The following is a 55,866-nucleotide window of genomic DNA, read 5'->3' as shown; positions in this document are numbered from 1 at the left end:
CGTTTTGCATCATATCTTCGTCGCCCTCAGTCTCAGCGAATTGGCGATCACGCTGACCGATGAGAGCGCCATTGCCGCAGCCGCGATGATCGGCGACAGCAATATGCCGAACAGCGGATAGAGCAGGCCTGCCGCCACCGGGATCCCTGCAGCGTTGTAGATGAAGGCGAAGACGAGGTTCTGGCGAATGTTCGACATGGTCGCCTGCGAGAGCTTGCGGGCCCGGACGATGCCGGTCAGGTCTCCCTTAAGCAGAGTGACGCCCGCGCTTTCGATGGCGACGTCAGTGCCGGAGCCCATGGCGATGCCGACATCGGCGGCAGCCAGCGCCGGGGCGTCGTTCACGCCGTCGCCAGCCATCGCGACCACCTTGCCCTGTGCCTTCAGCTTCTCGACGACGGCGGCTTTCCGATCGGGAAGCACATCGGCTTCAACCTCATCGATGCCGAGACGGCGGGCAACCGCTTCGGCGGTCGTGCGGTTGTCACCCGTCAGCATGACGATGCCGATGCCCTCGGCGTGGAGCGCATCGAGCGCGGCCTGCGTCGTGGCCTTGACGGGATCGGCGATGGCGAAGATACCCGCGACGCTTTCGGCGACCCCGACATAAATAGCGGTCGCGCCATCGAGACGCAGCGCCTCGGCCGCATCTGCAAGGGGGGACACGTCCAGACCGTATTCGCCAAGAAAGGCAGCGTTGCCGATCACAATGCGTCGACCCTCGATTATTCCAAGCGCGCCCTTGCCGGTCGGGCTGTCGAAGGCCACGACGGGCGGGACCGATAGCCCCTTCGCCTCGGCCGCAGCGACGATGGCGAGTGCGAGCGGATGCTCGGAGGCCTTCTCGACACCGGCGGCAAGGCGCAGGATCTCGTCCTTGTCAAAGCCTTCGTCCGCGACGATCTGCATCACTCCAGGCTTTCCCTCGGTCAACGTACCTGTCTTATCGACAACGAGGGTATCGACCTTTTCCATCCGCTCCAGCGCCTCGGCATTCTTGATCAGCACACCAGCGCCCGCACCCTTGCCGACACCGACCATGATCGACATGGGCGTCGCGAGACCGAGCGCGCAGGGGCAGGCAATGATCAACACCGAAACGGCGGCTATGAGTCCATGCGCAAGCCGCGGGTCCGGTCCCCATATGCCCCAGGCAGCAAACGCGATCAGGGCGATCGCGATGACCATCGGCACGAACCAGCCCGAGGCCTGGTCCGCCACGCGTTGGATCGGCGCCCGCGAACGCTGAGCGTCGGCGACCATCTGGACGATGCGCGACAGCATCATGTCGCGACCGACCTTCTCGGCCCCGATCACCAGCGCCCCCGTCTGGTTGAGCGTGCCGCCGACGACTTTGTCGCCCACCGCCCGCGTCACCGGCATGGATTCGCCCGTCACCATGGATTCGTCGAGCGAGGAGCGGCCGTGCTCCACCACGCCATCGACGGGTACCGTCTCGCCTGGCCGCACGCGCAGCCGGTCGCCGAGCGCGACCTCATCGACCTGTACATCCTGCTCGCTCCCGTCCGCGTTGATGCGGCGCGCGGTTTTCGGTGCGAGATCGAGCAGCGCGCGGATTGCGCCCGATGTCTTCTCGCGGGCGCGCAATTCCAGCACCTGTCCGAGCAGCACCAGTACCGTGATGACGGCTGCCGCCTCGAAATACACCGCCACGGTTCCGTCGGCGGCGCGGAAGGCCTCCGGAAACAGCGAGGGAGCGAGCGCTGCGACCATGCTGTAGGCCCAGGAAACGCCGGTGCCCATGGCGATCAGCGTGAACATATTGAGGCTGTGGTTGACCAGCGAGGCCCAGCCGCGCTGGAAGAAGGGCCAGCCCGCCCAGAGCACGACCGGCGTCGCGAGGATCATCTGCACCCAGATCGAGACAGGGGCCGGAATCAGATGATGCAGCGCGGGAACGAGGTGAGAGCCCATCTCCAGCAGGAACACCGGGACCGCCAGAACCAGGCCGATCCAGAAGCGGCGCGTCATGTCCTTCAGTTCAGGACTTGGTCCCGTTTCGGCTGTCGCCACCACCGGTTCGAGCGCCATGCCACAGATCGGGCAGCTTCCCGGGCCGTCGCGACGAATTTCCGGGTGCATCGGGCAGGTCCAGACAGTGCCGTCCGGAAGCGTTTTGGAAACGGTCTGATGATGGCGCGCGTGATCCCCTTCGGCGGCACCGGGGTCTTCGGCCGCCGAAGCGGCATATCCTTCGGGCGCCGCCTCGAACTTGGCCTTGCAGCCAGCCGAGCAGAACCAGAAGCGGCGCCCGCCGAACTCGGAATGGTGCGTCGTTGCCGCCGGATCGATCTCCATGCCGCAAACGGGGTCGCGGACCCTGGCGCTCTCTTCCGGCCCCGCATGGCCGTGGCGGCTGTGAGGATCGTCAGGTTCGTTCGACGGCATACCTTCTCATCTTTCTGCTTGATCCGCTGCTAACCGGTTAGCCCCGAGGTGCCTGATCAACGCTCATGCTGCGGTTCATTCCAGTGCTGCAAGATCTGAGGAAAGGCGATTTCGACCCAGTCCGCCAGATCGCGAACCTTGCCGGCAGCCTCCTGCCCCAGGGGGGTGAGCGTATATTCCACATGGGGCGGCACGACCTTGTAGGCCTTGCGGTCGACCAGCCCGTCTTTCTCCAGCCATTGCAGCGTCTGCGCCAGCATCCGTTCGCTGACGCCGGTCACCTTGCGGCGCAGATCGCTGAAGCGTTGCGTGCCCGACATCAGGGCGATCAGCACCAGAACACCCCATCGGCTCGTCACATGCTTGAGCACCTCACGCGACGGACAGCCTTCCGCCATCAGGTTGCCGCGCTCGATCTTCTCCGAAAGGCTTTCGACCGCGACCTCACTGCCGTGTCGCGCGAGCTTGTCCAGCGTCATCAAACTTACCTTCATGTACGTACTTATTATTCGTTAGCAACTGTCATACATGTGGTTGACAACAACGCAAGACAAGGAGTTGTCAAAATGACAATCGCCGTAACAGGAGCGACCGGCCATCTCGGCCGTATCGTGATAGCCAAGCTGAAGGCGAAAGTCCCGGCCGCCGATATCGTCGCTCTGGTACGCTCACCCGAAAAGGCGGCCGATCTGGGTGTCGCTGCACGCGCTGCAGATTACGCAAGACCGGAAACGCTGGAAGCGGCTTTGGTCGGCGTCGACACGCTGCTGCTGATTTCCTCTAGCGAAGTCGGCCAGCGCGCGGTGCAGCACAGCAACGTTATCGAAGCCGCCAGGTCGGTCGGGGTCAAGAGGATCGTCTATACCAGCCTACTCCATGCCGACACGTCGCCACTCAGCCTCGCCGAAGAACACCGGCAAACGGAAGCGGCGCTGAAGGCGTCCGGCATCGGCTATACGATCCTGCGCAACGGCTGGTATTCGGAAAACTATACGGGCTCGATCGCAGGCGCGCTGGCGGGAGGCGCCTTGATCGGCAGCGCTGGCGACGGCAAGATTTCATCCGCCCCGCGTCTCGACTATGCCGAAGCTGCCGTCGCGGTCCTGACCAGCGAAGGGCATGAGGGAAAGACCTATGAGCTGGCAGGCGACACCGCCTGGACCCTCACCGACCTTGCCGCGGAAATCTCCAGGCAGACCGGCAAGGATATTCCCTACAAGAACTTGCCCGAAGCCGAATACGCAACGGTGCTCGCCGGCTTCGGCTTGCCGCAAGCGCTGGCGGCATCGATCGCCGGCTGGGATGTCGGCGCCTCCCAGGACGCGCTGTTCGACGACGTCAAGCAGCTTTCAAAGCTGATCGGCCGTCCGACCACCCCGCTGTCGGCCAGCGTCAGCGATGCGCTTGGGGCTCAGGCATGAGCCGCGCGTGGCTCGTTTGATAGCCCTCGTTTGACCCACGACATATCAAGCAGCCCAGTCCTTTGTCAGGCTGAGACAGGCTTGTAGGAGACTTTTCTTCATGGCCTACGCCACCATCAATCCTTACACCGGCGAAACGCTGGCTACCTTCAATGACTACATCACCGGTCAGGCGATCCTGACCGATGGCAGTATCGTCTATCGCTGATCCGGGACTACGACGTCCCACGGTTTACAGTGCCGAGCAGTCCTTTGCGCCTGCCAAATCTGGCAGGCGCGAAATCGCCAAAGGGCTGCGAGCGAGCGCATATTATGGTGTCATCACGCCAAACCAAGGATCACGACATGCATCCACTCGCGTTGGAAAAAGCATTTACCCTGATTGAGCCGGGGCCGGTCGTATTGGTGACGACCAACAACGGCGAACGGAACAATATCATGACCATCACATGGTCGATGGTCATGGGGTTTCAGGCGCAGTTCGCACTCACGACGGGCACCTGGAATTATTCCTATGCCGCTCTCGAGACGTCGCGGGAATGTGTGATCTCGATACCGACCATCGACATGATCGATACCGTCATCGGTATCGGGACCTGCTCGGGGGAGGATACGGATAAGTTCCAGAAATTCGGCCTGACAGCTCTGCCTGGAAAGCACGTGCGGGCCCCACTTATCAGCGAGTGTCTGGCGAACATCGAATGCCGCGTCACGGACATTATTGAACGCCACAGTATCGTCGTGCTGTCTGGCCTTGCGGCCTACTATGACGAAGCACGCAAAGAGAAGCGCATGCTGCACGCCGTCGGGGACGGCACTTTCATCGTGGATGGTCGTAAGCTCGATCGGAAGGAAATGATGCGGTCCAAGCTTCCTGCTGGCGTCTGAGCTGGCAGCGCCAATCGGTCCCGGTGCGTTCTCACCAACACGATCCGCGAAGACCTGGACCGCACGCGGCGTCTTGGGACTCATCCCAAAGCTGCTCGACCGTGTAGTGATGATGACCCTGACCTTCGCGGGACGATACTTCCAGCTCGGATACAGGGTGCCGACGGTTGGCTTGATATGCCAGTCTGGGAGGCGATGGGCGTTCTGGCAGAAGCCCAGACTGGCCGTATCCGCTGACGCACCACATGGTCCGGGTCCGGGTGATAGACCCAACATCAAAGGTGCGCCTGGCCCGACTTTAAGGGGCTACACCGATCTGCTGCATTAACGTCGAATTGTCCCAAAACAGATATTCCTCATCCATCGCCCCATCCTTGTTCCAATGGCCCAACGTTGCCATGGGCAGGTGATATGCCTTGCCTGTCGGCTGGATGACCTTGCCGTTGCCCAGGTCCATGGGTTGGGTGAAAGTCCCGTCAAGATATCCCATGACGGCGGTCCATTCCCCATCGGCGGTGCCGAACCGAACGGGATGCTGCGTGATCCGGTTATCCGGCGCGAAGGTCCACATGCCGCTCAGTTCCTTGATGTGATCAGGAATGCCGGTGGTGGTGTGTCCATCGGGGTAATGCACGACGATATTCTCGGCGTGGCTCTTGTGGAGATCGTCCCATTGCTGGTTGGTGTATACCCGGAAATCCAGATCATCGAACGTCGAGAGGCGCTCCGCGAGCTCCTTCGGCATCCCTTCGACTGTCGGTACGGGCTGTCCCGAGCGGCTTTCAGGCCAACGACTTTGTCCGCTCTGCTGGGCGAGAGCGGGCCCTGAAACTGCGGCGATGGCGAGGACCCCCGCCGCAAGGGAAATCGCAGACTTCGATCTTTTCATGTTTTCGTCCTTTTGAATTTGTCTATGTCGCTGTCCACAACTACCGACGGGACTTACCGGCGATGGTTATGAAGCAGTTCCTTGTCTCGATGTGCGATGACGTACGGGTAAAACCAATGATGAGTTTTTATAAGTACTTACATGGAGGTAAGCGTTGATGAAATTAATCGCAGCGGTGCAAAAGATCGGGGCGATAACGCTCGCCCCGATCCGCTTCGAGCGGCGGAGAGAGGTCAGGCGGACAGATCGAGCCCTTCCTTGCTGATGGAATGGCCAAGGCCCGGGAAAAGCCGCAGCGTGACATCGCCACCGGCATCGGCGAGCCGCTGTAGCGCGCCGGACCTATCCTTCACGAGCATGAAGGGCGAATTGAGGTTGGCCGAATGACTATCCTGGAGGTCCAGAGAGAAAATCTCCGGGCTCATGTTACAGCCCGCATAATTGAGGACGAGCTCCCCCTTTTCGGTCACATCGTCAGCCCGCGTGTGACCGCGCAAATGTTCGCGCCCTGGTGTATGATCGGCAGTCGCGGCAAAAGTTCATGCTAACTGGTAGGGTGTGCAAAAACCTGTCTACTTAAGTTAACTGAAAAAACGGCTATTTATTTGATAATTAAACGACATTATTGCAATCTTGTGCGGCAATCGGCGGTTCTGGCGGAGGGAGGGGGATTCGAACCCCCGATACGGTTTCCCGTATACACACTTTCCAGGCGTGCGCCTTCAACCACTCGGCCACCCCTCCGTCGGTTCGCGTCGACACCGCCCCGAAGGGGCGGGCGTGCCATCCAGCCTGTAAAAGGGAAGAGGCGTCCGAACCGGTCGGCGCGGACTATAGCCAGAACCGCTTCGCGTTCAAGCCTTCAGCGAAGCGCTGCGCGAACTTTCTTTTGGTACTGCCCGCCGCCAAGGGGTAATCATGCCGTAACCATCGCCAGGATAGGGTGATCGAGGCCGACGCAGGCTCTGATCGGCAGGCTCGAAAACAGGGGAAACAGGCCTCTACTCATGATCCGTTTCGCGCTCCGATTCGTCGCCTTCTTCGTTCTGGCCGCAGCATGTGTGCTGGGCGTCGGCGATGTCGCGCGTTCTCTGGCCGCGTCGGACTGGCGGTTGATGGACCTGGCCGAAGCAGCGGCGCTGGCCGCACCGCACATGCCTGCCGGACTGCCGGCCTTCAGCGGAACCGGCGCCGACATCCTCTCCTGGTTCTGGGCACAAACGGCCCACTGGCCCGCCGCGCCGTCGCTGGCCGCGCTGGCTTTGTTCGTCTTCGGGGCTACGGCCCGCCCTGCCTCCATCCGCCGCCGAGCGGCCCTGCGGCACTGACGGCCTTGCCGGCCGTGCCGGCGCTTCCCACATAGGGGCCTTCACCAAACGACACGAAGCGAGGGTCGCATGTCCATTCTCGACCGTCTCCTGCGCAAGGCCGAAATGCCCGACAGGGCCGCCGCGCTGCCAGGCCGCGACACGCCGATCGCCACCGCCGAAAGGCACTACGTCACCGGGGAGGGCCTCAAGGGTCCGTTTCCGCAGGGCGCCCGTACGGCCCTGTTCGGGCTTGGGTGCTTCTGGGGCGCCGAGCGCCGCTTCTGGCAGGCGGACGGGGTTCTCGGTACCGCCGTCGGCTATGCCGGCGGATATACGCCCAACCCGACCTATGAGGAAGTGTGCAGCGGCCGGACCGGCCACAACGAAGTCGTTCTCGTGACCTATGACCCGGCCAGGATAAGCTACGGGGAATTGCTGAAGCTGTTCTTCGAAAGCCACAACCCCACGCAGGGCATGCGGCAGGGCAATGACGTGGGTACGCAGTACCGCTCCGGCATCTATGTGGACGGTCCGGAACAGAGGCAGGCCGCGGAGAGCGCCCTTGCAGCCTACCAGAGCGCGCTGGACGACGCCGGCATGACGGCAAAGATCACCACCGAGATCGTCGATGCGCCCGAGTTCTATTACGCCGAGCCTTACCACCAGCAATATCTGGCCAAGAATCCCAACGGCTATTGCGGGCTGGGCGGCACGGGCGTCTCTTGCCCGGTCGGCCTCGGACCCGTTGCCGCCGAGTGACCGCTGCGGTCAGTAATGCGGCGGCCGGGTGACCTCCGGCCGCGGCGTCGCCACGTCCTCCAGTGCGAGGAATCGCTCGGCCAGCTCCTTCAACGCTTTTTCATGCCGCTCGATCTGCGTGAAGGCACGCGCCAGCTCGCCCGACAACTCGTCCACCATGCGAGCCTGATGGGCGAGGGCCATCTCGAGTTCGGCGATCCTGTCAGTCATCGAACATATGTCTCCAGAAGGGTGCGCAGCGCCGGGCCAAGCGGCGCCGGCCGGCGGGCCTGCGGATCTATGTGGACATGGACGAAGAGCCCTTCGGCAACGGCTTCCTCGCCCTTTTCCCTGAATACGCCGAGCTCGTAGCGAACCGACGAGGTGCCCAGCTTGCCGATGCGGATGCCGAGCGTGAGGATGTCCGGATAGGCCGCTTCGGCCAGATAGCGGCATCCCGTCTCCACCACGAAGAACATTGGGAAAGGGCCGTCGACGCGCGGCGCGATCTCCATCAGGAACCGCGTGACGGCCGTATCGAAGTAGGAATAGTAGACGGCATTGTTGAGGTGGCCGTAGCTGTCATTATCCGACCAGCGGGTCGGCACCTCGATGAAATGGGCATAGTCGGTCCGGCGCGGGCGGCCGGGCATCTGTGTCTGCGACATCGTCAACTCCCTGTTCGCAAGCTTGTATAGAGCATGCCGCGACGATGCTGTAAGTCTTCGTGACGACGGCGCCCGGCGCCACCAACAGCGAAAGGATGGCATGAGCGCGGATCTCTTCGGCATGGCCCGGTCTGCAATGCGCAAGGCGCATGCACCCTATTCGCGTTTTCCCGTGGGCGCGGCCCTGCGCACCACGGACGGACGGCTTTTTTCCGGCTGCAATGTCGAGGTGGTCAGCTTCCCCGAAGGCTGGTGCGCCGAAACCAGTGCCATTGCGCATATGGTGATGGACGGCGGCGGACGGATCGACGAGATCGCCATCGTGGCCGAAAGGCTTCGGGCCTGCACGCCCTGTGGCGGCTGCCGGCAGCGCATCGCAGAGTTCGGTGCGCCGGATACGCGCGTCTATCTCTGCGATCCTGTGGACGGCGTCGTCGAGACGCTCCTTCTCGAGGATCTTTTCCCACGCGGCTTTGCGGCGGACGCCCTGTGACACTCGCGTCCCGCCTTGCAAATCGTCCGCGCATCGCCCTGATTCTCGGCTCCGGTCTGGCGGCGCTGGAAAGCCTCGTCACGGTAGAGCGCAGGATCGCCTATGCCGATCTGGACGGGTTTCCGGCAGCCGGCGTTTCCGGCCATGCAGGCGCAGTCGTCTCGGGCACGCTTGCGGGCGTACCCGTGTGCCTCTTGTCCGGCCGGGCGCATTATTACGAAACGGGCAATGCCGCCGCCATGCGGCCGGTGCTGGAAGCCCTGCGCGACGCCGGGGTGGAGACCGTAATCCAGACGAACGCCGCCGGCGCGGTGAACCCGGCGATGGAGCCGGGCGACGTGATGCTGATCGAGGATCATATCAACCTTGCAGGCGCCAACCCGCTGACGGGCAGCCTCGGCGACCGCCGCTTCGTGGATATGACGAACGCCTACGATCCGGCCCTCGGCGGCCGGTTGCTGGATGCGGCGGAGGCGCTGGGCATTGCCCTGCACGCCGGCGTCTACGCCTGGTTTGCCGGCCCGTCCTTCGAGACCCCGGCCGAAATCCGCATGACGCGGCGCCTGGGCGCCGATGCCGTGGGCATGTCCACCGTGCCGGAAACCATCCTGTGCCGCTATCTGGGGCTCAAGGTCGTTGCCGCATCGGTGATTACCAATCTGGGCGCCGGGCTGGCGGATACGCCGCTGTCGCACGCCCATACGAAGGAGGCCGCCCCGATCGGCGGGGCGAAACTGGCCGCCATCCTGCACAAAGCCCTGCCGGAGATGTGATTCCCGATGCAATATCCGGATCTCGCCCGCCTCCTCGTGAGTTGTCTCGACCTCACGGACCTGAACGAAAGCTGCAGCGAAGGCGATGTCGCCGCCCTGATCGAACGAGCGCAGACGCCCTGCGGGCCCGTTGCGGCGATCTGCATCTGGCCGCGCTTCGTCGCCCATGCGCAGAGGCTTGCACGAGGGCGGTTCCGCATCGCCACCGTGGTGAATTTTCCGTCGGGTAAGGCGGATGTGCAGGCGTCTGCCGAAGAGGCTGCGCAGGCCATTGCCGACGGTGCTGACGAAATCGACTACGTCCTCAGCCGGGAGGCGACCGTGGCCGAGGTGTCCGCCATGCGGGATGCCTGCGCGGGACGCATCCTGAAAGTGATTCTGGAGACAGGGGAGCGTCCCGACGCTGGCGCGGTTGCCCTGGCGGCGCGCGTAGCGCTGCAGGGCGGGGCGGATTTCATAAAGACCTCCACCGGCAAGACGCGCACGGGCGCGACGCCCGAAGCGGTGGCCGTCATGCTGGATGTCTTGCGCCAGGCCGGCCGGCAAGCCGGCATCAAGCCCTCCGGCGGCATCCGCGGCTTCGACGCGGCGCGGCGCTATTTCGAGATGGCCGAGACTACGATGGGTGCCGGCTGGGTCGGCCCTGCGACCTTCCGCCTGGGAGCGTCCAGCCTGCTGGTCGATCTTCTTGCGGTTGCTGAAGGAAAGCCGGCTCCCGAAGTCCGAGGGCCCTATTGATGGCCGGACTGCCGCAGGAAACCATCCGCCGCAAGCGCGATGGCGGCGTGCTGGATGCTAGCGAAATCCGCGATTTCATCGCGGGCTTCGCCGACGAACGCGTGACGGAGGGGCAGGCCGCCGCCTTCGCCATGGCCGTCTTCTTCAATGGCCTTCGCCGCGACGAAACGGTGGCCCTGACGATGAGCATGCGCGATTCCGGCGACGTGCTCGACTGGAGCGGCATCGACAGGCCCGTCGTCGACAAGCATTCGACGGGCGGCGTCGGCGACAATGTTTCGCTGATGCTTGCGCCCATCGCGGCCGCCTGTGGCGCGGCCGTGCCGATGATCTCCGGACGCGGGCTCGGGCATACGGGCGGCACGCTGGACAAGATGGAGTCGATCGAGGGCTACGACGTCGCGCCGGACAATTCGACGTTCCGTCGCACCGTGGCCGAAGTCGGCTGCGCCATCATCGGCCAGACGGGGCGTCTGGCGCCGGCCGACAAGCGCCTCTACGCCATCCGCGACGTGACGGCGACGGTGGAATCGGTGCCGCTGATCACGGCCTCGATCCTGTCNTTCCGTCGCACCGTGGCCGAAGTCGGCTGCGCCATCATCGGCCAGACGGGGCGTCTGGCGCCGGCCGACAAGCGCCTCTACGCCATCCGCGACGTGACGGCGACGGTGGAATCGGTGCCGCTGATCACGGCCTCGATCCTGTCGAAGAAACTGGCGGCCGGCCTGCAGGGGCTCGTCCTCGACGTCAAATGCGGCTCGGGCGCCTTCATGGCGGCAAGGGGCGATGCCGAAACGTTGGCGCGCAGCCTGGTGGACGTCGCCAATGGCGCCGGCATGCCGACGCGCGCGCTGCTGACCGGCATGGACGAGCCGCTGGCGCGCGACGCCGGAAACGCGGTGGAGGTGCGCAATGCGGTGCGGTTCCTGACGGGCGAGCGGCGCGATGCGCGGCTGGAGGCGGTCACGCTGGCGCTGGCCGGCGAGATGCTGGATCTGGCCGGCCTGGCCGAAGGTCCGGCCGACGGCGTGGCCAGGGCCCGCCGGGCGCTGGATGGCGGCATGGCCGCGGAGCGGTTCGCCCGTATGGTCGCCGCACTGGGCGGGCCCTCGGATTTCATCGAGCGGATGGATCGCTATCTTCCGTCCGCGCCGGTTCGGCTGGCGGTGACGGCGGACGAGCCCGGAACCGTCGCCGCCATCGACACGCGGGCGGTCGGCCTTGCCGTCGTGGCGCTGGGCGGCGGGCGCACGCGCCCGCAGGATGCCGTCGACCATGCCGTGGGCCTGACGGAGCTTGCCGGCCTCGGAGACCGGCTGGAGCGCGGCCAGCCGCTTGCCGTCGTGCATGCGCGCAGCGAGGCAGCGGCGGCGGAGGCCGCCATGCGGCTGCGCGGCGCCTATCGCCTGTCCGGCGAGGTGGGGGCGGCAAGCGCGCCGGTGCTGGCGCGCATGACCTGACGGCCCCTATTTGGTGCCGTACATCCGGTCGCCGGCATCGCCGAGGCCGGGCATGATGTAGCCCTTCTCGTTCAGGCCGTCGTCGATGGACGCGGTGAATACGTCCACGTCGGGATGCGCGGCGCGGAACCGCTCGATCCCTTCGGGGGCGGCCAGCAGGCACAGGAAGCGGATGTTGCGCGCCCCGCGCTCCTTCAGCTTGTCGATGGCCATGATGGCGGAATTGGCCGTGGCCAGCATCGGGTCCACCACGATGACGAGCCGGCTGCCGAGATCCTCCGGGGCCTTGAAGTAGTATTCCACCGCTTCCAGCGTATCGTGGTCGCGGTAGAGGCCGACATGCGCGACGCGCGCAGCGGGAACCAGGTCGAGCATGCCTTCCAGAAGGCCGTTTCCGGCACGCAGGATGGAAGCGAAGACAAGCTTCTTTCCTTCCAGAATGGGCGATTCCATCTCCATCATGGGTGTCTGGATGCGAGTCGTGGTCAGGTCGAGGTTGCGCGTCACCTCGTAGCAGAGCAGCGTGGAGATCTCCCTCAACAGGCGGCGGAAGCTGGCCGTCGAGGTTTCCTTCTTGCGCATCAACGTCAGCTTATGCTGGACGAGCGGATGGTCGACTACGGTGACGCCTGTCATGAAACCTCGTGCGGGTGGTTCGGTCTGTCCGTCCTGATCTAAAGCCTGGCGGCCTCCGCGCCAAGCCGGCGCTTGCGCCGGGTTCAAAAGGAAGCTGTGTCCGTGGCGGCCCGGCGCAAGGCCGAGATGGGCGGCGACGCTTTCGCCGATATCGGCGAAACTGTCGCGGTGGCCGATGGCGCCGGGCTCGATCCCTGGGCCGAAAGCCAGAATCGGCACGTTCTCGCGCGTGTGGTCGGTGCCGGCAAATGTCGGGTCGCAGCCGTGGTCCGCCGTTATGACGGCGAGGTCTCCGGGGCGCAGGCGCGAGAACAGGTCCGGCAGGCGTGCATCGAACGCCTCCAGTGCGGCGGCATAGCCTGCGACATCGCGCCGATGACCGAACAGCATGTCGAAATCCACGAAATTCGCGAAGACGAGGTCGCCCTCGCGGGCATCGTCCATCGCCCCGAGCATGGCATCGAACAACGCCATGTTGCCCGCCCCCTTGCGCACTTCGGTTATGCCGCGATGCGCGAAGATATCGCCGATCTTGCCGACGCCGATGACCTGCCGCCCTGCGGCGACGGCCCTGTCGGCCAGGGTCGGTTCGGGGGGCGGGACGGAATAGTCGCGCCGGTTTGCCGTGCGGGTGAAGCCGGCGGCCGGCGTGCCGGTGAAAGGCCGCGCGATGACGCGCCCGATCCGCAGCGCGTCGACGTGTCGGCGCGCTATGGCGCAAAGGCCATAGAGCCGGTTCAACCCGAAATGCTCCTCATGCGCCGCGATCTGCAGAACGCTGTCCGCCGAAGTATAGACGATGGGCTTGCCGCTGGTGATGCTTTCGGCCCCGAGTTCCGCGACGATCTCGGTGCCCGAGGCGTGCCTGTCGCCGAGAATGCCGGGAAGGCCGGCCTCCTGAACGAGAACGGCAGTCAGCGCGGCCGGCAGTGCCGGAATGGTGCGCGGGAAGTAGCCCCAGTCGAACCGCACGGGCACGCCGGCGATCTCCCAGTGGCCGGAGGGCGTATCCTTGCCGCGCGACACCTCCGATGCCGATCCGTAGCGGCCCCGCAGCGATGCGGGCTCGCCACGGCCCGCGGCCGCGTCCAGCCCGAGCGCGACGAGGTTGGGCAGGCGCAAGGGCCCTTCGCGCAGGCCGGGCCTGTCGGCCCCGCCAAGGGCTGCGGCCTTTGCGATATGACCGTAGGTATCCGCACCGAGATCGCCATAGGCGCCGGCATCGGGCGCCTGGCCGATGCCGAACGAATCCATGACGATGAGAAGCGCGCGCCCCATGCTTGTATACTCCGAAAGCTCTTTCCGTCCCTTCATAGCGAGATGGGCCCGCCGCGTTAATGCACCCTTTATCGGTTGGGCCGCAGGATGGCGCCCGGCGGCTCGCACCGCCCGTATCGTATCGCGTAGCACGGGGACGCTCTGCCGCACATGCACTCCGCCGGCACATCGGGAGAGGCGCGCACCGCCGCAGGCGGCAGGGTCGTGCCCAGGCTTCCGCCACTGCTGCTCCACGCCTTCTGCGCGGACGAGCGCGTGGCTGCGTGCCTGCGCCGCGCAGCGGAGGCGCCGGTTTTGTCGCAGCTGACGGTGCGGGTGCGCATGGGCGGCATCGAGGCGGCCGAACGCTTCTATGCCGGGCGTCCGACGCCGCACCTCCTGGTCCTGCAGTCTGACGATGCGCCGGAAGATCTGCTTCACGCGCTGGACGATCTGGCCGAGGTCTGCGACCCCGAGACGCGGGTGCTGGTGATCGGCAATGCCTCCAGCGTCGACCTTTATCGAGAGCTGATGCGCCGGGGGGTGTCGGGCTACCTGTCACAGCCGGTGGATGTTGCGGACATCGTCGGCGCGCTGGCGCGCATGGAACCGGCGGAGCCTGCGGCCGGCCGCCCGCGCAGCATCGCCTTCATCGGCGCGCGGGGCGGGGCGGGCTCGTCGATGCTGGCGCAGAACCTCGCCTTCCTGTCGGCGCGCCTGTTCAAGGACAAGGTCGTGCTGGCCGACCTCGATCCCGCCTTCGGCACGGCGGCGCTGAACTTCGACCTGTCGCCTCAGGATGCCGGGCTGATCGCCTGCAGCGAGCGCCTGTCGCTATTGGCTCTGCCGCACGACTGGCGCGCGGATCCGTCCGGGCGCGCCCTTGCGCAGTCTCTGGATGCCGCGCGCCGGGCCGCCGGAATCGTGATGATGGACGTGCCGCATGGCTGGAACGCCACCATCCGCAACCACCTGAAGTCCGCCGACGCCGTCGTGGTGACGACGACGCCCGACCTTGCCGGGCTTCGCAACGTCGCGGGCCTCGTCGATGCGCTGGAAACGCTGGAGCCGGCGCTGCCGCGCCCCTGGCTGGTGATCAACCAGGTGGGGGCGGCGAAGGCGCACGAAATCCCCATAGCCGATTTCGCCGAGCCGGGGCGGCTGAACCTTCTGGCGGCGCTGCCCTACGCACCGTCGCTGTTTGCGGGCGCGTCCGCCCGGGGGCGCATGCTGGCGGAGGCCGCGCCGGACCACCCCTTGACGCGAAGCCTCGCGCGGATGACCCATGTGATCACGGGCCGGGTGCCCGCACCGAACTGACACGTCTGGAAGCCATCATGTCCGATCAGAATGCGATTCGCCCTGTCCACGCCGTCCACGCCGAAGACAGGGACGGGCTGCCCGAGACCGCCCGCGGCTGGGTGCGCGCGACGGGATTTGCGGCAAGGCCCGGCGAGGTGCTGCTGGTGCCGGGGACGGATGGGGGGCTGGCGGCGGCGGTGCTGGGCCTCGGGGCCCGCAAGGAGGCGTCCGCCGCGACATCGCTGCTGACCGGCGCGCTGGCCACGGCCCTGCCGGCGGGGCGCTGGCGGCTGGACTGCGAGCTCGACCCGGATCTTGCCGCGCTGGGCTTCCGGCTGGGGGGATATCGCTTCGATCGCTACCGCCGAAAGGGCCAGGCGGCGCCGGACGGGCCGCAACTCGACGTCGCGGGCTCGGGCGGCCACGAGATTCGGCTTTACGAGGGTATCGCGCTGGTGCGCGACCTCATCAACACGCCCGCCAACGACATGGGCCCCGATGCGCTCGAAAGCGCCGCGCGCGATCTTGCCGCCGAATTCGGCGCGGCTGTGGAGGTGACGACGGGCGATGCGCTGCTGGCGGCGAACCTGCCGATGATCCATGCCGTGGGGCGGGCCAGCACGCGAGCGCCGCGCCTGATCGACATGCGCTTCGGCCGGCACGATGCGCCGCGCATCACGCTGGTCGGCAAGGGCGTGGCCTTCGATACCGGCGGGCTCGACATCAAGCCGGCATCCGGAATGCTCCTGATGAAGAAGGATATGGGTGGGGCAGCCAATGTGCTGGGCCTGGCGCGCATGCTGATGGCGGGGCGCGCCGACATCGCCCTGCGCGTCCTGGTTCCGGCGGTGGAGAATTCGATCTCCGGCGATGCCTTCCGGCCCGGCGACGTGCTTGCCAGCCGCAAGGGCCGCACGGTGGAAATCGGCAATACCGATGCGGAAGGGCGCCTGGTGCTGGCCGACGCGCTGGCCCTTGCCGACGAGGAGGCGCCCGAACTGCTCGTCGACATGGCCACCCTGACGGGCGCGGCGCGGGTGGCGCTGGGGCCGGACCTGCCGCCCTTCTACACCGACGACGAGGAACTGGCCGCCGAGCTTGCCCGGGCTGCGGCCGTACTGGCCGACCCGATGTGGCGCATGCCGCTGTGGACGCCTTATGCCGCCAACCTGTCCTCCCGGGTGGCCGACATCAACAACGTCACGACCGATGGTTTCGCAGGGTCGGTGACGGCGGCGCTGTTCCTGCAGGGGTTCGTCGAGCGGGCCCGGGCATGGGTGCATTTCGACGTGTTCGGCTGGCGTCCGAAGGCCGTGGCATGGGGCGGCATCGGCGGCGAAGCGCAGTGCATCCGCGCCTTGTCGTCCGTCATCCTGGACCGGTACGGCCGATGACCCTCGACCGGCGTCGCAACGCCGCCCGACCCGATCTGGCCGACGCGCGCCTGAAAGGGCAGGTCACTGCGGAGCGGTTCGTCGATGGCCGCCCGGCCCGCATAATCGCGCCGCTGGCGCCTCTGCGGCGGCGTCCGGCATCGGATGCGCCGCTGGAAACGGAGGCCCTTTGCGGCGAGGCGCTGACCGTGTTCGAGGATACGGGCGAAGGCTGGATGTGGGTGCAACTGGCGTCGGACCGCTATGTCGGCTGGATGCCGTCGGAGGTCGTCGCCTTCGACGCCGCCGCACCGACGCACATTGTCACCGCGCCGCGCACGCTCGTCTTTCCGGGGCCGGACATCAAGCGGCCGCCTCTGGGTGGCCTCACCATGGGCGCGGGAATAGTCGCCGCCGGCACGGCCGAAGACGTCAACGGGGCGTATGTCCTCGTGCAGCCCTTCGGCGCCGTCGTGGCACGCCATTGCCGGCCGGTGGCCGACGCTCCGGGCGCGAACTTCGTCGGCATCGCCGAGGGGCTGATGAACGCGCCCTATCTCTGGGGCGGCAAATCCGCCCTCGGCATCGACTGCTCGGGCCTGGTGCAGCTGGCGGCCGGCATGGCTGGCCTGGCCCTTCCGCGCGACACCGACATGCAGGAGGCGGAAGCAGGCGCGCCGCTTGCGCCCGGCGAACCGATGCGGCGCGGCGACCTGGTCTTCTGGAAAGGGCATGTCGGCATCATGCGGGACGCAAGGACGCTGCTGCATGCCAATGCCCATCACATGATGGTGGCGTCGGAGCCCCTGGCGACAGCCGAGGCGCGGGCCGCCGCGAAGGGCTCGCCCATCACCTCACGCCGCCGCCTCTCCATTGGTTGAGGCGCGCTCGCGCACCAGCGCCGCGACAACCTCGGAAGCGCCGACGCGGCCGACGACATGGCCCTTGTCGGACACCAGAACCTCGCCGCCGCGCCTGTGCAACGTTTCCATCACGCGGCGCAGGGGCGTCTCGCGGCTGACCGCCGAGGCGAGCGGCGTCTCAAGGGAGGCGCCCTGCATCGAAACCATCGCGTCTTCGGCCGTCAGCACGTTCATCGGGTTCACATGGGCGACGAAGTCCGCCACGTAGTCGCCGGACGGATTGCGCACGATCTCGCTGGCGGTGCCCACCTGCACGATATGTCCGCCTTCCATGATGGCGATGCGGTTTCCCAGCTTGAACGCCTCGTCCAGATCGTGGCTGACGAAGATGATCGTCTTCCTGAATCTGGCCTGGCTTTCGAGAAGTTCGTCCTGCAGCTTGGCGCGGATGAGCGGGTCGAGCGCCGAAAAGGGTTCGTCCATCAGGAGGACGGGCGCGTCGGTGGCGAAGGCGCGGGCCAGTCCCACGCGCTGTTGCATGCCGCCCGACAACTCGCCGACGCGGCTGTGCGCCCAATCCTGCAGGCCGACGATCTCCAGCTTCTCCATCGCCTGGCGACGACGGTCCGCCCTGGAGACGCCGGCGAATTGCAGCCCGAGCGCGACGTTGTCCACGACGCTGCGCCATGGCAGCAGAGCGAATTGCTGGAAGACCATCGCCACTTCGTGGCGGCGCAATTCGCGCAGCCGGCGCGAGCCCGCGGACTGGATGTCGACCGCGCCCTTGCCGGTATCCACCACTACCCGCCCGCGCGAGACGGGCGCCAGGCCGTTGACGGCGCGGATCAGCGTGGACTTGCCCGATCCGGACAACCCCATCAGCACGGCGATTTCGCCCTCATGGATGTCCAGCGTGGCGTTGGCGACGCCGAGCGTCGCACCGGTGGCCTCGCGGATTTCGGCGCGCGACTTGTTCTGGTCCACCATTTCGAGGGCGCGCTTTTCCCCGTCGCCGAAGACGATGCTCACATTCTGGAACGAGACGATGGGCTTCATCGGCTGCCTCCTTCGTCGATGCGGAAGAAACGGTCGAGGATGATGGCGAGGATCACGATGGCCAGCCCGGCCTCCAGCCCGCGCGCGATATCCACCGTGTTGAGCGCGCGCAGGACCGGCACGCCGAGCCCCGGCGCGCCGACCAGCGCGGCGATGACCACCATGGACAGCGACAGCATGATCGTCTGCGTCAGGCCGGCCATGATCTGCGGCAGCGCGTTGGGAATCTCGATGCTGAACAGGCGCTGCAACCCCGTGGCGCCGAACGCGTCCCCGGCTTCCAGCAGTTGCGCCGGGGTGGATACGATACCCAGCCGCGTCAGCCGGATGGAAGCGGGCAGGGCGAAGATGACGGTGGCGACGAGGCCCGGTACGGTGCCGAGGCCGAACAGGATGAGCGCGGGAATGAGATAGACGAAGGTCGGAATGGTCTGCATCAGGTCCAGCACCGGCCGCATGACGTTGTAGATCCACTGCCGGCGCGCCGCCAGGATGCCCAGCGGCACGCCGATGGCCATGCAGACCGCCGTGGCCGAGAGAACCAGCGCCAGCGTCTGCGTCGTCTCGCGCCAATAGCCGAGGTTGACGATCAGCATGAGGCCCAGTGCGGTCATGAGGGGGGCGGCGATGGTGCGCCGCATGACGAAAGCGAACAGCGCGAAGGCCGCGATGACGGCGAGGGGCGGCGGCGTCTCGAGTGCGTAGGTGATCCAGCCGATGATCGCCGAGAGGCCGGCGCTGAGGGCGTCGAAGAAGGGCAGGAAGTTGCCGATGAGCCAATCGAACCCGTCTTCGCCGTAGCGGCCGATCGGGATCTTGTGACTGGTGATCCATTCCACGGGGTCTTTGACCTCCCTGTTGCTTTCCGGAATGTGACAAACCTACGGCAGGCAGGTTTTTTGTCCAGCGGTTGGCGCGGCGGCGCCCGGCCATTATGGTGCGCCGCAAAGCGACAGGCCCGACCTTCGAGGGGATTCGACGTGACCGCATTTCCATCCGACATCGAAATATCGCGGGCGGCTTCCAAGCGGCCGATCGCCGAGGTGGCGGCGCGCCTGGACATACCCGACGAGGCGCTGGTGCCGTACGGGCGCGACAAGGCAAAGGTGGAGCGCGCGTTTCTGGACGGGCTGTCCGGTCGCCCCGACGGCAGGCTCATCCTGGTGACGGCGATCAATCCGACGCCCGCCGGAGAGGGCAAGACCACGACGACGGTGGGCCTCGGCGACGGGCTGAACGCCATTGGCCGCAAGGCCGCGATCTGCCTGCGCGAGCCCTCGCTCGGCCCCTGCTTCGGCCAGAAGGGCGGCGCGGCCGGCGGCGGAAGGGCGCAGGTGGTGCCCATGGAAGACATCAACCTGCATTTCACCGGCGATTTCCACGCCATCACCTCGGCGCACAATCTGCTGGCGGCAATGGTGGACAATCATATCCACTGGGGCAACGCACTGGGGCTCGATCCACGCCGCGTCGTCTGGCGGCGTGTGGTGGACATGAACGACCGTGCGCTGCGCGATATCGTCGTATCCCTCGGCGGGCCGGCCAACGGCCTGCCGCGCGAGACCGGCTTCGACATCACCGTCGCATCGGAAGTCATGGCCATCGTATGCCTTGCCGCCGACATTGCCGACCTGGAGGCCCGGCTGGGCCGTATCGTGGTGGGCTATCGCCACGACAGAAGCGCCGTCACCGCCGGCGACCTGAAGGCAACCGGCGCGATGGCGGCGCTGCTGCGCGACGCGATGCTGCCCAACCTCGTCCAGACGCTGGAAAACAACCCGGCCTTCGTGCATGGCGGCCCCTTTGCCAATATCGCCCATGGCTGCAACTCCGTGGTGGCCACGAAGGCGGCCTTGAAGCTGGCCGACTACGTCGTCACCGAAGCCGGCTTCGGCGCCGATCTCGGCGCGGAAAAGTTCTTCGATATCAAGTGCCGCATGGCCGGCCTGCGCCCCGACGCGACGGTGATCGTGGCCACCGTGCGCGCACTGAAGATGAATGGCGGCGTCGCCCGGTCGGCGCTGGGAAGCGAGAATGTCGAGGCGCTGCGCAAGGGCGCCGCCAATCTGGGCCGCCACATCGAGAATGTGCGCGGCTTCGGCGTACCCGTCATCGTGGCGATCAACCATTTCGGAACGGACACCACGGCCGAGCTCGATGCCCTCAAGGCCTATGTGGCGCGCATGGGGGTGGAGGCCGTCGTGTGCCGGCATTGGGCGGAAGGCTCTTCCGGCATCCTGGAGCTGGCCGAGAAGGTGGCGGCCCTGGCCGATGGCGGCACCGCCGAGTTCGCCCCAATCTATGCCGACGAGCTCAGCTTGATCGACAAGGTCGAAACCGTCGTGCGCCGCATCTATCGCGGCCGGGCGGTGACGGCCGAGCCGCAGGTGATGAAGGAACTGGAGCGGTTCGAGGCGGCGGGCTTCGGCCATCTGCCGGTCTGCCTCGCCAAGACGCCCTATTCCTTCTCGACCGATCCGGCGCTGATCGGCGCGCCCGAGGGGCATATCGTGCATATCCGCGATGTCAGGCTGTCGGCCGGAGCGGGGTTCGTCGTCGTCATCTGCGGCGATATCCTGACCATGCCGGGGCTGCCGCGCGTGCCGGCTGCGGAGCATATCTCGCTGGGCCTCGACGGCCTTGTCGAAGGCCTCTCCTGAAGACTTGGAGTTGCAAAGCAAAGGCAAGTTCGGGCGCGCATCGTTTTTCGTTTGCGCGCCGGGCCGGCAGGCGCTAACGCTTTGCCCATGAACATGATGTGCGCGAACGACAGGCTTTGGTGGCAGGCTCGCTGACGGCGGCCGACGACCATTCGTGTGTTCGATCAGATGGGCCGCCACGGGAAACCGGCGGCCTTTTTCGTTTGTGCCGCCGCCGAGGCTTTTTGCGAAGGGAAGGCGAGGATGAGCCTGGATAGTCAGTCCGAGGTCACGGAAAGCTATGTGACGGAGGGCGGCGTTACCATAACCCGCCGGCGCAAGCCGATCGAATATGCCGGCGCCATCGACCCGGTGATCGACCGGCTAGATACGCGGCGCGGCGCCGTCTTCTCGTCCAATTACGAGTATCCGGGCCGCTATACGCGCTGGGATACGGCGATCGTGGATCCGCCGGTCGTCATCACGGCCAGCGGCCGCAGGATGCGGATCGAGGCGCTGAACCCGCGCGGCGAAGTGCTCGTCAGCCTGATCCAGCCGGCCATCGACGGCAATGCCGATATCGCCGCCATGACGCACGAGGGTGGCCGCATCGACCTGACGGTCAAGGAGCCGGACCGCGCCTTCACCGAGGAAGAGCGCTCGCGCATGCCGACCGTCTTCTCGGTCCTGCGGCTCATCGTCCAGCTGTTCAAGTCCCACGAGAACGGCGATCTCGGGCTCTACGGCGCCTTCGGCTACGACCTCGCCTTCCAGTTCGACCCCGTGACGCAGCATCTGGCCCGGCCGGACGACCAGCGCGACCTCGTCCTGTTCCTGCCGGACGAGGTGCACACGGCGGACCATTATTCGGCGACGGCCTATATCGACAGTTTCGAGTTTTCCAGGGACGGCCTGTCCACGGAAGGGCTGCCTGGTGGCGGCCCCGACGCGCCCTACCGCGCGGCGGAAGCCGCGCCTGCGCGGGGCGACCACGAGCCCGGCGAATATGCGCGCCTGGTGCGCCGCGCCAAGGAGAAGTTCATGCGCGGCGACCTTTTCGAGGTCGTGCCGGGCCAGACCTTCTACGAAGAGTGCCGGACGGCGCCGTCCGCCGTATCGCGCCGGCTGAAGGCGATCAACCCGTCGCCCTATTCCTTCTTCATCAATCTCGGCGACAACGAATTCCTGATCGGCGCGAGCCCGGAAATGTTCGTGCGCGTCAGCGGACGCAGGGTGGAGACGTGCCCGATCTCCGGCACGATCCGCCGCGGCGACGATGCGATCTCCGACTCCGAGCAGATCCTCAAGTTGTTGAATTCCCGCAAGGACGAGTCGGAGCTCACCATGTGCTCCGATGTCGATCGCAACGACAAGAGCCGCGTCTGCGAGCCGGGTTCGGTCCGCGTCATCGGCCGGCGGCAGATCGAGATGTATTCGCGACTGATCCACACCGTGGACCATATCGAGGGACGCCTGCGCGACGGCATGGACGCGATGGACGCCTTCCTGTCGCATGCCTGGGCCGTGACGGTGACGGGCGCGCCCAAGCTGTGGGCCATGCGCTTCATCGAAAGCCACGAGAAGAGCCCGCGCGCCTGGTATGGCGGGGCGGTGGGCATGATGCATTTCAACGGCGACATGAATACCGGGCTGACGCTGCGCACCATCCGCCTGCGCAACGGCATCGCCGAGGTGCGCGCCGGCGCTACCCTGCTCTACGATTCCAACCCGGAGGAGGAAGAGGCCGAGACCGAGTTGAAGGCATCGGCCTTCCTGGCTGCCATCCGCGAGGCGGGGGCCGACACTGTCCGCCCCGAGCAGGCGGCCCGCGTGCCCGTGGGCGAGGGGGTGCGCGTTCTGCTGGTGGACCACGAGGACAGCTTCGTGCACACGCTGGCGAACTACATCCGGCAGACGGGCGCCGAGGTGACGACCGTACGCACGCCCGTGCCCGCCGAAATCTTCGACCGCGTGCAGCCCGACCTCGTCGTGCTCTCGCCGGGGCCGGGCAACCCGGACGATTTCGATTGCCGCGCCACGATCGACGCGTCGCGCCGGCGCAACCTGCCGATCTTCGGCGTCTGCCTGGGCCTGCAAGCCCTGGCGGAAGCCTATGGCGGTACGCTGCGCACCCTGCACGTTCCCGTGCACGGCAAGCCATCGCGCATTCGCGTCAACCGGCCGGGCGTGATCTTCGACGGGCTGCCTTCGGAGGTGACGGTGGGACGCTACCACTCGATCTTCGCGGACCCGGTGCGTCTGCCGCGCGATTTCGACGTGACGGCCGAAACGGACGACGGCATCGTCATGGCTTTCGAGCATCGCAGCGAGCCTGTGGCCGCGGTCCAGTTCCACCCCGAAAGCATCATGAGCCTCGGCGGCGAAGCCGGGATGCGCATGATCGAGAACATCGTCGCCAACCTGCCGCGCAAGGTCAGGGTCAAGGCTGCTTAGGCCGGAGGGCGTCGGCGTGGTGCAACTGAAGACCGCCAACCAGATCGCCATGACGACAATCGTCGTCGCCGTGGTGGTGCTGGGGCTGAAATACCTTGCCTTCCTGGTGACGGGCTCGGTCGCCCTGTACTCGGACGCGCTGGAGTCCGTCGTCAACGTGGTCGCCAGCCTGGCGGCGCTGTGGGCCATCAACGTCTCCGCGCGCCCGGCCGACGCCGACCACCCCTTCGGACACCACAAGGCGGAATATTTCTCGGCCGTCCTGGAGGGCGTCCTCATCACCGTCGCCGCGCTGCTGATCCTGCGCGAGGCATGGGGAGCCTATCTGGAGCCGCGCACGCTGGACACGCCCTTCAAGGGCATGGCCATCAATGCCGTCGCAACGGCCATCAACGCCTTCTGGGCATTGTTCCTGCTGCGGCAGGGCAAGGCGCGGCGGTCGCCCGCGCTGGTGGCCGACGGGCGGCATATCATGGCCGACGTCTTCACCTCGGTCGGCGTTCTGGCGGGGCTGTTCCTGGCGGTGGCGACGGGCTGGCACATCCTCGACCCGCTGATGGCAGCACTTGTGGCGCTCAACATCCTGCGCGAAGGGGTGAAGGTGGTCACCTCCTCGCTCTCGGGCCTCATGGACCAGGCCATGGATCCGCAGGAACTGGACCTGGTTCGCGATATCATCTCGCAGCGGGCCGACGGTGCACTGGAAGTGCACGACCTTAAGACGCGCCATGCCGGCCCCGCCTTCTTCATCGAATTCCACATGGTTGTGCCCAGCACCATGACGGTGGGCGAGTCCCATGCCATCTGCGACCGGATCGAGGATGCCCTGCAGGAAGGCTTCCCGGCGGCGCGCGTCCTGATCCATGTCGAGCCCGAGGAAGAGGCGAAGCAGACCGGGGTGCCGGTCCTGTGAAAGCATAACCACAAGGGGCTTGCTTTTGCGCCGGAGGCGAAGCAATTTGCAGCCATGACGATTCACGCGGCACACGGAATGGAAAGGTCTGGCGGCAACGCCGGCGTTTTCGCGTCTGCCGGTCTCGGCCTTCTTCTTCTCCTTAGCGGCGGTCGTCGGGCCCGTTGAGAGGGACGCCCGGCGGTCGGAGCCGGCGTTCGATGGACGTACACGTCCCCTCAGAAAATCAGGAACATCAATCCGACAGGCTCCCGCCGGCACGGAGGATCGCCGGCCCGGCAGCCCCTTGAGAAGGCAAGAAACATGTCCCATACCGCCCGCACGAGCCGGCCAGTCATGACCCGTGCCGCCGAGAAATATCAGCCTTATCCTTCCATCGACCTGAACGATCGGCAGTGGCCGTCACGTCGCATAGAGACCGCGCCCATCTGGTGCTCGGTGGACCTGCGCGACGGCAACCAGGCGCTCGTCGACCCCATGGGCCACGAGCGCAAGGCGCGCATGTTCGCCTTGCTCAAGGACATGAACTTAAAGGAAATCGAGATCGGTTTCCCGTCCGCTTCGCAAACCGACTTCGACTTTACCCGCTGGGCCGTGGAAGAAGGCGGCGTGGCCGATGACGTATCCCTGCAGGTGCTGGTGCAGTGCCGGCCGGAATTGATCGCCCGCACCTTCGAGGCGCTCGAGGGCGCGCGCCATCCGATCGTCCACTTCTACAACTCCACCAGCGAGTTGCAGCGCCGCGTCGTGTTTCAGAAGGACAGGGCCGGCATCAAGCAGATCGCCGTCGACGCCGCCAGGATGATCGCCGAGATGGCGGACAAGGCCGGGGGTGGCTTCCGCTTCCAGTACTCGCCCGAAAGCTTCACCGGGACGGAGCTGGAGTTCGCGTTGGAGATCTGCAACGCCGTCACCGAAGTCCTGCAGCCGACGCCCGAGAACCGGCTGATCCTCAACCTGCCGGCGACGGTCGAAATGTCGACGCCCAACATCCATGCCGACCAGATCGAGTGGATGAGCCGAAACCTCGACAATCGCGAGGCGATCATTTTGTCGCTGCATCCGCATAACGATCGGGGTACCGCCATCGCCGCAACCGAGCTGGGCCTGATGGCCGGGGCGGATCGCGTCGAGGGAACCCTGTTCGGCAATGGCGAGCGCACGGGCAACGTGGACATCGTCACGCTGGCGCTGAACATGTTCACGCAGGGCGTGGACCCAGAGCTGGACGTATCGGACATCAACCGCATCAAGGATGTCTACGAATACTGCAACCAGTTGCGCATTCCCGAGCGGCACCCCTATGTGGGCGAACTTGTTTATACGGCGTTTTCCGGCTCGCACCAGGACGCCATCAACAAGGGCATGAAGGCGGCGAAGTCGGCCAACAAGCCGTTGTGGGAGGTTCCCTATCTGCCCATCGATCCGAAGGATGTCGGGCGCAGCTACGAGGCGATCATCCGGATCAACAGCCAGTCGGGCAAGGGCGGCATCGCCTATGTCCTGCAGGCCGATTACGGCCTGAACCTGCCGCGCAACCTGCAGATCGAGTTCCGCGAGGAGATCCAGCGCATCACGGACATCGAGGGCAAGGAATTGCCGGTGCGCCGCATCTACGAAGAGTTCCTCGAAGCCTATGTCGACCAGCCCGACGCACCCCTGTCCTTCATCGAGCACATGACCCGCTCGGATGGTGGTTCGCGCACCGAGCGCCTGGTGGAAGCGGTGATCCGCGAAGGCACCGAGGAAGTCCGCATCGAAGGGCGGGGCACGGGGCCGATCGACGGCTTCATCGACGCTTTGTCGCGCCATACCGGCATCGACATGTCCGTCGCCGACTATTCGGAGCACTCGCTGCAGCGCGGCTCCAACGCGACGGCGATCTCCTACATGGAGATCGAGTATCCCGGCGGACGCGTCTTCGGCGCGGGAATCGACCACAATATCGTGGCCGCTTCCCTGAAGGCCATCGTGGCGGCCGCCAATCGCGCCATCCTTGCACAGCGGGCCGCGAAGGCGGCGTGATCCGCATGGCGGCGGCGGGCCTGAAGCCCGCCGTCGCACTTTCTTAACGAGCGCCGGTGTCTAATGCCCTCCGGAATGCGGAATGCATCGGAGTTGCGACATGGCCGAGTTGAAACACGATATCGCGGTTGCCAAGGGCTCGCGCAGACTGGCGGATGCCGTCCGCGCGGCAAAGATCGCCGCAGCGCAGCGGTCCGACATCGTCGTCGATATCCGGGAGGCCGAGAAGGCGCGGCTTGGAAGCCTGGCCGACGAGATGCGGGAGGTGGCCGAGGCCGTCCCGCCGACGGACGACCTATTCGATTTCACCCTGTCGGAAGGGCCGCAGCCCCGTTACTGGGTGGACGGGACGGCGCATATCTCGATGGCACGCGACCGTATTACCTATCGCTTCCTGCGGGAAACGCGGCTCGGCCGGGTGACGCTGGCCGAATCCACCGATGTCCAGCGCATGGTGGATGCGGTGACCGAATATGTCGCCGAACGGATGGTCGAGCGGGATCGCGCCATGGCCCTTTCCGACCGGGTCGCGGCGCGGGGCGAGGGCGGAAAGCTGGTCATCGCCAGCGCATCCGACCTGCAGGATGCCATGGCGACGCCGGCTGCGAAGGACCGTACCGGGCTCATGATGGCGGCCGCCTGGCTGCTGATCGGCGCCGTGCTGGGCGCAGGCGCGCTGGTCGGACTGTCGACCTACCTGTCCGCCCCGGTGCTTTAAATCACCCCTCCGGAGACGGCGCGCTTCATCAGCAGGACCGCCGCGCCGGCGACGAGGCCCCAGAAAGCGGCGCTGACGCCGAAGAAGGCGACGCCGGATGCCGAGACGACGAAGCAGATGGCCGCTGCTTCCCGCTCGCCCGCATCCTCCATCGCGCCCTGGACGGAAGCCGCGAACGCGCCCAGCAGGGCCAGTCCGGCAATCGTGCCGATCAGCAGGGGCGCATGTTCGGCAAAGGCGACGATCCAGCCTGCCGCAAGGCCGAAGACGATATAGGCGATGCCCGACGAAATGCCGGACAGATATCGCAGAGCCTTGTCGGGGCCGGCCTCGGGCCCGGCGCACAAGGCGGCGGTGATGGCTGCCAGGTTGATGGCGCAGCCACCGAACGGCGCCGTCGCCATGGTTGCCGCGCCCGTGGTGACGAAGATGGGCCCGGGTGCCGGATCGTAGCCGTTGAGCTTGATGATCGCCAGGCCGGGCACGTTCTGGGACGCCATCGTGATGACGTAGAGCGGCAAGGCGATGCCGATGATCGCCGACAGATGGAACTGCGGCATGGTGAACACGGCCCCGGCTATGTCAGTGCCGCCCGGCAGGCCTGCCGCCCCCGGCCCCAGAACGACCAGCGCGATCGTGACCAGCGCCGCGACGGGGACCGCCGCGATCCGGCGCCACAGGCCGACCAGCAGGAATGTCGCGACGATCAGGCCCGCCTGCAGCGGCGTTTCGGCAAGTGCGCGAACGGGAGCCGCGCACAGGTCGAACAGGATGCCGGCCAGCATGGCGTTGGCCAGAGAGCGGGGCACGGCGGTGATCCAGCGGCCGAGGGGGCGGACGAGCCCGGTCAGGACGATCAGTGCGCCCGTTGCCAGGAAAGCGCCGACGGCGGCCGCAAATCCGCCTTCCGGCACTCCGGCGATGGCCAGGAAGGCCGCGCCCGGCGTCGACCAGGCGATGGAGATCGGCATGCGCGTGCGCCAGGAATAGACGATGCTGCACAGGCCCATGACGACCGAAAGTGCGAGCAGGCCGGAGGCGGCTTGCGCCGGGGTTGCGCCGACACCGCGAAGGCCCTGAACGATGACCGAGAAGCTGGACGAGAACGCGATGACGGCGGTCAGCAGCCCTGCGGCCAGCGGCAGGACCTTGGTTGCGGATGGGGTGGACATGCCCGGCGCCGGCCTTGGTGATTGATGCTGCAATCTCCATAGAACAGCTTCGTGAAATGCCGCAACACAAAACCGTCCCCGCGGTTACGGTCAGCCGGAGGTTTCCATCGCAGCCGTCGTGCCGTCGCCCAGCAGATGGCGCTGCCGCACCCATCCGATGGCCTGGCCATCCTGTCCGTAGCCGCGCTCCCGCTGGGTAAGCGACCATTCGCCCGGGCCGCCATCGATCTCGAACAGGCTGTAGCGGGCAGCGGGCTTGTCGTGGCCGGTGCTTTGGCTTGCCGAGGGCACGCCGCAGACCGGAACCCGTTCTCCGCCCGGCCCGGTGAGCCAGTAGAGCGTATCCAGATGCGTATGTCCGTGCAGGACGAGTTCCGCCCCGGCATCGTGGATCACGCGCGAGAAGAACTGTTTGCCGATCAGCCGCTTCGACCAGGCGGCAGCGCCGGGGATGGGTGGATGATGGATCAGGACGACACGGAACAATCCCAGGCCGTGGGCCTGCGTCAGCAGTTGCGCCGTCCGCAGGGCCTGCCGGCGCTTGAAACTGCCGGTGGCAAAGAAGGGGGCGGTCGCCTCCGCGCTGGATGTGCCGATGATGGCGACGGGGCCGCGCACCCGCATGTAGGGAAAGCGGCGATCGTCGAACGACAGGCCGTCGTCGCCGATCATGTAGCCGTCCCATTCCCGGCAGGCCCGGTTGAGGGCGCCGGGTACGTAGGCATCGTGATTTCCCGGCACCAGGGACACCCAGTCGGGCTTGCCCAGATCCTCCAGCCAGAGGCGCGCGCCATCGACTTCGGTCTTGGTCGCCAGATTGACGAGATCTCCGGTCACGGCCACATGATCTGGCTTGTGCTGGCGCATGTCGGCGACGAGGTTCAGCAGCGTATCGCCGAACATGGCGCGCTTTCGATTCCGCTGCCAGTTGATGTAACCGGTAATGCGCTTGGACGCGAGCTCGCGGTACGAGACTTCGGGCAGGGGACCGAGATGGATGTCGGAAAGATGGGCGAGTCGGAACATCAGCGGCAATGTAGACGGGTGACGGTTTTTGGAAAGAGCCTGGGGGTGAAGAGCGCGTGAGACTTGGCGACCGGCTGTTCCACCTGTTTTTCGTGCTGAGGCGCCCGATGACGCTGGGCACGCGCGTCGCGGCCTTCGATGCCGAGGGGCGCGTCTTCCTCGTACGGCACACCTATATCGCCGGCTGGCATCTTCCGGGCGGCGGCGTGGACCCCGGCGAAACCTGCGAAGCGTCGGCCCGCCGCGAACTTGCCGAAGAAGGCAACATCGATTGCCCCGAAGGCCTGCGGCTGGTGTCGCTGCACTTCAACCGCCGCGCCTCGCGCAGGGATCATGTCGTATTCTACCGTGCGGACGGCGTGCGGCAGACGGCGCCCCGCCGCGCCGACGGCGAAATCGCCGAATGCGGCTTCTTCCCGCTGTCGGACTTGCCCGAAGGCGTTACCGCCGCCACGCGCGCGCGCCTGTGCGAGCTTGCCGGAACCGCGCCCTCAGCCCCGCACTGGTGACGCGCCCGGAAGCCGGTCCCGGTCGTGCGGCCCGTCGAGATGCTGTTCGGGCCCCAGGGGTACGATGCCGGTCGGGTTGATGGTTTTGTGGCTCTCGTAATAGTGGCCCTTGATATGCCGGAAATCGACCGTCTCCGCGACGCCGGGCCATTGATAGAGCTCGAGCATGTAATTGTAGAGATTGGGGTAGTCGGCGAGGCGCCGGCGATTGCACTTGAAGTGCCCGACATAGACGGGATCGAAGCGGATCAGGGTCGTGAAGAGCCGCCAGTCCGCCTCGGTCGGCCGATCCGCGACAAGGTAGCGCTGCCGTCCGAGACGGTCCTCCAGCTCGTCCAGCACCTCGAACAATCTGCGGAACGGAGCCTCGTAGGCCTCCTGCGTCGTCGCGAAGCCGCACTTGTAGACGCCGTTGTTGACGGCCTCGTAGACAAGATCGTTGGTGGCGTCGACCGCGGCCCGCAGGTGGGGCGGATAGAAATCCAGCCCGGCATCGCCGAAGGCGTCGAAGCTGTCGTTGAACATGCGAATGATTTCGGACGATTCGTTGCTGACGATCGTTTCCGTCCGCTTGTCCCACAGGACGGGGACTGTGACGCGGCCGGTAAATTCCGGGTCGGCCTTCAGGTAGACCTGATAGAGCTTGTCGGCCCGGTTGACGCCATCCGGTATGGCGCCCGGCCTTTGCGAGAACTCCCACCCGTTCTCCGCCATCAGCCAGTCGACGACGGACAGGGAGATGACGTCCTCGAGCTTCTTCAGCTTGCGGAAGATCAATGTGCGATGGGCCCATGGACAGGCGAGCGATACATAGAGGTGATATCGCCCCGCTTCCGCCGGGAAGCCGCGTTGTCCTTGCGGCCCCGGCTCTCCGCCGGGGGTGATCCAGTCGCGGAAGACGCTTGCCTCGCGCTTGAAGCTGCCGCCCGTCTTCTTGGTATCGTACCAGACGTCCTGCAAGACGCCGTCAACCAGCATTCCCATGAGCGGTCTCTCCTGTGTCGGACAGGGAATATGAGCAGGATGGCGGTAGACGCCAGTCCCGGCACCGTGATAAGCACCGTCAACCGAATGATCGACAATTGGTGTCCCGTGCTACGACGACGAAGCCTGGAAGCGGCCAAGACCGCAAACTGACCGCGCCGGCGAGCCTGCCCTGGCTTCTGGCGTGTACGTTCACGCCAGATGTGTTGGATCACCATGCTTTCCCGTCCTTTTGCCGCCGAGCTGACGTTCGGCAACGAACTCCCCCTGCATGCCGCCTGCATAGAGGATATCTCGGCCGAGGCCTTCGGCCCCGGGCGGTTTGCCCGCGCGGCCGCACGCGTGCGGGAGATGGCGTCCCATGCGCCCGATCTCTCCTTCGTCGCCTGCCTGCACGGGCAGGTGATCGGATCGGTCCGTCAGACCCCGGTGCTGATCGGGGCCACGCCCGCGCTCATGCTCGGGCCGCTCGCCGTTCGTCCGGCCTACAAGGGGATGGGCGTCGGCAAGGCCCTGATGCGTATGGCGGCGGATGCCGCCCGTGATGCCGGCGAGGCGTTCATATTCCTTGTGGGCGACAGGGGATATTACATGCCGCTCGGCTACGAGCCGGCCGTGCCCGGCAGCATCGTCATGCCGGGGCCGGTCGACCCCGCGCGGATATTGGTCCTGCCGCTCGATGGAGGTTCGGTGGATACGCTTTCCGGCACGGTAACGGTCCGCTTCAAATGAACGGCTCCAGCATCGGGCCCACGGTGGATCGGCGTCCGATGTCGTCCCCATGGGCTGCGAGCCACTCGGTGGCCGCCTCCCTGCCTGCTTGCGCCAGTGCCGACAATTCGGACCAGCGCGTGTCCATCTTGGCGGCGGTCGACCGCTCGGCGACGTCCTGACTGGCGGCGATCATGTGAAGCCGCAGCCGTGCGATCCGACGCAGGGCCGGGTTGGCCTCGTCTGCCCCACGCAGCAGCTTCTGGATTTCGGTCAGTGTCCGCAGATCCCGCAGCAGGCTGGAATTGAAGGTGATTTCCGTCACGCGCGACAGGATATCCGCCACCGTCTGCGGCACCTCCCGGCGCTGGAACGGGGTCACCTGAACGATGAGGATATCGGCCGCGAACGCCTCCGAAAACAGGGGCGTCAGCGTCGGGTTGCCCATGTAGCCGCCGTCCCAATAGGAAATCCCGTCGATCTCGACCGCGCGGAACAGGTTGGGCAGGCACGCTGAGGCAAGCAGGGCGTCGATCGTCAGTTCCGCACCGGTGAAGATGCGGGCCGACCCGGTATCCACGCGCGTGGCCGAAACGAATGTAGGGATGACGGCGGGCCCCTGCAGCAGCGGAAAATCGATGGTCTTCTCCAGCACCGGGCGGAGCGGATTGCCGCTCGGCATGGTCGGGTCGTAGGGCGAGATCATCTGCCCCAGCAGCTTGACCCGTTCCAGCATGCCGTGCACCACGGTGGTCGGCAGCGGCAGGAAGGGCATCGATCGCTCTACCGCACCCAGCGGCGACGAACCGGATACGCTTTTCCAAAGGTGCTCCAGGTTTTTTCGCGCGGCATCCGCGCCGCCGGCGGCGAGGCCGGTGGCAAGGCTTGCCGCGTTCAGCGCGCCGGCGCTTGTGCCGCTGACGGCGCTGAAGCGAAAGCGGCCATCTTCCAGGAGATGGTCGAGGACACCCCAGGTGAAGGCGCCATGCGCGCCGCCGCCCTGGAGCGCCAGCGAGATGGGAAGGGGAGAAGCGTCGGCCATGCGTTGCGTTCTCCCGTAAAAGGGTTAGCGTCCCTCACGATACCATGTGGCGGACAGGGCCATGAGCAGGACGGCCAGGCCGAGGAACCCGGCGAAGAGCGGCGTGCGTTCGACGCCGCGCAGGACGGTTTCGTCGGTCGTCTTCAAGCCGATCCAGTCCCGGCCGTCGCCGTCGGCCCGCCCGGTAATCGGCACGATGCGCGGAACGGCGACGTTGCCGTCGGTATCGGCGATGCGCCTTACGCTGCCGCGTGACGCCTCTGCCACCGGCTGCAGCTTTTCGGTGGTGGAAATGGCCTCGCGGAACTCGCGCGGGTTGGCGGGGCCGACATTGACGAGCGCGCGCAGGTCGCCGTTCGCCACCTGGTAGAGGCCGAGTTCCTCCACCGGCACATCGGATGTCCAGATGCCGTCGCCCGTCTGCGCAAGCGTCACCGTCCGCGCCGCACCAGACGGCGTGATCAGCGTTGCCGGGCCCGGATCGTCGCCGATCGTATTGCGCGTGATGGTAAGCGTGCTGCCTTGCGCGACGGCATCGAGCGATTCCTCTTCCAGTTCCGGCTCCTTCATCAGCCAGTGCGCGAGCCTGCGGAACAACGGGACATGCGGGCCGCCGCCCTCGAACCCACGCGACCAGAGCCACCCCTGATCGGACAGGAGCAGGGCGACGCGCCCTTCGCCCACACGGTCGAGCACCAGGAGCGGCTTGCCTTCCGGCCCGTTCATGACCGCCTCGCCCGAGACCTCGCCCACATCGACGATGCGGAACCATGGGCTCCAGGCTGGGGGTGTCTGCGCGGCGCCGGGCAGGTCCCGGGTGACCGGGTGCTTTCGGCCGAGTTCGGACAGGACGGGGCGGAACGCCTCTGTTTCGACGGAACCCTCCGGCAGCGCGGGCAGGACGCTGGCCAAGGGCGAATTGGCGATGGAATCGAGGCCGGCATATTCCGGCCCGGAGGCGATCAGCATCGCCCCGCCATTGCGCACATATTGCGCGATGTAATCGTAATAGAGCGTCGGCAGGACGCCGCGCCGCTGGTAGCGATCGAAGATGATGAGGTCGAAATCGTCGATCCGCTCCACGAAAAGCTCGCGTGTCGGGAAGGCGATCAGCGACAGCTCGTCTATGGGGGTTCCGTCCTGCTTTTCCGGAGGACGCAGGATGGTGAAGTGGACGAGGTCGACCGCCGCGTCGGATTTCAGGAGATTGCGCCAGGTCCGCTCGCCGGCATGCGGCTCGCCCGAGACCAGCAGAACCCGCAGGTTTTCGCGGATGCCATCCACCACGGCGATGGCCTTGTTGTTGATGGCGGTGATCTCGCCGGGCCTGTCCGCCGCGACGAGTTCCACGATGTTGTGGCCGGCGCGCGGCAGCTGGAACGGCAGCTGCGTCTCCCGGCCGGGCACGGCGCTCTGGCGGGCGACCAGATCGCCGTTCAGATAGGCCCGCACGTCGACGGGTGCGCTCGGCGCGTTCTCGCCCTCCTCGACGACGCGGTAGGTCAGCGTCTGCTGCTGATCCACGATGCCGAAGCGCGGCGCCGAGACGATCTCTATGCGGCGGTCGAACTCGTCCGGCCGGCCCGTGACCAGGCCATGCACCGGCGCGTCGAATCCCAGTTGCGCGGCATTGGCCGGAATGTCGTGGACCTGCCCGTCGGTAACCATGATCGCGCCCGCGACCCGCCCCGGCGAGACGTCGGCAAGGCTGGAGGACAGGGCCGAGAACAGCGCCGTCGTGGCATCCTGGTTGCCCTCCGCCGGGCGGCTGGCGTCCACCACGCGGACGTCGAATTCGGGATATTCGGCCAGCCTGGCGCGCAGTTGCGCGACGGCTTCGTCGGTCTCGCGCGTGCGGGTGCCGATCGACTGGCTCTGGCTGCGATCCACCACCAGCGATACGACGCTTTGCAGGGGCTCGCGCTCTTCGCGCAGCAGCACCGGATTGGCCAGCGCCAGCAACAGCGCCGCGATGGCGGCCACGCGAAGAAGCGCGCCGCGCAACCGCCCGGCGATCAGCAGAAGCGCGATCAGCACGGCCGGCGCCGCGATCAGCGCCAGCACGGTCCAGGAAAAGAAGGGCGAGAAGCTCAGGGACCAGGTCATTGTCCGAGCCTTTCCAGAAGAGCCGGCACATGCACCTGATCGGCCTTGTAGTTGCCTGTCAGCACATACATGACGATGTTGACGCCGGCCCGGTAGGCATAGTCGCGTTGCGCCGGATCGGGCGTGTCGGTGGGGTAGACGAACAGGCCGGTGTCATCCACCGCCCAGGCGCTGGCGAAATCGTTCGAGGTGATCATGATCGACGAGACGCCGTCGCCGGCCGTCGCAGGCCGCGTCTCCGCGTCGGCCGAGCGCGCCAGCGCCTCCACCCAGAGGTCGGACGCGGTGTAGCGGCCGGGGAACCTGTCCATGATGTAGAAGGACTTGGTCAGCACATGGTCGGCCGGGACCGGCTCCAGCGGGGGTATGTCCAGATCGGCCAGGATGGCGCGCAGGCGGCGCTGTCCATCCGAAACCGCGGTTCCCGAAAGGCCGGTCATGCCGCCATCCTCGACGTCGAACAGCACGGTGCCGCCCTGTTTCATGTAGGCATCCACCCGGCTTATCGCTTCCTCTGCCGGCATGGGCGCCGACGCGGAAACCGGCCAGTACAGGATCGGGTAGAAGGACAGTTCGTCGGTCGCGATATCCACCTCGACGGGTTCGCCCGGCTCCAGCGCCGTCTTGGCCGCGATGAACTGCGAAAGGCCGAACAGGCCCTGCCGGGATATTTCATCCTGTGCCGCATCGCCGGTGCGCACATAGGCAAGGTGGGTCGTGGCCGTGGCGGCGATGGCCGCTTCGGCATCGTAGCCTTCGAGCCCGGCGCGCGCCGGGTCATCGGCCTGCTGTGCATGCCCGATCGACGGCAGCAGCATGATCGCCGCCGCAAGGACGAGCGGCAGCGTCGCCGGGCGGCGCCAGCGCCCCGGCGCGAACAGGCGCCGCAATCCACCCTGCAGCCAGATCAGCGCCAGCGCGTCGAGCGCAAACAGAAGCAGCGCCGCCGCGAACAGCCACGGCGTCAGGCTGGTGCTTTCCGCCCCACCATAGGCCCGCGCTTCGAGCGGACCGGCGGCGGCGAGGTCGCCGATCGGCGACAATGTCGCTTCGCGCGGAAGAAGGTTCAACGCCACATATCCCTCTTCGGAGCCATAGAGAGCGGGCGGATGCTCCCGCGTGACGGGGGGAAGCCCTTCGGCTGATACGGTCAGCGGGCGGACCGTGTTGTCCGGCGGCACGAGGAGCCCGTCGGCGTCGAGCATGAGATAGGGGGGATAGGTGGCCTCGCGTGCATCGGCGGCGGCGGTGGCGGCGCCGGCGCGCGACAATGTCACGATGCGGCGGAGCATGTCGACGAAAGCGCCGGATATGGGCAGGTTGGACCAGGTGGCCTCGGCGGTGGTGTGGAACAGGATGATGCGCCCCGCCCCGCGCGTGTCGGCGGTGACGATGGGCGTGCCGTCGGCGAGGCTGGCCCAGGTGCGGTCGGCCAGCTCCACCGAGGGCTCGGCCAGGATCTGCCGCGTCACGGTGACATCGTCCGGAATGGCGATATCGGCGAAGGGGCTGTCGTCCGCCATGGGGGCGAGAGCCTGCGGCTCCGACCAGGACAGCGCCCCGCCGAGCTGGCGCTCGCCGCCGCGCAGGCGCACCGGTACGAGCTGGTCGTCTGCGGTGGACGCAGCAAGGCGCGGTCCCGCAAAGCGCAGCAGCGTTCCGCCGGCCTCGACATAGGAGGTCAGCGCCGTCTCGGCGGCGGCGGGCAGAACCCCGATATCGGCCAGCACGATGACCGAGGGGTTGCCGCGCACCATGGCCGGCACCGAGGTCGCCAGATCGGCGCTCTCGGCCTGTACCAGATCCGCGAAGGGCTCGAGTGCCCGGGTAATGTAGTAGAGCGGTGACAGAAGCGGCTGGGCCAGGTCGAGCGGTTCGCCGGATATGAGGCCCACGCGCCGCCGCTGGAAGCTGTCGTCCACCAGCCGGACCGAGCCGGCATCGAGATTGCTGGCCAGTTCGATGCGCGCGACGTCGTTGCGCAGCTCTACGGGAATGTCGAAACGGGCGACGGCGCCGGTTGCGCCGGTGTCGAAAGCAAGCGGCGCGCGCCCGATCTCCCGCGACTGGCGGTCCAGTGCCCGCAGCGTCCGTGCGGGCACGGCGTCGCCCGTCGGGCGGACCGCCGCGACGGTAAGGGCATCTGTGGCGTTGTCGGCCGCCGTCAGCCCGACGAGGCCGCCCGTTTCGGCCTGGAACGCCAGCACCTGCGCGGCGCCGACGCCGGACAGCCTCTCCATCGCGTCTGCCCGATCCGCGCTTTCGAGGCCGTCGGTCAGGAGCGCCAGCGTAACGCCGGGCTGTCCCCGAAGCGCGGTGGCAAGGCGTTCCGCGGCAGCCAGCCGTTGCACAGGCACGGGGCGCGCCTGCGCGGCGCCGAGGCGCTCCAGCGCCGTGGCCGCCTCCGTCGGGCTGGCGTCGTCGGAGGCGTCCTCTGCCGTCAGCACCAGCGAAACGGGCCGGCCTGCCTCTCCGGCCTCCCGTACCAATGCGGCGGCGTTGTCGCGCATGGCGTCGAATTGCGTAGCGCTGGCCCAGCCATTGTCCAGCATCACGCCCAGCGGCCCCTCTCCGCGCAGGAGCGCCTCCCTGGGGTTCAGGACCGGGGCGGCCAGGGCCAGGATGACGAGCGCCGCCAGAAGCAGCCGCAAAAGGGTCAGCCACCACGGACTGCGGGCCGGCGTCTCCTCGGTCTTGAGCACGCGCTGCAGGATGCGGAACGGCGGGAAGGCCTCTGTTTCCGGTTGCGGCGGCGTCAGGCGCAACAGCCACCAGATGATCGGCAATGCGACCAGCCCGAACAGCACGAGGGGAGCGCCGAAAGAGAGTGCGAGACCGCCCATCTAGCCTGCCGATCGTTGGGTCTGCGGCAGACCGCCGAGACGGCCGTGGATGGCAACCAGCGCTTCCGAGGCGAGCCGGTCGGTGCGGTGCGAGACGAAGCTCCAGCCCAGGCGTCGGCAGTGATCGGACAAGGTGCTGCGGTGCGCCGCATACAGGCGTCCATACTCTTCCTTCAGGGCTTCGGCGCGCCCCGCCGTCAGGCGCTGCCCGCTTTCCGGATCCCGGAATTCGGTGCGGCCGGCATAGGGGAAGTCTTCTTCCGCCGGATCGTAGATCTCGATCAGGTGCCCGCGCATGCCGCGTCGCGCCAGGAGGTCGATCCGATCCATGAGCTCAGGGAGCGGGTCGAGAAAGTCGCTGGCGATGACGATCTCGCTGAAACGCCGGAAATGCGCCTCCGGGAAGCTGCCATGCGGACGATGCGTCATCAGCGCCGCCGCGATCCGCTCGGCGGCGTTGCGCGCCGATACCGGTTGCAGGACGCCCGGATATCCGATCCGCTCTCCGGCCCGGGCCAGAAGCTCGGCCAGCGCCAGAACCAGGACGAGCGCGCGCGATTCCTTCGAAACGGCGGCCGAGCGCGACTGGTACATCATCGAGGGGGAGGGGTCGGCCCATAGCCAGACGGTGTGCGCCGCCTCCCATTCCCGGTCCCGCAGGTAGACATGATCGTCGCGGGCGGAACGGCGCCAATCGATGCGCGAAACCGGTTCGCCTTCGACGAAGGGGCGGAACTGCCAGAAGTTTTCGCCCGCGCCGCGACGGCGGCGTCCGTGCCAGCCCGCGGTGACGGTGGCGACGATGCGGCGCGCCTCCACCAGCAGGTCCGGCATCAGGGCCGCGCGCTGGCGGGCGCGCAGCAATGCGGACTGGCTGTCCGTCAGGGGGTGCGCTTTGCCGATGGCCGCCATGCGCTGCCTTTCGAAACCGGTTGCCGGACGCCCGATCAGGCGATGCTGCGCTTGAGCGCGACGATGACGTCCCTGACGCCCATCCCTTCGGCGCGAGCGGCGAAGTTCAGGGCCATTCGATGTTGCAGGATGGGCTCGGCCAGCGCGCGCACGTCGTCGATCGAGGGTGCGAAGCGGCCTTCGTACAGCGCCCGGGCGCGCACGCAGGTCATCAGCGCCTGGCTGGCGCGTGGGCCGGGGCCCCATGCGATATGCGAGTCCGCCTCGGCGCTTCCGTGGCCGGGGCGTGCCGAACGCACCAGCGAGAGGATGGCCTCGACCACGCTTTCCGACACCGGCATCTGGCGCACCAGCCTCTGGATTTCGCGCAGGCGCTCCGCGGCTATCACCGGCTCGGCCCTGTCTTCGCTGACGCCCGTGGTGGCAAGCAGGATACGTCGTTCGGCGGCAAGGTCGGGATAGTGCACGTCGACCTGCATCAGGAACCGGTCCAGCTGGGCCTCGGGCAGCGGATAGGTGCCCTCCTGCTCCAGCGGGTTCTGCGTGGCCAGGACGTGGAAGGGAGACGGCAGGTCGTGCCGTTCGCCGGCAACGGTGACGTGGTATTCCTGCATGGCCTGCAGCAGCGCGGATTGCGTGCGCGGGCTGGCCCGATTGATTTCGTCGGCCATCAGCAACTGGGCGAAGACCGGTCCGCGGATGAACCGGAAGCTGCGGCGCCCCGACTCGTCCTGGTCCAGCACCTCGGAGCCGACGATATCGGAGGGCATCAGATCGGGTGTGAACTGGATGCGCTTGCCGTCGAGGCCCAGCGCGACGCCGAGCGTTTCGACCAGCCGCGTCTTGGCGAGGCCCGGAACGCCGACCAGCAGCGCGTGGCCCCCCGCAAGGATCGCCACCAGCGTCTGCTCGACCACCTGCTCCTGGCCGAAGATCGCGCGGCCGACGGACGCGCGTATGCCGGCGATGTCGGCAAGCGCCGATTCGGCCATGGCTTCGACCGCCTTCATGTCGGCAACGGGGTTCTGCGGCTCCAGAAGGGTCATCGGACGGTCTCCGTTGCGGGGGTCGGCCAGCCCATGAAAACGGGCTGCGCGCCATCTGGCAAGCCCGGCGCTTCGGAACTATGTGGTGACGGGCAAGCCCGGCCAAAATAAGACGGGCCGAACCGGCATGATCGAGGAGGCGGAGTGGGCGACGACGGTGCAGGAACGGTGACGGGGCTTGCGGCGCTGATGGCCCGCGCCGAACGGGCGGATGCATCCGCGCCGCCTGTCGAGCGATGGCATCCGGCGCATTGCGGCGATATCGACATCGTGATCCGGGCGGACGGGCGCTGGGTCCATGAAGGAACCGTGATCGGCCGGCCGGAGCTGGTGCACCTGTTCTCGACCGTTCTGCGCAAGGACGAGGATGGCGAGACCTATCTGGTCACCCCGGCCGAACGGTTGCGGATCACGGTCGAGGACGCCCCGTTCCTGGCAGTGGAGATGGCGGTGGAAGATCCCGATGGGCGCCCCGTGCTGACGTTCCGGACCAATATGGGCGACGTCGTGCGCGCCGGAACCGAGCATCCGATCCGCTTCGGCGGCGGGCCCGACGGCTTCGTTCCCTATGTCACCGTGCGGGGCCGGCTGGAAGCGCGGCTGACGCGGCCGGTCGCTTTCGAGCTGGCCGGTCTGCTCGAGGAGGACGAGAAGGGGCCCTATTTGATGTCGGGCGGCGTGCGTTTCCAACCTCGGCCGGCCGCATCGTGAGAAGCGCCGCCGGATGCCATCCGCTGACCGCCGACGACTTTCGCCGGCGCGTCGCCATGCGTGGAGCGATCGGCGATGCGTCGCCCTTCCAGGGGGATCACGTGCTGAACCCGGGTACGGAGGCAATGGTGGGCGCCGCCGCAACGCGCGAGGCCGCGGTCCTGGTGCCGATCGTCGCGCGGGCTGAGGAGGCAAGCATACTCCTGACGACGCGCTCGGCGGCGTTGCGAAAGCATTCGGGACAGATCGCCTTTCCGGGCGGAGTGGTGGATCCGGATGATCAATCCCCCGAGGCCGCGGCGCTGCGCGAAGCCGAGGAGGAGATCGGGCTGCCCGCGTCCCATGTCGAGACGCTCGGCCGTTTGCCGTCCTATCTGTCCAGCACCGGCTATCGTATCGTGCCGGTGCTCTCGATCGTCAGGCCGGGCTTCGGCCTGAAGCTCAATCCCGACGAGGTGGATGACGCTTTCGAGGTGCCCCTGGCATTCCTGATGGATGCCGCCAACCACCGGCTGGAAAGCCGCGAATGGCGCGGCGTGGCCCGCACCTTCTATACCATGCCCTTCGGGGATCGATACATTTGGGGCGTCACGGCGGGCATCCTCCGGTCGCTCTATGAGAGGTACTACGCATGACGAGCCCGATCGACGCCGCCTGGCTGCAGGATCCTGCCGTCCAGGCAGCCCTGCAGGCACTTGGGCAGGGCGAGGAGGAAGCCCGGATCGTGGGCGGCGCGATCCGGAACCACTATCTCGGATATCCGATCACGGATGTCGACATCGCCACCACGACCACCCCGCGCGAGACGATGCGCCTCGCTGCGGAGGCGGGCTTCAAGCCCGTTCCGACGGGCGTCGACCATGGCACCGTCACGCTGGTCCGCGACGGCCGCGCGTTCGAGGTGACCACGCTGCGCCGTGATACCGAAAGCGATGGCCGCCACGCCAAGGTCGCCTTCGGACGCGACTGGAAGGTCGATGCCGAGCGCCGGGACTTCACCATCAACGCGCTCTATGCGGATGCCGGCGGGACGGTCTACGATTATGTGGGCGGCCTTGCCGATCTGGAGACGCAAACGCTTCGCTTCATCGGCGACGCGGAGCTGAGGATTCGAGAAGACTATCTGCGCAGCCTGCGGTTTTTCCGGTTCTATGCCTGGTACGGCAAGGGCAGGCCCGACGCCGATGCCCTGCGCGCCACTGCACGGTTGCGCGACGGATTGAAGACCCTGTCGGCCGAGCGCGTCTGGGGCGAGATGAAGAAGCTCCTGTCCGCGCCCGATCCGTCCCGCGCGCTGCTCTGGATGCGGCAGGCCGGAGTGCTGACGGCCATTCTGCCGGAAACGGAGAAATGGGGCATCGATACCATCCATCCGCTGGTGCAGGCCGAGCATGAGCTGGTCTGGGCTGCGGACCCGATGGTGCGCCTGATGGCCATGATACCCCCGGACGGGGCCCGCGTAACCGAGATGGCGCGACGCCTGCGCCTGTCCAATGCGGAGCGCAAGCGCCTGCAGGCGTTCGCGATGACGTCGACCGTTGCAGCCGATACTTCGGACGGGACATGGAGGGCGATGCTGCAGGACGGCGATCGGCAGGCGCTGGCCGATCGGCTGCGCCTGGACATCGCGACGGCGAGCCGGGAGACGTCCGGCGAGACAGCGTCGGCGCGGCGACGTCTGCTGCATGCTCTGGAAACTTTCGAGCCCGCAGTCTTTCCGATCGACGGCGAGGATGTACAAGCCGCCGGCATACCGCCCGGCAAGGCCGTCGGGCAGGCCCTTGCGCGGCTGCGGCGCATATGGCTGGACAGCGGCCTGACAGCCGACCGTGAAACGCTTCTGCGCAGCCTGGAGCAGGGTGCATCGCCCGGAGAAGACGCCGGATGACAAAAACGGGCCGCAAGGGCCCGTTTCGACTTTCGTACGGATCTGTGAGCCTCGGCCGAGGCCCCAAGCCGATCAATGAAGCGGCATCTCGTGCACGTTCGTGCGGAAAGCATCCATCATCGTCGGCGTGATCGTGTCGACTCCGAGCTGCTTGGCCTGCACCACGGCCCGGCGGATCACCTCCGCCTGGCTTTCAGCTCGAATAACGCGATTGCATCCGGGTATGACGCCTGAACAGTTGAGTTCGTACATATGGGCCTCCCTTCGACTGATATTAATGTTTGTTATAGTTCGTGAATGTCAATCGAAAGTTGAAGCCGTTAACCGAAAATTCATCCTTCCAGGCATGATCCGACCCAGGTGTCAGCGAACGGCGATCACCGTGCCGTCGCGGCGGTCGACGTCGACACGGATATCGTCGCCGCGTCTGTCGACGCCCTCCACCCGATAGGCGGATCGTGTCCGGCTGACGTCGTCGACTTCCCTGACGCCTTCTCCGCGCGCGATGCGAACGGCTTCGCGCTCGCTGATTTCGCCACGGGGCATATCGCGGTCGCGCTGGCGACCTTCATTTTCGTTGGGGTTCACGACCCGGACCCCGTCGGGTCCGATCATGATGCCCTGCGCCTGTGCCGGAAGGGCGGCTCCGCCGACGGTGCCGGCAACGAGCGCGGCTGCTAGAAGTGTCCTGAGCATCTTTAATCCTCCGATCGATGCCATGTTTTTGATCGGAGTGTTAACCGAGCGCGCGTTTGGTCGGTTCCTGCAAGAGGTGGGGCGAATTGCCGCCCGTCAGCGACGAAAGTTCGCCTGGCGTCAACTGGCGTGCGGCGCCCTTGGGAAGAGCGCCGAGCGCCAATGGGCCGATCGCCACCCGCACCAGCCGCAGGACGCCTATGTCGAACGCCGCCAGCAGCCGCCGTATCTGCCGGTTGCGTCCTTCGGCAAGGACGATCTCGAGCCAGGCGTTGCGCGTGCCGCTGCGCAGGAGGCTTGCTCCCGTTGCCCGCAGGAGCTCGTCCTTGTCGACGATACCGTCGGAAAGGCGCTCGAAAAGCCCGGTGCATGGCAGCCGGTCTATCTGGACATGATAGGTTTTCTCCGGACCCGTCTCCGGGTCCAGCAGCCATTGCGAGAATCTCGTGTCGTTGGTCATGAGGATCAGGCCTTCGCTGGCCTTGTCGAGGCGGCCGACAGGCGAGACATGCGGCAGGCCGAGGCCGTCCAGGCAGCGATAGATCGTGTCGCGTCCTTCCGGGTCGGACAGGGTCGTCACCAGTCCGCGCGGCTTGTTGACCATGAGGTAGATGGGGGCCTGGGCCGCGACGGGATGTCCGTCGAGAAGGATTTCCGCCCTGCCCATGTCGATACGCAGATCCGGCTTCTGCACGACCCTGCCGTCCACGCAGACACGCCCCGCCCGTATGAACGCGTCCGCCTCCCCGCGCGAGGCGATGCCGAGCTTGGAGAATACGCGGTTCAGGCTGACCCCGCCGGGCTTTTGCGGACGGTGCGCCGAAGCTTCAGATCGGCTTGGTTTGACCGTTTTTCGCATTTCGGGTGGCCTTGAAGGTATGGGGCGGGGCCGTGACAGCGGCCCCGTCCCAGAGCGCCGTGCGTCCGATCGGACGCACAAAGGTAGCTCTAAGTTATTGACTGAGCGTCGGGTTATCCGAAAACCGGAACCCGCTTTTCGGTCCGACGCTCCAGCGTATCAATCGTCCTCGACGAAGACTTCCTTTCGCTTGTTGCGGATCGAGGGAAGCACCGCGAAGATCACGCAGGCCAGTCCGATCGCCAGCAGAGTCGCGGAAATGGGCCGCTGCAGGAAGATCATCGGATCGCCGCGCGAGATGATCATGGCCCGGCGCAGATGCTCTTCCAGCAGCGGGCCGAGCACGAAGCCCAGCAGCAGCGGCGCCGGCTCGCAGCCCAGCCGTACCAGAACGTAGCCGAGGACGCCGAAGATGATGATCGCGTAGACGTCGAACGGGTTGTTGTTGATGGAGTAGCAGCCGATGGAGGCGAACAGCACGATGGCGGGGAACAGGACCCGGTAGGGGATCGTCAGCATCTTCACCCAGAGACCGATGAGCGGCAGGTTGAGGATGACGAGAAGGATGTTGCCGATCCACATCGACGCGATGATGCCCCAGAACAGGGCCGGCTGCGAGTTGATGACGTTCGGACCGGGCGTGATGCCCTGCAGGATGAACGCGCCGACGATGAGCGCCATCACCGGGTGCGCCGGGATGCCGAGCGTCAGCAGCGGGATGAAGGATGTCTGCGCCGCTGCGTTGTTGGCGCTTTCGGGCCCGGCGACACCTTCGATGGCGCCGTGGCCGAACTCTTCCTTGTGCTTCGACAGGTTCTTTTCGGCCGAGTAGGAGGCGAAGGAGGACAGGACGTGGCCGCCGCCCGGCAGGACGCCGAGAAGCGAGCCCAGCACCGTGCCGCGCAGGACGGGCGCGATGATGCGCTTGAACTCCTCTTTCGTCAGCCAGAGGTTGCTGACCTTCTTGACCATCACCTCGCGGTTGCGCTCGTTCTCGAGGTTGCGGAAGATTTCAGCGACGCCGAAGACGCCGACGGCCACCGAGACGAAGTTGAGGCCCTGATACAGTTCGAGGAAGCCGAAGGTGAAGCGGGGCGTGCCGGTGTAGATATCCTGCCCGACGGTGCCCAGCAGCAGGCCCAGGATGATCATCCCGAGCGCCTTTGTGACTGAGCCGTGTGCGAGCGAGATGGACACCAGAAGGCCGAGGACGATGAGCGCGAAATATTCGGGCGCGCCGAAATTGAGCGCGATGCGCGCCAAAGGCGGTGCGGCGATGGCCAGGAGTAGCGTCGCCACGGAACCGGCGAAGAAGGAGCCGAGCGCGGCCGTGGCCAGCGCCGCGCCCGCTCTGCCCTTCCGCGCCATCTGGTAGCCGTCGATGGCTGTCACCGCCGATGAGCTCTCGCCCGGCAGGTTGATCAGGATGGCCGTGGTGGAGCCGCCATACTGCGCGCCGTAATAGATGCCCGAAAGCATGATGAGGGCGGTGACCGGCGAGAAGGTGAAGGTGATCGGCAGCAGCATGGCGATGGTTGCCGTGGGCCCGATGCCGGGCAGCACGCCGACCAGCGTGCCGAGGAGCACGCCGATGAAGCACCAGAAGATGTTGATGGGGGTCAGCGCCGTTTCGAAGCCGAGCGCCAGATGCGAGATGAGTTCCATGGATCGTCTCCGCGCGTCAGAACGAGAGGGCCGGCCCGAAGGTGGGCAGGGTGATGCCGAGCCCGACCTTGAAGATCAGGTAGCAGAGCGCCGACATGCAGGCGGCCATGATGAGCGCCGAGACGATGCTGTTGTTCCGCGAGGCCATCGCGGACAGGAAGGTGCAGAGCGCGACGATGGGCACGAGGCCGAGCGAGCGCGCGGCATAGCCGAAGATCGCAAGCGACAGGCAGACCAGGAAGATGCCCCGCCAGGCGATGGGCTCGGCGATGACCTCCTGGTGCCGGCCGAAGCCCTGGATCGCGATCAGCAGGCCGAAGCCGGCCAAGAGGCTGGCCAGGAACAGCGGCATGAAGCCGGGCCCCATGCGCAGTGCCGTACCCATCTGATAGTTCATCGCCTCGATCGCGAAACCGGCGGCGATGGCGATGAAGATGAGACCTGCGAAAACATCGCGCCAGGCGCGAGAGCGTGTAATGTCCGTCATGTTTCCCCCGTAACGGGAAAGCCGGCAGCATACGCCGCAGCCGGCTTTCGAACGCGCATCAGTCGGCGTAGACGCCGGCTTCCTCGATGATCGGCTTCCACAGCTCGATCTGCGATGTGAGTTCCTCGGTCAGGGCGGCGGGCGTCGCCTGGTCCTGCGATACGGGTGCGGTGCCGAGCTCGGCGAAGCGCTGAACGACGGTCTCGTCCTGCAGCGCGGTCTGCAGCGCAGCTTCCAGCTTCTCGACGATGGCCGGGTCCATGCCCTTGGGACCGTAGAGCCCATGCCAGACGCCGATCTGCAGGCGCGGCAGGTCGGATTCGGCGGTCGTCGGCAGGTCCGGGAGGGAATCGACGCGCTCGGGCGAGGTGACGGCATAGGCCTTCACTTCGCCGGCCTTGATCTGGTTGGTCGTGTTGGTGGTCTGGTCGCAGATCATGTCGACCTGTCCGCCGACGATGTCCGTCATCGCCGGGCCGGCGCCCTGGTAGGGCACGGTGATCATCTGCACTTCAAGGGAATCCATCAGCAGCATGCCGCACAGATGGGACGCCGAGCCGATGCCGGCATTGGCGTAGGTGACGTCCTGCCCGTTCTCCTTGAGATAGGAGACGAGGCCCGCCATGTCGGCCGGCTCGAAGTCCTTGCGCGCGACGATCGTCATGGGAACCGACGTGATGAGCCCGACGGGCGTGAAGTCGGTGAGGGGATCGAAGCCGAGATTGCGGTAGAGGGTCGGCGCGGTGGACATGCCGATATGGTGCAGCAGCAGCGTGTAGCCGTCATTCGAGGCGTTGGCCACCTGGCCGGCGCCGAGCGTGCCGCCGGCCCCGCCGACGTTCTGGATCAGCACCTGCTGCCCAAGTTCCTTCGACATGACCTGCGCGACCAGCCGGGCGACGGTATCCGTCGGCCCGCCGGCCGAGAAGGGCACGATGATGGTGACCGGCTGGGTGGGGTAGTCGGTCTGTGCCGTAGCGGCGACAGGCGCCGCGAAAGCGAGTGCGGCGGATACGGCAAGCGCCGCAAGGCTGAGTTTCATGCAATCCTCCCGAATGCGTGAGCAGCAGGGCCTATGAGGCCACGATTCGTTCATCCATCACGAATCGCGGCGCAATGTCCAGCAGCGAGGCCCCCGCATGGGGATAGGGATTTGTTATGCCTGAAGGTCCGTCAACGGCAGATCCGTGCGCAAGGCGGTCATGGTTCGAGCGACGCCGACATGGATGACGTTTTCCATGGCAAGCCGGGCGGCGGGCTCGTCGCGGGCGGCGATGGCGCGCACGATACGCAGGTGGTTGGCCGCGCATTCGGCGATCTTCTCGGTGCTCGACGCCGGCGAGGAAAGCTGGAAGGCGGCAGCCAGCGCGGCCTCTATCAGGGCGCTGATGGAGCGCATGAACGGGTTGCGCGAGACGCGCGCCACGGCCAGATGGAATTCCAGGTCCACCTTCGCGATGCTTTCGCGCGTGTGGGCCGGATTATCCAGCCGGCCGGCGATCTCGTACAGTTCCACGATCTCCTCGGCGCTGGCGCGCCGCGCGGCCATGGCGGCGGCGGCCGGCTCGAGCGCCAACCGCATCTCCGCCAGATCGGCGATCAACGTGTCGTCGACGCCGGACTCGAAGCGCCATCCCAGAACGTCGGCATCGAAGAAATTCCATTGCGACCGGTTCAGCACCCGCGTCCCCACCTTCGCCTTCGGCTCGACGAGCCGCTTTGCTGCAAGGGTCTTCATCGCTTCGCGCAGGACGGTGCGCGATACTCCGAAACGGGCGGTCAGCTCGGCGTCGCCCGGCAGGATGGAACCCTCGGGCCTGTCGCCTGTGACGATCTCGCGGCCGAGAACCATGACGACCTGCGCGTGGCTCGTGCGCAGAGACCGACCGGCAATGGTCGATTGCAACAGACTCATGTCTCGGTGTCTCCCAACCGCAAGGCGCTATCCATTGCGGTACTATAACATTGATTTGTATGATTTATAGCATCAAATACGGCGCCCGTGCCGTGAGTTTCGGGGCTTGACGCTGGAATCTGCAAGAGTATTAGTCACACGTAATAAAGATTGGAAACGGTCAAAGATGCCCTCGCACCCCATCAGCGTCGCCATTGCAGGGCTCGGCAAGATCGCGCGAGATCAGCATATCCCCGCCATCCAGGGCAATCCGGCGTTCGAACTGGCTGCGGTGGCCAGCCGCAACGCGTCTCTGCCATCCATACGCCATTTCACCGATATCGGCGAGATGCTTCGCGAGGCGGGCGATATCGCCGCCGTCTCGCTGTGCACGCCGCCGCAGGGACGGCAGGCGCAGGCGCGCGCCGCGCTTTCCGCCGGGCGGCACGTTCTCCTGGAGAAGCCGCCCGGCGCCTCCGTGGCCGAAATCGGACCGCTCGTCGAGCTTGCCCGGCAAAACGGCGTGACGCTGTTCGCGACATGGCATTCGCGTTTCGCGGCCGCGGTTGAGCCGGCCCGGGCCTTCCTTGCCGGCGCGCGGATACGCTCGGTCCAGGTGACATGGAAGGAGGATGTGCGCCATTGGCACCCCGGCCAGCAATGGATATGGGAGCCGGGCGGACTCGGCGTGTTCGATCCGGGCATCAATGCCCTGTCCATCGTGACGCGCATCCTACCGCAGCCCTTCTTCCTGACGCAGGCGGCCCTGTCCTTCCCCGCCAACCGGGCTACGCCCATCGCCGCCGAACTTGAGTTCGCCGATGGCGCGGGCGTTCCTGTCCGGTTCGACCTCGACTGGCGGCAGACGGGTCCGCAAAGCTGGGATATCGACGTCGACACCGACGAAGGGCGGCTGCTGATGGGAGAGGGGGGCAAGACCCTGTCGCTGGACGGGCGCCCGCTCGTCGCCGACGAGGATGCCGAATATGCCGGAATCTACGAGCGGTTCGCCGAGTTGATCGAGGCGGGCGAGAGCGATGTCGACCTGGCGCCCCTGGTCCATGTGGCGGACGCGTTCATGCTGGGCCGGCGAATCGAAGTCGAGCCCTTCGAGGACGCGGCGTGAGCGTGCGTCGCGATGAATTCGGGCCGATGCCCGACGGGCGTGCGGTGGACCGCTTCGTACTGGACGGCCATGGCCTGTCGGCCACGGTAATTTCCTACGGCGCTTCGCTGCACTCCCTGTTCGTGCCGGGGCGCGACGGTGCGCTCGACGACGTGGTGCTTGGCGGCGCCACGATCGACGCCTACCTGGACGAGCGCCGCTTCTTCGGCGCGGTGGTGGGGCGCTACGCCAACCGCATCGGCAAGGGTTATCGCGACGCGTCCGGAGCCTTCGTGGCACTGCCTGCCAATGACGGCCAAAACTGCCTGCATGGCGGGCCGGCCGGGTTCGATACGCATGTCTGGTCGCTTGCCGAATTCGGCGAGGATGGGGGCCCCTTCGTCGAACTGACGCTCGATCTCGGCGAGGGCGTCGACGGCTTTCCCGGCGCGGTTTCCGCCCGTGCCCGCTATTCGATCCCGGCGCCGGGAGAACTGACGCTGGACCTGTCGGCGACGGTGTCGGAGCCATCGCCGGTCAACCTCAGCGGGCACAGCTACTTCAACCTTGCGGGCGCAGGATGCGCGGATACGATCCTCGGTCATGTCCTGCGCGTCGGCGCCGAAACCGTGCTTCCCATCGACGGGGCGTCCCTGCCGATCGGTGGACCAATGGACGTCGCCGGCACCGTCTTCGACTTCCGGGGCGGCGGCGTGATCGGCGAGAAGATGGATACGGCCGATCCGCAGATCGCCCTGACGGGTGGCTACGACCATAATTTCTGCTTCTCCGACACTGGCGAGTCCCGGCTGCTGGCACAGTTGCACGCGCCGTCCAGCGGACGGACCCTGTCGATCTATTCGGATGCGCCCGGCCTGCAATTCTACACCGGGCAGTTCCTGGACGGCAGCGCGTACGGCAAGGGCGGGGTGCGCTACGGCCGCCACGCCGGCCTGTGCCTGGAGCCGCAATCCTGGCCGGACAGCCCCAACCATGACGGCTTCCCGGGGGTGATGCTGCCCGCCGGCGCCACGTACCGACATACGATCCGCTACGCCTTCGGCGTGCAGTGACAGAACAGAAGAACGACTGGCAGGAAAGCTGGACCCAAGATGAGCAAGGAACTGACGCCCACCGCCCCGAACACGCTGCGCTCGCGCGCCTGGTTCGACAACCCGATGAATGCCGACATGACGGCGCTCTACCTGGAGCGTTACATGAATTTCGGCCTCAGCCAGGAAGAGCTGCAGTCCGGCAAGCCGATCATCGGCATCGCGCAGACCGGTTCGGACCTGTCGCCCTGCAACCGGCACCATATCGAGCTGGCCCAGCGCGTGCGCGAGGGAATCCGTGAGGCCGGCGGCATCGCCATCGAGTTTCCGGTGCATCCCATCCAGGAAACGGGCAAGCGTCCCACCGCCGGGCTCGACCGCAACCTCGCCTATCTCGGTCTCGTCGAGATCCTCTACGGGTATCCGCTGGACGGCGTAGTGCTGACCATCGGTTGCGACAAGACGACGCCTGCCTGCCTGATGGCGGCGGCGACGGTGAACATTCCCGCCATCGCCCTGTCGGTGGGCCCGATGCTGAACGGCTGGTTCCGCGGCGAGCGGACCGGTTCCGGCACCATCGTGTGGCGCGCCCGCGAACTGATGGCGAAGGGCGAGATCGACTACCAGGGCTTCGTCAAGCTGGTGGCGTCCTCCGCGCCGTCGACCGGCTACTGCAATACGATGGGCACGGCCTCCACCATGAATTCGCTGGCCGAGGCGCTGGGCATGCAGCTTCCCGGCTCGGCGGCGATCCCGGCGCCCTACCGCGACCGGCAGGAGGTTTCGTACCGTACCGGCCTGCGCATCGTGGACATGGTGCGCGAAGACATGAAGCCGTCCGACATCCTGACGCGCGACGCCTTCATCAACGCCATCCGGGTCAATTCGGCCATCGGCGGCTCGACCAACGCGCCGATCCACCTGAACGCGCTGGCGCGGCACATGGGCGTGGAACTGACGATCGACGACTGGCAGACATACGGCCACGAAATTCCGCTGCTGGTGAACCTGCAGCCCGCGGGCGAATACCTGGCCGAGGATTATTACCATGCCGGCGGGGTGCCGGCCGTCGTCAACCAGCTGATGGGTGAAGGCCTCATCAACGAGGACGCGATGACCGTCAACGGGCGCACCATCGGCGACAATTGCCGCGGCGCCATCATAGAGGACGACAAGGTGATCCGCCCCTACGGCCAGCCGCTGAAGCCGGAGGCCGGCTTCATCGTACTGAAGGGCAATCTGTTCTCGTCCGCGATCATGAAGACCAGCGTCATCTCGCCCGAGTTCCGCGACCGCTATCTTTCGGACCCCAGCGATCCGAATGCCTTCGAAGGGCGCGCGGTCGTGTTCGACGGACCCGAGGATTACCACCATCGCATCGACGATCCGGCCCTCGGCATCGACGAGCATACAGTGCTGTTCATGCGCGGGGCGGGGCCGATCGGTTATCCCGGCGCGGCCGAGGTGGTGAACATGCGCGCTCCGGACTACCTCATCAAGAAGGGCATCACCTCGCTCGCCTGCGTCGGCGACGGACGCCAGTCCGGCACGTCCGGCTCCCCCTCGATCCTCAACGCCTCTCCCGAAGCGGCGGCCGGGGGCGGGCTCGCGGTGCTGAAGACGGGCGACCGCGTGCGTATCGATCTCGAAAAGGGCACGGCCGACATCCTGATCGACGATGCGGAACTGGCCGAGCGGTACAAGGCGCTGGCCGCGGATGGGGGCTTCCATTTCCCCGGCCATCAGACGCCCTGGCAGGAAATCCAGCGCGGCATCGTCGGCCAGATGGAAAGTGGCGCGGTGCTGGAGCCTGCCGTACGCTACCAGCGTATCGCGCAGACCAAAGGCCTGCCGCGCGACAACCACTGACCCATACCAGAAAGGCCGTCCATGGAAGCGACCGTCGCCATCATCTCGGATGTCCATTGCCATCTCGGCGAAGGGGTGGCGTGGCTGCCGCAGGCGCAGCGCGTCTGCTGGTTCGACATCGTCGAGAAGGTGCTGTTCGAGCATCGGCTGGACGATGGCGACACCGTGCAGCATCGCCTGCCCTTCATGGCCTCGGTAATCGCCGAGATCGACGGCGACCGCCAGTTGGTCGCGGCCGATGAAGGGTTGTTCGTCCGCAACGCTGCGGACGGCGCCTTCGAGAAGCTCCTGCCGCTCGAGGCCGACAAGCCGGGGAACCGCTCCAATGACGGGCGCGTCCACCAGAGCGGCGCGTTGTGGATCGGCACGATGGGCCGCAATGCCGAGAAGGGCGCCGGCTCCATCTACTGGTATGGCGGCGGGCGCGCGGTGCGGCTTTTCGCGGACATCACCATACCCAACGCCATCTGCTTTTCGCCGGACGGCGGCACCGCCTATTTCGTCGACAGCGATGTCGGCGAACTGATGCGCGTGGCCATCAACCCGGACACCGGCCTGCCGGTGGGCGAGCCGTCCGTCCTGCGGCGTCACGACGGCCAGGGGGCACTCGATGGAGCCGTGGTCGATGCCGACGGGGCGATCTGGGTGGCCCACTGGGGCGGTTCCTGCGTGGAGGCCTACAGCCCGGCCGGCGATGTCCTGAAGCGGGTATCCCTGCCGGCCACCAACATCTCGTGCCCGGGTTTCGTGGGCGACCGTCTGGACCGGATGGTCGCGACGAGCGCCTGGCAGGGCATGGGCGATGCGCGCAAGGCCGCCGAACCGGCCCATGGCAACACGTTCCTGTTCGATCCGGGCGTGCGCGGCCTACCCTGGCCGGCCGCAAGACCCTTCGCGTGAGGCGGCAGGCGATGCGCGCCCGAAATCTTCTCGTGGACTGGGGTACGACGAGCTTCCGCCTGTGGGCGGTCGATGCCGACGGCGCTGTCCTGGCCGAGCGGCGCAGCGGCCAGGGCCTGACCAGCGCCGGCGATTTCGATGCCGTGCTGGAGTCCCATGCGGCCGCGCTGGGGATCGACACCGACGTGCCCGCCATCCTGTGCGGCATGGTCGGCGCGCGCAACGGCTGGCTCGAAGCGCCCTATCTCGATGCGCCGGTGGCGTTGAGCGACGTGGCGGGGCGCGCAACCCGCGTGAAGGGCGCCAGCCGCCCCGTGTTCATTCTGCCCGGTGTCTCGCAGCGGCGGCCGGATCCGGACGTGATGCGCGGCGAGGAGACGAAGCTTCTCGGCCTCAAGCGCGATGACGGGCTGGTGCTGATGCCGGGCACCCACACCAAATGGGCGCGGCTCGACGCCGGTGCCCTGACCGGCTTCTCGACCTTCATGACGGGCGAGATCTTCGCGCATCTGCGCGCCGCGCCGACCTCCGTGCTGCGGCAGGCGGTGGGCGATGCGCCCCTTGCGGACACGTCGGGCCCGGTCTTCGCCGATGCCGTGCGGGCGGGCTTCGAGGCCCCCGAGCGGCTTGCCAACGCCGCCTTCGGCGTGCGCGCCGGCTGGCTGCTCGATGGCATTGCCGCCGCGGATGGCATTGCGCGGTTGTCCGGGCTGCTGATCGGGGCCGAGATCGCCGGTGCGCGCGCACTGTACGCAGACCTCGACGGGGTCGTTCCGCTGGGTGCAGGGCCCGGTGCACAGGCCTATCTGGATGCGCTCGCCGCACTCGACATCGCCCATGCGCCGCCGATGGACGCCGACGGCTGCGTGCGCGCCGGGCTGTCGCGGGCGGCCGATATCATCATGCAGGAGATTCATTCATGAGCGGTTCCGAGCGCATCGCCTGGCCTTCCTTCCGCCGTTCGCTTGTGGCGATCCTGCGCGGCATCACCATCGACGAGGTGGAGCCGGTCGTCGGTGCGCTGGTGGAGGCCGGCTTCGAGGCCATCGAGATCCCGTTGAATTCGCCGGCTCCGTTCCGATCCATCGAGGCGGCGGTGCGCCTTGCGCCCCGGACCCACTATGTGGGCGCCGGCACGGTACTGAGCGTCGAGGATGTCGACCGGCTGGCGCATGTGGGCGGACGGCTGATGGTCAGCCCCAACGTCGACCCGGCCGTCATCGCGCGCGCGGCAGAGCAGGGGATGGTCACGATGCCCGGCGTCTTTACCCCGACCGAGGCGCTGGCGGCCTGGCATGCCGGGGCCGTGGCGCTCAAGTTCTTTCCAGCCAGCGTGCTCGGCCCCGCCGGTATCGCGGCAATTTCGGCGGTATTGCCGAAGGAAGCGATCCTGGGGGCGGTCGGCGGTGTCTCGGACGGCGATTTCCAGGCCTATGCCGGCTACGGCATCAGGGTGTTCGGCCTGGGCTCCAGCCTGTACAAGCCCGGCCTGTCGACTGCCGAGGTGGCGGCTCGGGCCAAGGCGGCCATAGCGGCCTACGACGCGGTATTCGGCACCGGCTAGGCCGGCGCCCGCATGGCGGGGAGCCATGCAGAATGATTTGACACGGCGGGGAGGCCGTGCCGAACGACTTGCGGTCCGCATGGTGCGGCCGCCTTGGGAGGATTTCGAAAATGAAGAGTTTCATGAAATGGGCCGCCGCGCTCGCCCTCGGGGCGGCGATGGTGCTGCCGGCCGGCGCGCAGGACAAGGGGCTCGTCGGCATCGCGATGCCGACGAAGTCGTCGGCGCGCTGGATCGACGACGGCAACAACATGTCGAAGATCCTGCAGGAGCGCGGCTACGAGACCGACATGCAGTACGCCGAGGACGACATCCCCAACCAGCTCTCGCAGGTCGAGAACATGGTGGTGAAGGGCGCCAAGGTGCTGGTGATCGCCTCGATCGACGGCACCACCCTGTCGGACGTGCTGCAGCAGGCCGCCGACATGGACGTCAAGACAATCGCCTACGACCGGTTGATCCGCGATACGCCGAATGTCGACTACTACGCGACCTTCGATAATTTCCAGGTCGGCGTCCTGCAGGCAACCTCCATCGTCGACAGCCTCGACCTGGCCAACCAGGAAGGGCCGTTCAACGTCGAGCTGTTCGGCGGCTCGCCGGACGACAACAACGCCTACTTCTTCTACGATGGCGCGATGAGCGTGCTGCAGCCCTATATCGACAGCGGCAAGCTCAACGTCGCCTCCGGGCAGACGGGCATGGACAAGGTCTCCACCCTGCGCTGGGATCCGGCCGTCGCGCAGGCGCGCATGGACAACATCCTGTCCGCCTTCTACACCGACAAGCGGGTCGATGCCGTGCTGTCGCCCTATGACGGCCTGTCGATCGGCATCCTGTCGTCGCTGAAGGGCGTCGGCTACGGCTCGGCCGACATGAAGATGCCGATCGTGACCGGGCAGGACGCCGAGGTGCAGTCGATCAAGTCGATCCTGGCCGGGGAACAGACATCGACCATCTTCAAGGACACGCGCGAACTCGCACGCGTGACGGCCGACATGGTCGATGCGGTCAGCAACGGCACGGAACCGCAGGTCAACGATACCGAGACCTACGACAACGGCGTCAAGGTCGTGCCATCCTATCTCCTGAAGCCCGTGGTGGTGACCAGGGACAACTGGAAGGAAATTCTGGTCGACAGCGGCTACTACACCGAAGATCAGCTCCAGTAGGAATGGATTGGGCGCCGGCGACGGCGCCCCCTTTCGTCTGCGGTATCGGCAAGGCCGTTGGAGGCGCACATGAACGCCATTCTGGAAATGCGGGGCATCTCCAAATCCTTCACCGGGGTCAGGGCCCTGTCGGAGGTGAACCTCGCGGTGCAACCCGCCGAGATCCATGCGGTCGTCGGCGAGAACGGCGCCGGCAAGTCCACCCTGATGAAGGTGCTGTCGGGCGTCTACCCGCACGGAAGCTACGACGGGCAGATCCTCTTCGAAGGGGAAGAGCGCAGCTTCCGCACGGTGAACGATTCCGAGGCGCTCGGCATCATCATCATCCATCAGGAACTCGCCTTGATCCCCCTGATGTCGATCGCCGAGAACATCTTTCTCGGCAATGCGCCGACGCGGCTGGGCGTGATCGACCGATCGGCCGTCTTCGAGCGCTCCCGCGAGCTGCTGCGCAAGGTGGGCCTGAAGGAGAACCCCGATACCAGGATCGCCGATCTCGGCGTCGGCAAGCAGCAGTTGGTCGAGATCGCCAAGGCGCTGTCGAAGGAAGTCAAGCTGCTGATCCTCGACGAGCCGACCGCCAGCCTGAACGAGGCCGACTCCGATGCGCTGCTGGCGCTTCTGACGGAG

Annotated in this window: 53 protein-coding genes, 1 tRNA gene and 1 pseudogene (1 of these 55 cut by a window edge); 29 read left to right on the top strand and 26 right to left on the bottom strand. The window is 66.5% G+C overall.

Features of this window, described 5'->3' with window-relative positions:
- Window positions 1-9: 9 nt before the first annotated feature.
- Together NDN16_RS13740 and NDN16_RS13735 are read right to left on the bottom strand one after the other, a co-directional pair.
- On the bottom strand, window positions 10-2,409 hold the full coding sequence (locus tag NDN16_RS13740) for a heavy metal translocating P-type ATPase (protein WP_251114140.1): 2,400 nt from the start codon (window positions 2,407-2,409) through the stop codon (window positions 10-12).
- A gap of 56 nt (window positions 2,410-2,465) precedes the next feature.
- A complete protein-coding gene (locus NDN16_RS13735) occupies window positions 2,466-2,888 on the bottom strand; it encodes a winged helix-turn-helix transcriptional regulator (RefSeq protein WP_251114139.1) in 423 nt (140 codons plus the stop codon).
- Between the two features lie 87 nt (window positions 2,889-2,975).
- On the opposite strand from NDN16_RS13735, the gene NDN16_RS13730 reads away from it, so the two are divergent.
- Window positions 2,976-3,830 (top strand): SDR family oxidoreductase, encoded by an 855-nt coding sequence (locus NDN16_RS13730; protein WP_251114138.1) that lies wholly within the window; start codon window positions 2,976-2,978, stop codon window positions 3,828-3,830.
- 345 nt (window positions 3,831-4,175) lie between these two features.
- Window positions 4,176-4,718, top strand: coding sequence for a flavin reductase family protein (locus NDN16_RS13725; protein ID WP_251114137.1), 543 nt, complete (start codon window positions 4,176-4,178; stop codon window positions 4,716-4,718).
- A 298-nt stretch (window positions 4,719-5,016) separates the two neighbouring features.
- On the opposite strand, the gene NDN16_RS13720 is transcribed toward NDN16_RS13725, so the two are convergent.
- The 3 genes from NDN16_RS13720 to NDN16_RS13710 all read right to left on the bottom strand — a co-directional run bounded on the left by NDN16_RS13720 (window position 5,017) and on the right by NDN16_RS13710 (window position 6,351).
- Window positions 5,017-5,607, bottom strand: coding sequence for an ester cyclase (locus tag NDN16_RS13720; RefSeq protein WP_251114136.1), 591 nt, complete (start codon window positions 5,605-5,607; stop codon window positions 5,017-5,019).
- Between the two features lie 233 nt (window positions 5,608-5,840).
- Entirely contained in the window at window positions 5,841-6,032 is a 192-nt protein-coding gene (locus NDN16_RS13715; RefSeq protein WP_251114135.1) for a hypothetical protein, read from the bottom strand.
- 229 nt (window positions 6,033-6,261) lie between these two features.
- Window positions 6,262-6,351, bottom strand: a tRNA-Ser gene (locus NDN16_RS13710).
- A 263-nt stretch (window positions 6,352-6,614) separates the two neighbouring features.
- On the opposite strand from NDN16_RS13710, the gene NDN16_RS13705 reads away from it, so the two are divergent.
- Together NDN16_RS13705 and msrA are read left to right on the top strand one after the other, a co-directional pair.
- Complete coding sequence (locus NDN16_RS13705) at window positions 6,615-6,935, top strand: hypothetical protein (protein ID WP_251114134.1); 321 nt, start codon at window positions 6,615-6,617, stop codon at window positions 6,933-6,935.
- Window positions 6,936-7,004: 69 nt separating this feature from the next.
- Entirely contained in the window at window positions 7,005-7,676 is a 672-nt protein-coding gene (gene msrA / locus NDN16_RS13700) for a peptide-methionine (S)-S-oxide reductase MsrA (RefSeq protein ID WP_251114133.1), read from the top strand.
- Window positions 7,677-7,685: 9 nt separating this feature from the next.
- Here the strand turns inward: msrA and NDN16_RS13695 are convergent, their stop codons facing one another.
- Together NDN16_RS13695 and NDN16_RS13690 are read right to left on the bottom strand one after the other, a co-directional pair.
- Entirely contained in the window at window positions 7,686-7,886 is a 201-nt protein-coding gene (locus NDN16_RS13695) for a SlyX family protein (RefSeq protein ID WP_251114132.1), read from the bottom strand.
- The gene (locus tag NDN16_RS13690; RefSeq protein ID WP_251114131.1) at window positions 7,883-8,323 is read right to left on the bottom strand and encodes an acyl-CoA thioesterase; all 441 of its coding nucleotides are present in this window, start codon (window positions 8,321-8,323) and stop codon (window positions 7,883-7,885) included. Before NDN16_RS13690 ends, NDN16_RS13695 begins: the two co-directional genes overlap by 4 nt.
- A gap of 100 nt (window positions 8,324-8,423) precedes the next feature.
- Between NDN16_RS13690 and NDN16_RS13685 the strand changes: the two genes are divergently transcribed.
- From NDN16_RS13685 to NDN16_RS13670, 4 genes are read left to right on the top strand one after another with little or no spacing between them, the layout of a single operon-like run.
- A complete protein-coding gene (locus NDN16_RS13685; protein ID WP_251114130.1) occupies window positions 8,424-8,816 on the top strand; it encodes a cytidine deaminase in 393 nt (130 codons plus the stop codon).
- On the top strand, window positions 8,813-9,589 hold the full coding sequence (locus NDN16_RS13680) for a purine-nucleoside phosphorylase (protein ID WP_251114129.1): 777 nt from the start codon (window positions 8,813-8,815) through the stop codon (window positions 9,587-9,589). The genes NDN16_RS13685 and NDN16_RS13680 overlap by 4 nt, the downstream gene beginning before the upstream one ends.
- A 6-nt stretch (window positions 9,590-9,595) precedes the next feature.
- Window positions 9,596-10,327, top strand: a complete 732-nt coding sequence (gene deoC, locus NDN16_RS13675) for a deoxyribose-phosphate aldolase (RefSeq protein WP_251114128.1) — start codon at window positions 9,596-9,598, stop codon at window positions 10,325-10,327.
- Complete coding sequence (locus NDN16_RS13670; protein ID WP_251114127.1) at window positions 10,327-11,787, top strand: thymidine phosphorylase; 1,461 nt, start codon at window positions 10,327-10,329, stop codon at window positions 11,785-11,787. Before deoC ends, NDN16_RS13670 begins: the two co-directional genes overlap by 1 nt.
- A gap of 6 nt (window positions 11,788-11,793) precedes the next feature.
- Here NDN16_RS13670 and upp read toward each other — a convergent pair whose 3' ends face one another.
- Window positions 11,794-12,423 carry a uracil phosphoribosyltransferase gene (gene upp, locus NDN16_RS13665; RefSeq protein WP_285292685.1) on the bottom strand — a complete coding sequence of 210 codons (630 nt, stop codon included), beginning with the start codon at window positions 12,421-12,423 and terminating at the stop codon, window positions 11,794-11,796.
- Between the two features lie 87 nt (window positions 12,424-12,510).
- Window positions 12,511-13,701 (bottom strand): annotated as a pseudogene (locus tag NDN16_RS13660) (phosphopentomutase); the annotation flags it as partial.
- A gap of 150 nt (window positions 13,702-13,851) precedes the next feature.
- Here NDN16_RS13660 and NDN16_RS13655 point away from each other — a divergent pair.
- Genes NDN16_RS13655 through NDN16_RS13645 form a run of 3 tightly spaced genes read left to right on the top strand, consistent with a single transcriptional unit; the run spans window position 13,852 to window position 17,236 of the window.
- Complete coding sequence (locus NDN16_RS13655) at window positions 13,852-15,000, top strand: CtpF protein (RefSeq protein WP_251114126.1); 1,149 nt, start codon at window positions 13,852-13,854, stop codon at window positions 14,998-15,000.
- A 17-nt stretch (window positions 15,001-15,017) separates the two neighbouring features.
- On the top strand, window positions 15,018-16,376 hold the full coding sequence (locus NDN16_RS13650; protein WP_251114125.1) for a leucyl aminopeptidase family protein: 1,359 nt from the start codon (window positions 15,018-15,020) through the stop codon (window positions 16,374-16,376).
- Window positions 16,373-17,236 (top strand): NlpC/P60 family protein, encoded by an 864-nt coding sequence (locus NDN16_RS13645; RefSeq protein ID WP_251114124.1) that lies wholly within the window; start codon window positions 16,373-16,375, stop codon window positions 17,234-17,236. Before NDN16_RS13650 ends, NDN16_RS13645 begins: the two co-directional genes overlap by 4 nt.
- Here NDN16_RS13645 and choV read toward each other — a convergent pair.
- Together choV and choW are read right to left on the bottom strand one after the other, a co-directional pair.
- Complete coding sequence (gene choV, locus NDN16_RS13640) at window positions 17,210-18,274, bottom strand: choline ABC transporter ATP-binding protein (protein ID WP_251114123.1); 1,065 nt, start codon at window positions 18,272-18,274, stop codon at window positions 17,210-17,212. The two genes, NDN16_RS13645 and choV, sit on opposite strands and share 27 nt — an antisense overlap.
- Entirely contained in the window at window positions 18,271-19,113 is an 843-nt protein-coding gene (choW, locus tag NDN16_RS13635) for a choline ABC transporter permease subunit (protein WP_251114122.1), read from the bottom strand. Before choW ends, choV begins: the two co-directional genes overlap by 4 nt.
- A gap of 141 nt (window positions 19,114-19,254) precedes the next feature.
- Here choW and NDN16_RS13630 point away from each other — a divergent pair, with 141 nt between their 5' ends.
- The 5 genes from NDN16_RS13630 to NDN16_RS13610 all read left to right on the top strand — a co-directional run bounded on the left by NDN16_RS13630 (window position 19,255) and on the right by NDN16_RS13610 (window position 27,023).
- Window positions 19,255-20,934 carry a formate--tetrahydrofolate ligase gene (locus NDN16_RS13630; RefSeq protein WP_251114121.1) on the top strand — a complete coding sequence of 560 codons (1,680 nt, stop codon included), beginning with the start codon at window positions 19,255-19,257 and terminating at the stop codon, window positions 20,932-20,934.
- A gap of 243 nt (window positions 20,935-21,177) precedes the next feature.
- A complete protein-coding gene (locus NDN16_RS13625; protein ID WP_251114120.1) occupies window positions 21,178-23,367 on the top strand; it encodes an anthranilate synthase in 2,190 nt (729 codons plus the stop codon).
- A gap of 49 nt (window positions 23,368-23,416) precedes the next feature.
- Complete coding sequence (locus tag NDN16_RS13620) at window positions 23,417-24,280, top strand: cation diffusion facilitator family transporter (RefSeq protein WP_251114162.1); 864 nt, start codon at window positions 23,417-23,419, stop codon at window positions 24,278-24,280.
- 336 nt (window positions 24,281-24,616) lie between these two features.
- Window positions 24,617-26,305, top strand: coding sequence for a 2-isopropylmalate synthase (leuA, locus tag NDN16_RS13615; protein ID WP_251114119.1), 1,689 nt, complete (start codon window positions 24,617-24,619; stop codon window positions 26,303-26,305).
- A 100-nt stretch (window positions 26,306-26,405) separates the two neighbouring features.
- Window positions 26,406-27,023, top strand: a complete 618-nt coding sequence (locus NDN16_RS13610) for a hypothetical protein (RefSeq protein ID WP_251114118.1) — start codon at window positions 26,406-26,408, stop codon at window positions 27,021-27,023.
- Here NDN16_RS13610 and NDN16_RS13605 read toward each other — a convergent pair.
- Window positions 27,020-28,195 (bottom strand): benzoate/H(+) symporter BenE family transporter, encoded by a 1,176-nt coding sequence (locus tag NDN16_RS13605; protein ID WP_251114117.1) that lies wholly within the window; start codon window positions 28,193-28,195, stop codon window positions 27,020-27,022. The genes NDN16_RS13610 and NDN16_RS13605 overlap by 4 nt on opposite strands.
- Window positions 28,196-28,285: 90 nt before the next feature.
- Window positions 28,286-29,221 carry a metallophosphoesterase family protein gene (locus tag NDN16_RS13600; protein ID WP_251114116.1) on the bottom strand — a complete coding sequence of 312 codons (936 nt, stop codon included), beginning with the start codon at window positions 29,219-29,221 and terminating at the stop codon, window positions 28,286-28,288.
- Between the two features lie 56 nt (window positions 29,222-29,277).
- On the opposite strand from NDN16_RS13600, the gene NDN16_RS13595 reads away from it, so the two are divergent.
- Window positions 29,278-29,730 (top strand): NUDIX domain-containing protein, encoded by a 453-nt coding sequence (locus NDN16_RS13595; protein ID WP_251114115.1) that lies wholly within the window; start codon window positions 29,278-29,280, stop codon window positions 29,728-29,730.
- On the opposite strand, the gene NDN16_RS13590 is transcribed toward NDN16_RS13595, so the two are convergent.
- On the bottom strand, window positions 29,713-30,714 hold the full coding sequence (locus NDN16_RS13590) for a glutathione S-transferase family protein (protein WP_251114114.1): 1,002 nt from the start codon (window positions 30,712-30,714) through the stop codon (window positions 29,713-29,715). The genes NDN16_RS13595 and NDN16_RS13590 overlap by 18 nt on opposite strands.
- A gap of 216 nt (window positions 30,715-30,930) precedes the next feature.
- On the opposite strand from NDN16_RS13590, the gene NDN16_RS13585 reads away from it, so the two are divergent.
- Complete coding sequence (locus tag NDN16_RS13585; protein ID WP_251114113.1) at window positions 30,931-31,446, top strand: GNAT family N-acetyltransferase; 516 nt, start codon at window positions 30,931-30,933, stop codon at window positions 31,444-31,446.
- Here the strand turns inward: NDN16_RS13585 and NDN16_RS13580 are convergent.
- From NDN16_RS13580 to NDN16_RS13560, 5 genes are read right to left on the bottom strand one after another with little or no spacing between them, the layout of a single operon-like run.
- Window positions 31,439-32,467 carry a patatin-like phospholipase family protein gene (locus NDN16_RS13580; protein ID WP_251114112.1) on the bottom strand — a complete coding sequence of 343 codons (1,029 nt, stop codon included), beginning with the start codon at window positions 32,465-32,467 and terminating at the stop codon, window positions 31,439-31,441. The two genes, NDN16_RS13585 and NDN16_RS13580, sit on opposite strands and share 8 nt — an antisense overlap.
- Before the next feature lie 24 nt (window positions 32,468-32,491).
- Entirely contained in the window at window positions 32,492-34,573 is a 2,082-nt protein-coding gene (locus NDN16_RS13575) for a hypothetical protein (RefSeq protein ID WP_251114111.1), read from the bottom strand.
- Window positions 34,570-37,416: a DUF4159 domain-containing protein gene (locus tag NDN16_RS13570; protein WP_251114110.1), complete on the bottom strand. Its 2,847-nt coding sequence runs from the start codon at window positions 37,414-37,416 to the stop codon at window positions 34,570-34,572. The genes NDN16_RS13575 and NDN16_RS13570 overlap by 4 nt, the downstream gene beginning before the upstream one ends.
- A complete protein-coding gene (locus NDN16_RS13565; protein ID WP_251114109.1) occupies window positions 37,417-38,328 on the bottom strand; it encodes a DUF58 domain-containing protein in 912 nt (303 codons plus the stop codon).
- 35 nt (window positions 38,329-38,363) lie between these two features.
- Window positions 38,364-39,374, bottom strand: coding sequence for an AAA family ATPase (locus NDN16_RS13560; protein ID WP_251114108.1), 1,011 nt, complete (start codon window positions 39,372-39,374; stop codon window positions 38,364-38,366).
- A gap of 189 nt (window positions 39,375-39,563) precedes the next feature.
- On the opposite strand from NDN16_RS13560, the gene NDN16_RS13555 reads away from it, so the two are divergent.
- The 3 genes from NDN16_RS13555 to NDN16_RS13545 are packed head-to-tail and all read left to right on the top strand — an operon-like array spanning window position 39,564 to window position 41,973.
- Window positions 39,564-40,085, top strand: a complete 522-nt coding sequence (locus tag NDN16_RS13555) for a DUF1285 domain-containing protein (RefSeq protein ID WP_251114161.1) — start codon at window positions 39,564-39,566, stop codon at window positions 40,083-40,085.
- The gene (locus NDN16_RS13550) at window positions 40,079-40,720 is read left to right on the top strand and encodes a CoA pyrophosphatase (RefSeq protein WP_435301104.1); all 642 of its coding nucleotides are present in this window, start codon (window positions 40,079-40,081) and stop codon (window positions 40,718-40,720) included. Before NDN16_RS13555 ends, NDN16_RS13550 begins: the two co-directional genes overlap by 7 nt.
- Window positions 40,717-41,973: a CCA tRNA nucleotidyltransferase gene (locus tag NDN16_RS13545; RefSeq protein WP_251114107.1), complete on the top strand. Its 1,257-nt coding sequence runs from the start codon at window positions 40,717-40,719 to the stop codon at window positions 41,971-41,973. The genes NDN16_RS13550 and NDN16_RS13545 overlap by 4 nt, the downstream gene beginning before the upstream one ends.
- 72 nt (window positions 41,974-42,045) lie before the next feature.
- On the opposite strand, the gene NDN16_RS13540 is transcribed toward NDN16_RS13545, so the two are convergent.
- The 7 genes from NDN16_RS13540 to NDN16_RS13510 all read right to left on the bottom strand — a co-directional run bounded on the left by NDN16_RS13540 (window position 42,046) and on the right by NDN16_RS13510 (window position 47,595).
- Window positions 42,046-42,225: a DUF1059 domain-containing protein gene (locus tag NDN16_RS13540; protein ID WP_251114106.1), complete on the bottom strand. Its 180-nt coding sequence runs from the start codon at window positions 42,223-42,225 to the stop codon at window positions 42,046-42,048.
- Window positions 42,226-42,336: 111 nt separating this feature from the next.
- Entirely contained in the window at window positions 42,337-42,669 is a 333-nt protein-coding gene (locus tag NDN16_RS13535) for a PepSY domain-containing protein (protein WP_251114105.1), read from the bottom strand.
- Between the two features lie 40 nt (window positions 42,670-42,709).
- The gene (locus NDN16_RS13530; protein ID WP_251114104.1) at window positions 42,710-43,528 is read right to left on the bottom strand and encodes a pseudouridine synthase; all 819 of its coding nucleotides are present in this window, start codon (window positions 43,526-43,528) and stop codon (window positions 42,710-42,712) included.
- Window positions 43,529-43,687: 159 nt separating this feature from the next.
- The gene (locus NDN16_RS13525) at window positions 43,688-45,193 is read right to left on the bottom strand and encodes a tripartite tricarboxylate transporter permease (protein WP_251114103.1); all 1,506 of its coding nucleotides are present in this window, start codon (window positions 45,191-45,193) and stop codon (window positions 43,688-43,690) included.
- Between the two features lie 16 nt (window positions 45,194-45,209).
- Window positions 45,210-45,680 carry a tripartite tricarboxylate transporter TctB family protein gene (locus NDN16_RS13520; RefSeq protein WP_251114102.1) on the bottom strand — a complete coding sequence of 157 codons (471 nt, stop codon included), beginning with the start codon at window positions 45,678-45,680 and terminating at the stop codon, window positions 45,210-45,212.
- Between the two features lie 58 nt (window positions 45,681-45,738).
- Window positions 45,739-46,722, bottom strand: coding sequence for a tripartite tricarboxylate transporter substrate-binding protein (locus NDN16_RS13515; RefSeq protein ID WP_251114101.1), 984 nt, complete (start codon window positions 46,720-46,722; stop codon window positions 45,739-45,741).
- A gap of 114 nt (window positions 46,723-46,836) precedes the next feature.
- Entirely contained in the window at window positions 46,837-47,595 is a 759-nt protein-coding gene (locus NDN16_RS13510) for a FadR/GntR family transcriptional regulator (protein WP_251114100.1), read from the bottom strand.
- Window positions 47,596-47,761: 166 nt separating this feature from the next.
- Here NDN16_RS13510 and NDN16_RS13505 point away from each other — a divergent pair, with 166 nt between their 5' ends.
- The 8 genes from NDN16_RS13505 to mmsA all read left to right on the top strand — a co-directional run.
- Window positions 47,762-48,700, top strand: coding sequence for a Gfo/Idh/MocA family protein (locus NDN16_RS13505; RefSeq protein WP_251114099.1), 939 nt, complete (start codon window positions 47,762-47,764; stop codon window positions 48,698-48,700).
- Window positions 48,697-49,752: an aldose epimerase family protein gene (locus tag NDN16_RS13500; RefSeq protein ID WP_251114098.1), complete on the top strand. Its 1,056-nt coding sequence runs from the start codon at window positions 48,697-48,699 to the stop codon at window positions 49,750-49,752. Before NDN16_RS13505 ends, NDN16_RS13500 begins: the two co-directional genes overlap by 4 nt.
- A 39-nt stretch (window positions 49,753-49,791) precedes the next feature.
- Complete coding sequence (locus tag NDN16_RS13495) at window positions 49,792-51,600, top strand: IlvD/Edd family dehydratase (protein ID WP_251114097.1); 1,809 nt, start codon at window positions 49,792-49,794, stop codon at window positions 51,598-51,600.
- A 21-nt stretch (window positions 51,601-51,621) separates the two neighbouring features.
- A complete protein-coding gene (locus NDN16_RS13490) occupies window positions 51,622-52,500 on the top strand; it encodes an SMP-30/gluconolactonase/LRE family protein (protein ID WP_251114096.1) in 879 nt (292 codons plus the stop codon).
- Window positions 52,501-52,511: 11 nt separating this feature from the next.
- Window positions 52,512-53,423, top strand: coding sequence for a 2-dehydro-3-deoxygalactonokinase (locus NDN16_RS13485; RefSeq protein ID WP_251114095.1), 912 nt, complete (start codon window positions 52,512-52,514; stop codon window positions 53,421-53,423).
- Complete coding sequence (locus NDN16_RS13480; RefSeq protein ID WP_251114094.1) at window positions 53,420-54,064, top strand: 2-dehydro-3-deoxy-6-phosphogalactonate aldolase; 645 nt, start codon at window positions 53,420-53,422, stop codon at window positions 54,062-54,064. Before NDN16_RS13485 ends, NDN16_RS13480 begins: the two co-directional genes overlap by 4 nt.
- 110 nt (window positions 54,065-54,174) lie before the next feature.
- Window positions 54,175-55,236: a multiple monosaccharide ABC transporter substrate-binding protein gene (gene chvE / locus NDN16_RS13475; protein WP_251114093.1), complete on the top strand. Its 1,062-nt coding sequence runs from the start codon at window positions 54,175-54,177 to the stop codon at window positions 55,234-55,236.
- 69 nt (window positions 55,237-55,305) lie between these two features.
- Window positions 55,306-55,866: the 5' portion of a multiple monosaccharide ABC transporter ATP-binding protein gene (gene mmsA / locus NDN16_RS13470; RefSeq protein WP_251114092.1), read on the top strand. The gene runs 972 nt beyond the window's last position; 561 of the gene's 1,533 nt are visible here — the first part of the coding sequence; the start codon lies at window positions 55,306-55,308; its stop codon lies off the right edge, out of view.

Origin of the sequence: Aureimonas altamirensis (assembly GCF_023702225.1) — a bacterium.
GTDB classification, from domain to species: domain Bacteria; phylum Pseudomonadota; class Alphaproteobacteria; order Rhizobiales; family Rhizobiaceae; genus Aureimonas; species Aureimonas altamirensis_B.
Note: the sequence above shows the minus strand (reverse complement) of the source record. Positions and strands in the feature narration are given on the sequence as shown.

Coding starts and splice junctions, on each gene's coding strand:
- NDN16_RS13490 (WP_251114096.1), top strand. CDS start 51,622: ATGGAAGCGACCGTCGCCATCATCTCGGATGTCCATTGCCATCTCGGC.
- NDN16_RS13510 (WP_251114100.1), bottom strand. CDS start 47,595: ATGAGTCTGTTGCAATCGACCATTGCCGGTCGGTCTCTGCGCACGAGC.
- NDN16_RS13555 (WP_251114161.1), top strand. CDS start 39,564: ATGGCCCGCGCCGAACGGGCGGATGCATCCGCGCCGCCTGTCGAGCGA.
- NDN16_RS13620 (WP_251114162.1), top strand. CDS start 23,417: ATGACGACAATCGTCGTCGCCGTGGTGGTGCTGGGGCTGAAATACCTT.
- NDN16_RS13650 (WP_251114125.1), top strand. CDS start 15,018: ATGTCCGATCAGAATGCGATTCGCCCTGTCCACGCCGTCCACGCCGAA.
- NDN16_RS13685 (WP_251114130.1), top strand. CDS start 8,424: ATGAGCGCGGATCTCTTCGGCATGGCCCGGTCTGCAATGCGCAAGGCG.
- NDN16_RS13690 (WP_251114131.1), bottom strand. CDS start 8,323: ATGTCGCAGACACAGATGCCCGGCCGCCCGCGCCGGACCGACTATGCC.
- choV (WP_251114123.1), bottom strand. CDS start 18,274: ATGAAGCCCATCGTCTCGTTCCAGAATGTGAGCATCGTCTTCGGCGAC.
- NDN16_RS13570 (WP_251114110.1), bottom strand. CDS start 37,416: ATGGGCGGTCTCGCACTCTCTTTCGGCGCTCCCCTCGTGCTGTTCGGG.
- NDN16_RS13590 (WP_251114114.1), bottom strand. CDS start 30,714: ATGGGAATGCTGGTTGACGGCGTCTTGCAGGACGTCTGGTACGATACC.
- leuA (WP_251114119.1), top strand. CDS start 24,617: ATGACCCGTGCCGCCGAGAAATATCAGCCTTATCCTTCCATCGACCTG.
- NDN16_RS13655 (WP_251114126.1), top strand. CDS start 13,852: ATGCACTCCGCCGGCACATCGGGAGAGGCGCGCACCGCCGCAGGCGGC.
- NDN16_RS13735 (WP_251114139.1), bottom strand. CDS start 2,888: ATGACGCTGGACAAGCTCGCGCGACACGGCAGTGAGGTCGCGGTCGAA.
- upp (WP_285292685.1), bottom strand. CDS start 12,423: ATGACAGGCGTCACCGTAGTCGACCATCCGCTCGTCCAGCATAAGCTG.
- NDN16_RS13520 (WP_251114102.1), bottom strand. CDS start 45,680: ATGACGGACATTACACGCTCTCGCGCCTGGCGCGATGTTTTCGCAGGT.
- NDN16_RS13725 (WP_251114137.1), top strand. CDS start 4,176: ATGCATCCACTCGCGTTGGAAAAAGCATTTACCCTGATTGAGCCGGGG.
- NDN16_RS13730 (WP_251114138.1), top strand. CDS start 2,976: ATGACAATCGCCGTAACAGGAGCGACCGGCCATCTCGGCCGTATCGTG.
- NDN16_RS13530 (WP_251114104.1), bottom strand. CDS start 43,528: ATGCGAAAAACGGTCAAACCAAGCCGATCTGAAGCTTCGGCGCACCGT.
- NDN16_RS13525 (WP_251114103.1), bottom strand. CDS start 45,193: ATGGAACTCATCTCGCATCTGGCGCTCGGCTTCGAAACGGCGCTGACC.
- NDN16_RS13540 (WP_251114106.1), bottom strand. CDS start 42,225: ATGTACGAACTCAACTGTTCAGGCGTCATACCCGGATGCAATCGCGTT.
- NDN16_RS13705 (WP_251114134.1), top strand. CDS start 6,615: ATGATCCGTTTCGCGCTCCGATTCGTCGCCTTCTTCGTTCTGGCCGCA.
- NDN16_RS13695 (WP_251114132.1), bottom strand. CDS start 7,886: ATGACTGACAGGATCGCCGAACTCGAGATGGCCCTCGCCCATCAGGCT.
- NDN16_RS13625 (WP_251114120.1), top strand. CDS start 21,178: ATGAGCCTGGATAGTCAGTCCGAGGTCACGGAAAGCTATGTGACGGAG.
- NDN16_RS13720 (WP_251114136.1), bottom strand. CDS start 5,607: ATGAAAAGATCGAAGTCTGCGATTTCCCTTGCGGCGGGGGTCCTCGCC.
- NDN16_RS13515 (WP_251114101.1), bottom strand. CDS start 46,722: ATGAAACTCAGCCTTGCGGCGCTTGCCGTATCCGCCGCACTCGCTTTC.
- NDN16_RS13560 (WP_251114108.1), bottom strand. CDS start 39,374: ATGACCCTTCTGGAGCCGCAGAACCCCGTTGCCGACATGAAGGCGGTC.
- msrA (WP_251114133.1), top strand. CDS start 7,005: ATGTCCATTCTCGACCGTCTCCTGCGCAAGGCCGAAATGCCCGACAGG.
- NDN16_RS13740 (WP_251114140.1), bottom strand. CDS start 2,409: ATGCCGTCGAACGAACCTGACGATCCTCACAGCCGCCACGGCCATGCG.
- NDN16_RS13600 (WP_251114116.1), bottom strand. CDS start 29,221: ATGTTCCGACTCGCCCATCTTTCCGACATCCATCTCGGTCCCCTGCCC.
- NDN16_RS13565 (WP_251114109.1), bottom strand. CDS start 38,328: ATGGCGGCCATCGGCAAAGCGCACCCCCTGACGGACAGCCAGTCCGCA.
- NDN16_RS13480 (WP_251114094.1), top strand. CDS start 53,420: ATGAGCGGTTCCGAGCGCATCGCCTGGCCTTCCTTCCGCCGTTCGCTT.
- NDN16_RS13495 (WP_251114097.1), top strand. CDS start 49,792: ATGAGCAAGGAACTGACGCCCACCGCCCCGAACACGCTGCGCTCGCGC.
- chvE (WP_251114093.1), top strand. CDS start 54,175: ATGAAGAGTTTCATGAAATGGGCCGCCGCGCTCGCCCTCGGGGCGGCG.
- NDN16_RS13505 (WP_251114099.1), top strand. CDS start 47,762: ATGCCCTCGCACCCCATCAGCGTCGCCATTGCAGGGCTCGGCAAGATC.
- NDN16_RS13580 (WP_251114112.1), bottom strand. CDS start 32,467: ATGGCCGACGCTTCTCCCCTTCCCATCTCGCTGGCGCTCCAGGGCGGC.
- NDN16_RS13610 (WP_251114118.1), top strand. CDS start 26,406: ATGGCCGAGTTGAAACACGATATCGCGGTTGCCAAGGGCTCGCGCAGA.
- NDN16_RS13545 (WP_251114107.1), top strand. CDS start 40,717: ATGACGAGCCCGATCGACGCCGCCTGGCTGCAGGATCCTGCCGTCCAG.
- NDN16_RS13605 (WP_251114117.1), bottom strand. CDS start 28,195: ATGTCCACCCCATCCGCAACCAAGGTCCTGCCGCTGGCCGCAGGGCTG.
- NDN16_RS13585 (WP_251114113.1), top strand. CDS start 30,931: ATGCTTTCCCGTCCTTTTGCCGCCGAGCTGACGTTCGGCAACGAACTC.
- NDN16_RS13645 (WP_251114124.1), top strand. CDS start 16,373: ATGACCCTCGACCGGCGTCGCAACGCCGCCCGACCCGATCTGGCCGAC.
- NDN16_RS13715 (WP_251114135.1), bottom strand. CDS start 6,032: ATGAGCCCGGAGATTTTCTCTCTGGACCTCCAGGATAGTCATTCGGCC.
- deoC (WP_251114128.1), top strand. CDS start 9,596: ATGCAATATCCGGATCTCGCCCGCCTCCTCGTGAGTTGTCTCGACCTC.
- NDN16_RS13535 (WP_251114105.1), bottom strand. CDS start 42,669: ATGCTCAGGACACTTCTAGCAGCCGCGCTCGTTGCCGGCACCGTCGGC.
- NDN16_RS13575 (WP_251114111.1), bottom strand. CDS start 34,573: ATGACCTGGTCCCTGAGCTTCTCGCCCTTCTTTTCCTGGACCGTGCTG.
- NDN16_RS13485 (WP_251114095.1), top strand. CDS start 52,512: ATGCGCGCCCGAAATCTTCTCGTGGACTGGGGTACGACGAGCTTCCGC.